Source organism: Streptomyces sp. CNH287, from assembly GCF_000424825.1.
In genome coordinates this window covers 1-49,545 of record NZ_AUKQ01000028.1, presented here as the reverse complement: position 1 = coordinate 49,545, position 49,545 = coordinate 1, and the positions used below count along the sequence as shown (strand labels likewise).

The 49,545-nt window shown below is 73.2% G+C and carries 41 protein-coding genes and 1 pseudogene; 28 read left to right on the top strand and 14 right to left on the bottom strand.

What is annotated here, in order from left to right:
• Both H299_RS0122840 and H299_RS0122835 read left to right on the top strand, forming a co-directional pair.
• Window positions 1-525, top strand: a 525-nt coding sequence (locus tag H299_RS0122840; RefSeq protein ID WP_027750298.1) for an ATP-binding cassette domain-containing protein, incomplete at its 5' end; no start/stop codon positions are given.
• Window positions 522-3,107: an FtsX-like permease family protein gene (locus H299_RS0122835; protein ID WP_027750297.1), complete on the top strand. Its 2,586-nt coding sequence runs from the start codon at window positions 522-524 to the stop codon at window positions 3,105-3,107. The genes H299_RS0122840 and H299_RS0122835, both read left to right, overlap by 4 nt.
• A gap of 195 nt (window positions 3,108-3,302) precedes the next feature.
• Here H299_RS0122835 and H299_RS35715 read toward each other — a convergent pair whose 3' ends face one another.
• Entirely contained in the window at window positions 3,303-4,388 is a 1,086-nt protein-coding gene (locus tag H299_RS35715; RefSeq protein ID WP_051262743.1) for a LysR family transcriptional regulator, read from the bottom strand.
• Between the two features lie 218 nt (window positions 4,389-4,606).
• On the opposite strand from H299_RS35715, the gene H299_RS0122825 reads away from it, so the two are divergent.
• A complete protein-coding gene (locus H299_RS0122825; protein ID WP_486587381.1) occupies window positions 4,607-5,194 on the top strand; it encodes a hypothetical protein in 588 nt (195 codons plus the stop codon).
• Between the two features lie 403 nt (window positions 5,195-5,597).
• Here the strand turns inward: H299_RS0122825 and H299_RS0122820 are convergent, their stop codons facing one another.
• On the bottom strand, window positions 5,598-5,966 hold the full coding sequence (locus H299_RS0122820; protein WP_037760146.1) for a PIN domain-containing protein: 369 nt from the start codon (window positions 5,964-5,966) through the stop codon (window positions 5,598-5,600).
• Window positions 5,967-5,974: 8 nt separating this feature from the next.
• Entirely contained in the window at window positions 5,975-6,232 is a 258-nt protein-coding gene (locus H299_RS0122815) for a hypothetical protein (protein ID WP_037760144.1), read from the bottom strand.
• 259 nt (window positions 6,233-6,491) lie between these two features.
• Between H299_RS0122815 and mfd the strand changes: the two genes are divergently transcribed.
• Window positions 6,492-10,055, top strand: a complete 3,564-nt coding sequence (gene mfd / locus H299_RS0122810) for a transcription-repair coupling factor (RefSeq protein WP_027750293.1) — start codon at window positions 6,492-6,494, stop codon at window positions 10,053-10,055.
• 66 nt (window positions 10,056-10,121) lie between these two features.
• On the opposite strand, the gene H299_RS0122805 is transcribed toward mfd, so the two are convergent.
• The 4 genes from H299_RS0122805 to H299_RS0122790 all read right to left on the bottom strand — a co-directional run bounded on the left by H299_RS0122805 (window position 10,122) and on the right by H299_RS0122790 (window position 13,646).
• Entirely contained in the window at window positions 10,122-10,751 is a 630-nt protein-coding gene (locus H299_RS0122805; protein ID WP_027750292.1) for a LysE family translocator, read from the bottom strand.
• A gap of 159 nt (window positions 10,752-10,910) precedes the next feature.
• A complete protein-coding gene (locus tag H299_RS0122800) occupies window positions 10,911-12,176 on the bottom strand; it encodes an NAD(P)/FAD-dependent oxidoreductase (RefSeq protein WP_037760141.1) in 1,266 nt (421 codons plus the stop codon).
• Complete coding sequence (locus tag H299_RS0122795; protein WP_027750290.1) at window positions 12,176-12,499, bottom strand: 2Fe-2S iron-sulfur cluster-binding protein; 324 nt, start codon at window positions 12,497-12,499, stop codon at window positions 12,176-12,178. Before H299_RS0122795 ends, H299_RS0122800 begins: the two co-directional genes overlap by 1 nt.
• A 223-nt stretch (window positions 12,500-12,722) precedes the next feature.
• Entirely contained in the window at window positions 12,723-13,646 is a 924-nt protein-coding gene (locus tag H299_RS0122790) for a LysR family transcriptional regulator (RefSeq protein ID WP_027750289.1), read from the bottom strand.
• A gap of 260 nt (window positions 13,647-13,906) precedes the next feature.
• On the opposite strand from H299_RS0122790, the gene H299_RS0122785 reads away from it, so the two are divergent.
• From H299_RS0122785 to cydC, 4 genes are all read left to right on the top strand, one after another.
• Window positions 13,907-15,199 (top strand): cytochrome ubiquinol oxidase subunit I, encoded by a 1,293-nt coding sequence (locus H299_RS0122785; protein WP_027750288.1) that lies wholly within the window; start codon window positions 13,907-13,909, stop codon window positions 15,197-15,199.
• Window positions 15,200-15,250: 51 nt separating this feature from the next.
• Complete coding sequence (gene cydB, locus H299_RS0122780; RefSeq protein WP_027750287.1) at window positions 15,251-16,261, top strand: cytochrome d ubiquinol oxidase subunit II; 1,011 nt, start codon at window positions 15,251-15,253, stop codon at window positions 16,259-16,261.
• A 93-nt stretch (window positions 16,262-16,354) separates the two neighbouring features.
• Window positions 16,355-18,115, top strand: a complete 1,761-nt coding sequence (cydD, locus tag H299_RS35710; RefSeq protein WP_078512959.1) for a thiol reductant ABC exporter subunit CydD — start codon at window positions 16,355-16,357, stop codon at window positions 18,113-18,115.
• Window positions 18,112-19,833, top strand: coding sequence for a thiol reductant ABC exporter subunit CydC (gene cydC / locus H299_RS35705; RefSeq protein WP_051262742.1), 1,722 nt, complete (start codon window positions 18,112-18,114; stop codon window positions 19,831-19,833). The genes cydD and cydC overlap by 4 nt, the downstream gene beginning before the upstream one ends.
• Before the next feature lie 68 nt (window positions 19,834-19,901).
• Here the strand turns inward: cydC and H299_RS0122765 are convergent, their stop codons facing one another.
• Window positions 19,902-20,126, bottom strand: coding sequence for a hypothetical protein (locus H299_RS0122765; RefSeq protein WP_027750286.1), 225 nt, complete (start codon window positions 20,124-20,126; stop codon window positions 19,902-19,904).
• A gap of 104 nt (window positions 20,127-20,230) precedes the next feature.
• Window positions 20,231-20,821 (bottom strand): DUF4352 domain-containing protein, encoded by a 591-nt coding sequence (locus H299_RS0122760; protein WP_027750285.1) that lies wholly within the window; start codon window positions 20,819-20,821, stop codon window positions 20,231-20,233.
• Between the two features lie 178 nt (window positions 20,822-20,999).
• Between H299_RS0122760 and H299_RS0122755 the strand changes: the two genes are divergently transcribed.
• From H299_RS0122755 to H299_RS35695, 8 genes are all read left to right on the top strand, one after another.
• Window positions 21,000-22,925 carry an N-6 DNA methylase gene (locus H299_RS0122755; RefSeq protein WP_027750284.1) on the top strand — a complete coding sequence of 642 codons (1,926 nt, stop codon included), beginning with the start codon at window positions 21,000-21,002 and terminating at the stop codon, window positions 22,923-22,925.
• A 179-nt stretch (window positions 22,926-23,104) separates the two neighbouring features.
• Window positions 23,105-23,833, top strand: a complete 729-nt coding sequence (locus tag H299_RS0122750) for a hypothetical protein (protein ID WP_027750283.1) — start codon at window positions 23,105-23,107, stop codon at window positions 23,831-23,833.
• Window positions 23,830-25,185, top strand: a complete 1,356-nt coding sequence (locus H299_RS0122745; RefSeq protein ID WP_027750282.1) for a serine/threonine-protein kinase — start codon at window positions 23,830-23,832, stop codon at window positions 25,183-25,185. The genes H299_RS0122750 and H299_RS0122745 overlap by 4 nt, the downstream gene beginning before the upstream one ends.
• A gap of 38 nt (window positions 25,186-25,223) precedes the next feature.
• A complete protein-coding gene (locus H299_RS35700) occupies window positions 25,224-25,907 on the top strand; it encodes an HNH endonuclease family protein (protein ID WP_051262741.1) in 684 nt (227 codons plus the stop codon).
• Window positions 25,908-26,056: 149 nt separating this feature from the next.
• Window positions 26,057-26,722 (top strand): SurA N-terminal domain-containing protein, encoded by a 666-nt coding sequence (locus tag H299_RS0122735; protein WP_027750281.1) that lies wholly within the window; start codon window positions 26,057-26,059, stop codon window positions 26,720-26,722.
• 117 nt (window positions 26,723-26,839) lie between these two features.
• Window positions 26,840-27,817: a nucleoside triphosphate pyrophosphohydrolase gene (locus H299_RS0122730; protein WP_027750280.1), complete on the top strand. Its 978-nt coding sequence runs from the start codon at window positions 26,840-26,842 to the stop codon at window positions 27,815-27,817.
• A 345-nt stretch (window positions 27,818-28,162) separates the two neighbouring features.
• Window positions 28,163-28,879: a lytic polysaccharide monooxygenase gene (locus H299_RS0122725; protein ID WP_027750279.1), complete on the top strand. Its 717-nt coding sequence runs from the start codon at window positions 28,163-28,165 to the stop codon at window positions 28,877-28,879.
• A gap of 323 nt (window positions 28,880-29,202) precedes the next feature.
• Window positions 29,203-29,865: a hypothetical protein gene (locus tag H299_RS35695; protein ID WP_486587380.1), complete on the top strand. Its 663-nt coding sequence runs from the start codon at window positions 29,203-29,205 to the stop codon at window positions 29,863-29,865.
• Between the two features lie 35 nt (window positions 29,866-29,900).
• Here H299_RS35695 and H299_RS0122715 read toward each other — a convergent pair whose 3' ends face one another.
• On the bottom strand, window positions 29,901-30,863 hold the full coding sequence (locus tag H299_RS0122715; RefSeq protein ID WP_027750277.1) for a PfkB family carbohydrate kinase: 963 nt from the start codon (window positions 30,861-30,863) through the stop codon (window positions 29,901-29,903).
• Window positions 30,864-31,228: 365 nt separating this feature from the next.
• Between H299_RS0122715 and H299_RS35690 the strand changes: the two genes are divergently transcribed.
• The 10 genes and pseudogenes from H299_RS35690 to H299_RS0122665 all read left to right on the top strand — a co-directional run bounded on the left by H299_RS35690 (window position 31,229) and on the right by H299_RS0122665 (window position 42,185).
• Entirely contained in the window at window positions 31,229-32,470 is a 1,242-nt protein-coding gene (locus H299_RS35690; protein ID WP_051262740.1) for a hypothetical protein, read from the top strand.
• Complete coding sequence (locus tag H299_RS0122705; RefSeq protein WP_078512957.1) at window positions 32,410-34,758, top strand: polysaccharide pyruvyl transferase family protein; 2,349 nt, start codon at window positions 32,410-32,412, stop codon at window positions 34,756-34,758. Before H299_RS35690 ends, H299_RS0122705 begins: the two co-directional genes overlap by 61 nt.
• Window positions 34,759-34,881: 123 nt before the next feature.
• A complete protein-coding gene (locus tag H299_RS0122700) occupies window positions 34,882-35,442 on the top strand; it encodes a Uma2 family endonuclease (RefSeq protein WP_486587379.1) in 561 nt (186 codons plus the stop codon).
• 80 nt (window positions 35,443-35,522) lie between these two features.
• On the top strand, window positions 35,523-36,812 hold the full coding sequence (locus H299_RS0122695) for a cytochrome P450 (RefSeq protein WP_027750274.1): 1,290 nt from the start codon (window positions 35,523-35,525) through the stop codon (window positions 36,810-36,812).
• A gap of 106 nt (window positions 36,813-36,918) precedes the next feature.
• Complete coding sequence (locus H299_RS0122690; RefSeq protein WP_027750273.1) at window positions 36,919-37,950, top strand: transglycosylase family protein; 1,032 nt, start codon at window positions 36,919-36,921, stop codon at window positions 37,948-37,950.
• 203 nt (window positions 37,951-38,153) lie between these two features.
• A pseudogene (locus tag H299_RS35685) lies at window positions 38,154-38,501 on the top strand (transglycosylase family protein); the annotation flags it as partial.
• Window positions 38,502-38,673: 172 nt separating this feature from the next.
• Window positions 38,674-39,954 (top strand): phosphopyruvate hydratase, encoded by a 1,281-nt coding sequence (gene eno / locus H299_RS0122680; protein WP_027750272.1) that lies wholly within the window; start codon window positions 38,674-38,676, stop codon window positions 39,952-39,954.
• A 133-nt stretch (window positions 39,955-40,087) separates the two neighbouring features.
• Complete coding sequence (locus H299_RS0122675; protein WP_027750271.1) at window positions 40,088-40,549, top strand: septum formation initiator family protein; 462 nt, start codon at window positions 40,088-40,090, stop codon at window positions 40,547-40,549.
• Between the two features lie 83 nt (window positions 40,550-40,632).
• A complete protein-coding gene (locus H299_RS35680; RefSeq protein WP_051262739.1) occupies window positions 40,633-41,220 on the top strand; it encodes a DUF501 domain-containing protein in 588 nt (195 codons plus the stop codon).
• Complete coding sequence (locus H299_RS0122665; protein WP_027750270.1) at window positions 41,217-42,185, top strand: Ppx/GppA phosphatase family protein; 969 nt, start codon at window positions 41,217-41,219, stop codon at window positions 42,183-42,185. Before H299_RS35680 ends, H299_RS0122665 begins: the two co-directional genes overlap by 4 nt.
• Before the next feature lie 37 nt (window positions 42,186-42,222).
• Here the strand turns inward: H299_RS0122665 and H299_RS0122660 are convergent, their stop codons facing one another.
• A complete protein-coding gene (locus H299_RS0122660; RefSeq protein WP_027750269.1) occupies window positions 42,223-42,492 on the bottom strand; it encodes a type II toxin-antitoxin system RelE family toxin in 270 nt (89 codons plus the stop codon).
• Window positions 42,489-42,761: a type II toxin-antitoxin system Phd/YefM family antitoxin gene (locus H299_RS0122655; RefSeq protein ID WP_027750268.1), complete on the bottom strand. Its 273-nt coding sequence runs from the start codon at window positions 42,759-42,761 to the stop codon at window positions 42,489-42,491. The genes H299_RS0122660 and H299_RS0122655 overlap by 4 nt, the downstream gene beginning before the upstream one ends.
• Window positions 42,762-43,241: 480 nt before the next feature.
• Here H299_RS0122655 and H299_RS0122650 point away from each other — a divergent pair, with 480 nt between their 5' ends.
• Together H299_RS0122650 and H299_RS0122645 are read left to right on the top strand one after the other, a co-directional pair.
• Window positions 43,242-44,690, top strand: a complete 1,449-nt coding sequence (locus tag H299_RS0122650; protein ID WP_027750267.1) for an NAD(P)/FAD-dependent oxidoreductase — start codon at window positions 43,242-43,244, stop codon at window positions 44,688-44,690.
• Between the two features lie 177 nt (window positions 44,691-44,867).
• On the top strand, window positions 44,868-46,178 hold the full coding sequence (locus H299_RS0122645) for an SAM-dependent methyltransferase (RefSeq protein ID WP_027750266.1): 1,311 nt from the start codon (window positions 44,868-44,870) through the stop codon (window positions 46,176-46,178).
• 113 nt (window positions 46,179-46,291) lie between these two features.
• Here H299_RS0122645 and H299_RS0122640 read toward each other — a convergent pair whose 3' ends face one another.
• Both H299_RS0122640 and H299_RS0122635 read right to left on the bottom strand, forming a co-directional pair.
• Window positions 46,292-48,829, bottom strand: a complete 2,538-nt coding sequence (locus H299_RS0122640) for an ABC transporter permease (RefSeq protein WP_027750265.1) — start codon at window positions 48,827-48,829, stop codon at window positions 46,292-46,294.
• 191 nt (window positions 48,830-49,020) lie between these two features.
• Window positions 49,021-49,545: ABC transporter ATP-binding protein (locus tag H299_RS0122635; RefSeq protein WP_027750264.1), on the bottom strand; the 525-nt coding region annotated here is incomplete at its 5' end.

Below are 49,545 nucleotides of genomic sequence, written 5' to 3'. Positions count from 1 at the left end.
ACCTCGCTGAAGGACAAGAAGCTGACGCAGTTGCGGCGGGACCGGATCGGTTTCATCTTCCAGGCGTACAACCTGCTGCCCACGCTGAACGGGCTGGAGAACATCACGCTGCCCATGGACATCGCGGGCCGCAAGCCCGACAAGGAGTGGCTGGACCGGGTGATCGAGACCGTCGGGCTCTCCGGCCGCCTCAAGCACCGGCCCAACGAGCTTTCCGGCGGCCAGCAGCAGCGCGTCGCCGTCGCCCGCGCCCTGGCCTCCCGCCCCGAGATCATCTTCGGCGACGAACCCACCGGAAACCTCGACTCCCGCGCCGGCGCCGAAGTACTCGGCTTCCTCCGCCGGTCGGTCGACGAACTGGGGCAGACGATGGTGATGGTCACCCACGACCCGGTCGCCGCCTCGTACGCCGACCGCGTGCTGTACCTGGCCGATGGCCGCATCGTCGACGAGATGCAGCGCCCCACGGCCGAGGCCGTGCTCGACCGCATGAAGCACTTCGACACCTTCGGGAGGGTGTCGTGACCGTCGTCAAGACCTCGATGCGCAACTTCTTCGCGCACAAGGGCCGGATGGCGCTCAGTGCCATCGCTGTCCTGCTGTCGGTGGCGTTCGTCTCCGGCACCCTGGTGTTCACGGACACCATGAACTCCACCTTCGACAAGCTCTTCGCCGCCACCTCGGCGGACGTCACGGTCTCCCCGAAGAACGCCGAGGGCGCCGACGAGCCGCTGGCGACCGGCAAGCCCGAGACGCTGCCCGCCGCCGTGCTGGAGAAGGCGCGCTCGGCGGAGGGCGCGAAGTCGGCCGAGGGCGTCGTCGTCAGCACGAGCGTGACCGTCGTCAACGACGAGGACAAGAACCTCGGCGCGAGCACCGGAGCCCCCACCCTCGCGTCCAACTGGACGCAGAACGACCGCAAGTCGATGGAGATCTCCTCCGGGCACATGCCGCGCGGGCCCACCGAGGTGATGCTCGACGCCGACACCGCCGACCGGCACGACGTGAAGCTGGGCGACGAGATACGCACCATCGCGGCGACCGGTGACCGCACCGCCAAGCTCGTCGGCATCGCGAAGTTCAAGGTGACCAACCCCGGTGCCGCCATCGTCTACTTCGACACCGAGACCGCGCAGAAGTTCCTGCTGGGCGGGCCGGACGTCTTCACCGGCATCGCCGTCACCGCCCAGAGCGGGGTGAGCCACGAGTCGCTCAAGAAGAACGTCGTCGAGACGCTGGGCGGCCCGGGCGCCTTCAAGTACCAGACGCAGCAGGAGGCGGCCGACGCCAGCGCGGACGACCTCGGCTCCTTCCTCGACGTCATGAAGTACGCGATGCTCGGCTTCGCCGGGATCGCCTTCCTCGTCGGCATCTTCCTGATCGTCAACACCTTCTCCATGCTGGTGGCCCAGCGCACCCGTGAGATCGGCCTGATGCGGGCCATCGGCTCCAGCCGCAAGCAGATCAACCGGTCGGTGCTGCTGGAGGCCGTACTGCTCGGTGTCATCGGCTCGGTGCTCGGCGTCGCCGCCGGCGTCGGACTGGCCATCGGGCTGATGAAGCTGATGAGCCTCGTGGGCATGAACCTGGACACCTCCGAGCTGACGGTGAAGGCCACCACCCCGGTGCTCGGGCTGTTGCTGGGCATCGTCGTCACCGTGCTGTCGGCCTACCTGCCGGCCCGCCGCGCGGCCAAGGTCTCCCCGATGGCGGCCCTGCGCGACTCGGGTCTGCCCTCCGACGGCGGGCGCGCCGGCCGCGTCCGGGCGGCGCTGGGCATCCTGCTCACCGCGGGCGGCGCGCTCGCGCTGGTGGCCGCCTCGCAGGCGGACAAGGCCTCGGCGGGCTCGGGGATGCTGGGCCTCGGCGTGCTGCTGACCCTGCTCGGCTTCGTCGTGGTCGGCCCGCTGCTGGCCGGGGTCGTCGTACGCGGTCTGAGCGTCGTCGCCCTGCGGATGTTCGGCTCGGTCGGCCGGCTCGCCGAGCGCAACGCCCTGCGCAACCCGCGCCGTACGGGTGCCACCGGCGCGGCGCTGATGATCGGGCTGGCGCTGGTGGCCTGCCTCTCCGTGGTCGGCTCCTCGATGGTCGCCTCGGCGACGGACGAGCTGGACAAGTCCGTCGGCGCGGACTTCATCATCCAGGCCGACAACGGGCAGCCGATCACCCCGGCCGCTGCGAAGAAGCTGGCGGACACACCGGAGCTGGAGCACGTCAGCGAGTACAAGATCCTGGACGCGAAGATCCGGACGGAGGCGGGCAAGCTCACCGACGCGAAGGACGTCACCGCCGCCTCGCCCACCTACGCCCAGGACCTGCGGGTCGAGACGGTCGACGGCACTCTGAGCGACGCGTACGGAGCGAACTCCCTCTCCGTGGACGAGGACTTCGCCAAGGAGAACAAGGTGGCCGTCGGCGACGCGCTGACGGTCGACTTCAAGGCCGGTGAGACCGCGAAGCTGACGGTCAAGGCGATCACCTCCAGCGAGACCGTGGTCGACCAGGGCGCCTTCTACCTGAGCATCGCGACGGCGGAGCGCTTCGTCCCCGCCGACAAGATGCCGCTGAACCAGATCATGTTCGGCAAGGCGAAGGAGGGCCAGGCGGAGGCGGCGTACACCGCGCTGAAGAAGCAGATGGAGCCGTACCCCCAGTACAAGGTGCGGGACCAGGCCGACTTCAAGGAGACCCTCAAGGACCAGGTCGGCGCGCTGCTCAACATCGTCTACGGGCTGCTGGCCCTGGCCATCGTCGTCGCGGTGCTCGGTGTCGTGAACACCCTCGCCCTCTCGGTGGTCGAGCGGACCCGTGAGATCGGCCTGATGCGCGCGATCGGGCTCTCCCGGCGGCAGCTGCGCCGCATGATCCGGCTGGAGTCGGTGGTCATCGCCCTCTTCGGCGCACTGCTCGGGATCGGCCTGGGTATGGCCTGGGGTGCCACGGCGCAGAAGCTGCTGGCGCTGGAGGGTCTGAAGGTCCTGGAGATCCCCTGGCCGACGATTCTCTTCGTCTTCGCGGGCTCCGCGCTGGTCGGCCTGGTGGCCGCGCTGGTGCCGGCGTTCCGCGCGGGCCGGATGAACGTGCTGAACGCGATCGCCACGGACTAGGGTCTTTCGTTCGGGTCAGGCTGGGTCAGCCTCCGGGCGAACCTCGCAGGACATGGTGGTCGGCGGCCGGGAGACCGGCAGTCCCGTACGGCCCCGGTGCGCCAGCTGGCGCACCGGGGCCGTCGCGGTTCCCGGCGGGTCTGCGGGCGGCGCACGCGGCCTGGCGCCACCCCGTGCCGGGACGGCGCCTCCGAGTCAGGCGACGGCCGGGCTCCCCGGCCCCGTGCCCGGGTCGGGCTCCGCTCCCAGCCCCGCCCGCCAGCGCGAGTCCACCCGCGCCAGCGCGTCCCACAGCTGGGACAGCGGATGGCCCGGCCCGTGCAGCGCCCGCTCGCCCCGCCGCGCGAAGACCCCGACCAGCACGCGGGAGCGCGGTGCCGAGTGGTCCACCAGCTCCGCCGTCCGCAGTCCGGCGCCCTCCGCGAGCCACCCCTCGGCGACGGCCTCCCCGATCCCCTCGGTGACCAGCATGCAGCCGCGTACGGCGCCCGAGCGCAGCAGGTCGAAGCCGTAGTGCACGGCGTCGATCTCGGCGGCGACGTTCAGTTCACGCCGGTAGTCGCTGCCGAACCAGTCCTGGAGGAAGCCGGAGATGAGCCCCCGGGACGACACCACCAGCGGCACCTGCGGGAGTTCGGCCACCTCCATGCGCGCGCCGGGCAGCTGCGGGGAGGCCAGGTTGGTGACCAGGGACAGCCCGCTGCGCCGCCACTCCAGCACCTCGAAGTCGGCCAGCTTGTCGTCGTCGTCCTTGTGCACCCCGGTGGTCTGCACACTGCCGCAGGCCAGGTCGAGTTCGCCGGAGCGCAGCCGGTCCAGCAGGTCCCCGGTCCGCACGTGGGACATCTTCAGCTCCACGCCGTCCTGTTCGAAGCGGCTGTTGACCGTCTCGACGGCGTTGAGCAGATAGCCGAGGGTGTAGCGGGTGGAGCCGATGGACAGCCTGCGGGCGAGCCGGTGGTGGTTGCTCCGGATACCCTCGAGCCACTCGGTGAGCGTGCCGCGCGCCAGTTCGACCAGGGCCTCGCCGGTGCTGGTGAAACGCACTCGGCGACCTCTGCCGCGCTTCAGCACCAGCGGCTCGCCGTAGAGCGCGCCGAGGTTCCGGTTCATCGTGTCGAGCTGCTTCTGGACGCTGGACTGCTCACGGCCCAGCAGTCGCGCGGCGCCCAGCGCGGTGCCTTCCTCGTAGACCACGAGCAGGGTGCGCAGCTGATCCAGCGTGGTGTCCAGCAGGGCCGAGGGGTAATCGGGGTATTCCGCGGGGTCGGGTGAGGACATACCAATTCCGCTTGCTCTCCGGGGCTTCGGGTTTCCGTGCGTCTTTCCCCGGACATCATCGAAGAACCCGGCCTCATAGCATAACGCCGGGGAAACTGATCCGGCGAACAGCTGGAATTATCTAGGGATTTCTTCCGGAAAAGACTGGATGCCCGGAAGGTGCGCGTGGAATGGTCGGGGCAATCGATCACCGACCTCCGGCAAGGAGCACGTTCCTCGTGACCCACCCCCAGGCTGCCCCGCCGCAGTACGGCAGTCCGCGGCGTCCTGCCCCCACACCTGCGGCCCGTCCCCGGCGGCCCGGCGCGCTCACCGCGCTGCTGCTGTCCGGAGTGCTGGCGGCACTGGCCGGCGTCATCGGGTCGGCGCTCGTGCTCTCGGGTGGCGAGGAACTCGCCGAAACGAACGTCAAGAATGTCATCGAGGACCATCCGGACGTCCTCGGACTGCCCGCCGGAATGGGCGCACAGGATTTCCAGGGATTCGCCGGGCCGCTCTGGGACGAGCTGATCAGCGAGCGGGCGGACACGTTGGCGGCCCGCGCCCTGCTGGTCGTGTTCTTCAGCGTCGTACTGCTCGTATTCACGCTGCTGGCGCGCACCGCCGCCGTCTGGGCGCGGGTGCTGATCACGCTGGTGGGGCTGCTGACCCTCATCCCGCACCTGCTGGTCGTCACCGACCACGAGCCCGCCTCCGCGACGGCGTTCAGCTGCCTTGCCCTCGTCGCCTGCCTGGCGGCGATGGTGTGCTGCTGGCTGCCCGCGAACCAGCGCTACGCGAACGCCCTGCGGGCCGCCGCGTACTGAGATGTCCGGGCGTCACCGCCCGGATGCACGGGGGGAACGGGGAAACCGGGGGGACCACGGGGGACAGGGAGCCGGGGGGCTCACGGGGGAACACGGGGGTGGTACGCCCGCCCTGGGGCGTACCACGGGGGCTTGGCGGACGCGGCACACGCGTCCGCCAAGTTCGCGTGTCCGGTCCGGGTCTGTCCTCGATCACCGCGTCCCAGTACCCGCCCTGCCCCGCAGCTCCGTCCGCCGCGGGCGCCGCGCCGTCCGCCACCGCGCCGCTCTCGCCGCGCGCCAGGCACGTCACCCCGCGTAGTCCAGCTCCAGCGCCTGCCGCGAGACCTCGCGACCCAGCCATGCCGTACCACGAAGAGGGGTGCCGCCGACGGCCCGGCGGCACCGGGTTGGCGCGGCGTGGTCAGGGGGTGAGGTCCAGGACGCGGACGGGTTCACCAATCCACTGGTCCGGGTCGGTGGTCGCGATGATCGCACCGTCGGGGCGGTCCGCGGTGGGCTGCGCTGCGTACCGGCTGTGAGCGGCGGCCCAGGTCTCCTGCCGCGCGACCGCGAGCGCGGCGGGAAGGTCGAGATCAAGGACGATGATGCCGGGCAGCGCCGCCAGGTGCTCCGCTGTGCCGGGCCGGTCACGGTCGGCGGCCACGAGTGCGCAGGCCGGGGCGTACAGCATCCAGCCCGCCTGGGCATGGGCCCGGTGGATGAGCCGGGAGGCCAGGGCGTTGCCCCGCCCGGCGGCGGCCATCGCAGTCTCGTCGAAGACAATGTGCATGATCTCGCTCAAGAGCTGGCCGCCCGGCTCAGACGGCGGTCCAACTCGCTGTCCAGGTCGCGTTGCTCGGCCGCGGACAGGTCATACCCGTTCCACCCACGAAGTGCTGCTCGTGCCTCCTCCGCGCGCGCGGCCCGCTCCTGGGGCGTCAGCAGCGTCTCGGCGAGCCGCGCCAGGTAGGCGCGCAGCGACAGGCCCTCGGCCGCCGCCAGCGCGGCGAGCCGGTCCTTGGCTTCCTTGGGGATGCGCAGGTTGGCATCGGACATCGGCGTTCTCCCTTCCACCCCCACAGGGTACGGGTACGGGTACGGGTACGGGTACGGGTACGTACCCTGCACCACGGCGGAGCACCCCGGCGGCGGTCCACGGGGCACTGGTGGGGGATGTCGGCGGGCGGTCGTAGGCTGGAGACCCCGGTCCGGACGCGCGTGCCGGGCCGTTCGTGCTGCCCCTGCCCCGTACGGCGTTCCCGCCCGCCCGCTCCAGCCAGCCACTCGCCCACCGCCACCTCGGACGGAAGTCTTCATGAGCCTGCACGGTCTGCTCGATGCCGTCGTACGCGACCCTGCCCTCGATGAGGCCGTCAAGGCGGCTGCCGCCGGCCGCCGGCCGCACGTCGACCTGGTCGGCCCGCCGGCCTCCCGCCCTTTCGTGATCGCCGCGCTGGCACGGAGCGCGTCCCGTCCGGTGCTCGCGGTGACCGCGACCGGCCGGGAGGCGGAGGACCTGGCCGCCGCGCTGCGCTCACTGCTGCCGCCGGACGGCATCGTGGAGTTCCCGTCCTGGGAGACGCTGCCGCACGAGCGGCTCTCGCCGCGCAGCGACACCGTGGGCCGCCGGCTCGCGGTGCTGCGCCGCCTCGCCCACCCGGACCCCGGGGACCCGCAGACCGGCCCGGTCAGCGTCGTGGTCGCGCCTATCCGCTCCGTGCTCCAGCCACAGGTCAAGGGGCTGGGCGAGCTGGTCCCGGTGGCGCTGCGCCAGGGCGGCTCGGCCGATCTGGTCGCGGTGGTCGAGGGTCTGGCCGCCGCCGCGTACAGCCGGGTGGAGCTGGTCGAGAAGCGCGGCGAGTTCGCGGTGCGCGGCGGCATCCTGGACGTCTTCCCGCCGACGGAGGAGCACCCCCTGCGGGTGGAGTTCTGGGGCGACGAGGTCGAGGAGATCCGCTACTTCAAGGTGGCCGACCAGCGGTCCCTGGAGGTCGCCGAGCACGGCCTGTGGGCCCCGCCCTGCCGTGAGCTGCTGCTCACCGAGGGCGTGCGGGAGCGGGCCGCCGCGCTCGCCGAGGAGCACCCCGAGCTGGGCGAGCTGCTGGGCCGGATCGCCGAGGGCATCGCCGTGGAGGGCATGGAGTCGCTGGCGCCCGTGCTGGTGGACGAGATGGAGCTGCTGCTCGACGTGCTCCCCGCCGGGACGATGGCGGTGGTCTGCGACCCGGAGCGGGTGCGTACGCGCGCCGCCGACCTGGTGGCCACCAGCCAGGAGTTCCTGGAGGCTTCGTGGGCGGCCAGCGCGGGCGGCGGCGAGGCGCCGATCGACGTGGGCGCCGCCTCGCTGTGGGGCATCGCCGACGTCCGGGAGCACGCCCGCGAGCTGGGCATGCTGTGGTGGTCGGTCAGCCCGTTCGCCGCCGACGTGGCGGCGGGCGACGGGGAGACGGCCGCGGAGGACGACGGTGACGACGTCCTGCGCCTGGGCATGCGCGCTCCCGAGTCCTACCGGGGCGACACCGCCCGCGCGCTGGCCGACACCAAGGGCTGGCTGTCCGACGGCTGGCGCTGCGTCTACGTCACCGAGGGCCACGGCACGGGCGCCCGTACGGTCGAGGTGCTCGGCGGCGAGGGCATCGCCGCCCGGCTGGACACCGACCTCGCCGAGGTGGTGCCCTCCGTGGTGCAGGTCGCGCGCGGTTCGCTGGAGAACGGCTTCCTCGATCCGGCGCTGAAGCTGGCGGTGCTCACCGAGACGGACCTCTCGGGGCAGAAGTCGGCCAGCAAGGAGCTGGGCCGGATGCCCGCCCGGCGCCGCAAGACGATCGATCCGCTCACCCTCCAGCCCGGCGACTTCATCGTGCACGAGCAGCACGGCGTGGGGCGCTACGTCGAGATGGTGCAGCGCACGGTGCAGGGCGCGACCCGCGAGTACCTGCTGGTCGAGTACGCGCCCGCCAAGCGCGGCCAGCCCGGCGACCGCCTGTTCGTGCCGACGGACCAGCTGGAGCAGATCACCAAGTACGTCGGCGGCGAGCAGCCCTCCCTGCACCGCCTCGGCGGCGCGGACTGGACGAAGACCAAGGCGCGGGCGAAGAAGGCCGTCAAGGAGATCGCCGCCGACCTGATCAAGCTCTACTCCGCCCGGATGGCCGCCCCGGGCCACGCCTTCGAGCCGGACACCCCCTGGCAGCGCGAGCTGGAGGACGCCTTCCCCTACGCCGAGACGCCCGACCAGCTGACCACCATCGGCGAGGTCAAGGAGGACATGGAGAAGTCCGTCCCGATGGACAGGCTGATCTGCGGCGACGTGGGTTACGGCAAGACGGAGATCGCGGTGCGCGCCGCGTTCAAGGCGGTGCAGGACGGCAAGCAGGTCGCCGTCCTGGTGCCGACGACGCTCCTGGTGCAGCAGCACTTCGGGACGTTCACGGAGCGGTACGGCCAGTTCCCGGTCAAGGTCAAGGCCCTCTCCCGGTTCCAGTCGGACACCGAGGCCAAGGCGGTGATCGAGGGCCTGCGGGACGGCTCGGTCGACGTCGTCATCGGTACACACCGGCTCTTCTCGTCCGAGACGAAGTTCAAGGAACTGGGCCTGGTGATCGTCGACGAGGAGCAGCGCTTCGGCGTCGAGCACAAGGAGCAGCTGAAGAAGCTGCGCGCCAACGTCGACGTGCTGACGATGTCGGCCACCCCCATCCCGCGCACCCTGGAGATGGCGGTCACCGGCATCCGCGAGATGTCCACGATCACCACCCCGCCGGAGGAGCGGCACCCGGTGCTGACCTTCGTCGGCCCGTACGAGGAGCGGCAGATCGGCGCCGCGATCCGCCGTGAACTGCTGCGCGAGGGACAGGTCTTCTACATCCACAACCGCGTCGAGTCCATCGACCGGGCGACGGCGCGGCTGCGCCAGATCGTGCCGGAGGCGCGGATCGCCACAGCGCACGGCCAGATGTCGGAATCGGCGCTGGAGCAGGTCGTGGTGGACTTCTGGGAGAAGCGGTTCGACGTGCTGGTCTCCACGACGATCGTGGAGAACGGCATCGACATCTCCAATGCGAACACCCTGATCGTGGAGCGCGGCGACAACTTCGGCCTCTCCCAGCTGCACCAGCTGCGCGGCCGGGTCGGGCGGGGCCGCGACCGCGGGTACGCCTACTTCCTCTACCCGCCGGAGAAGCCGCTCACCGAGACGGCACACGAGCGGCTGGCCACCATCGCCCAGCACACCGAGATGGGCGCGGGCATGTACGTCGCGATGAAGGACCTGGAGATCCGCGGCGCGGGCAACCTGCTGGGCGGCGAGCAGTCCGGGCACATCGCGGGTGTGGGCTTCGACCTCTACGTGCGGATGGTCGGCGAGGCCGTGGCCGACTACCGCGCCGCGCTGGAGGAGGGCGGCGCGCCGGAGGAGGCGCCGCTCGAGGTCAAGATCGAGCTGCCGGTCGACGCGCACGTCCCGCACGACTACGCGCCGGGCGAGCGGCTCCGCCTCCAGGCGTACCGCGCGATCGCCGCGGCCAACTCCGAGCAGGACATCGCCGCCGTCCGCGAGGAACTGTCCGACCGGTACGGTCCGCTGCCGGAGCCGGTGGAGAACCTGCTGCTGGTCGCCGCCCTGCGGATGCTGGCCCGCTCCTGCGGCGTCTCGGACATCACGTTGCAGGGCAACAACGTCCGCTTCGGCCCGGTCGAGCTGCGCGAGTCGCAGGAGCTGCGCCTCCAGCGGGTCTATCCGCGCTCGGTCATCAAGCGGTCCACGCGGCAGGTGCTGGTGCCGCGGCCGAAGCCCTCGGGGATCGGCGGCAAGCCGGTGGTGGGGCGCGAACTGCTGGCGTGGGTGGGGGAGTTCCTCACCACGATCCCGGGGTCCTGAGCACCCTGCGGGCCGGGCCGGGCCGGGCCGGGCCGTGCGGGGCGCCGGGCGGCTGCGGCCCGGGGGTCACGCCGCCTGGCGGGCGAGGCGGGCGCTGAAGGCCAGGAGGACGCAGCCGGTCGCCGCGTCCAGCGTGCGGCGCACCCGGTTGCGGGTCAGCACGTGGCGGGCCCGGTGCAGGCCCGCCACCAGCAGCAGCAGGTAGCCGAGCGAGAGGACCGCGTGGGTCAGGGCCAGGGTCAGGGCCTGCCACAGGGCGACGTCGGCGGGCAGGAACTGCGGGAGCACCGCCAGGTAGAACACCAGCACCTTCGGGTTGGTGATGTTGGAGAGGAAGCCCTGCCGCCAGCCGACGGCGGCGGTCGCGCGGTCGCCGCCACCGTTCTCCTCCAGCGAGGCGTACGTGCCGCGCCGGGCCGACCGCAGCGCCTGCACGCCGAGGAAGGCGAGGTAGCAGACCCCGGCCCACTTGAGGGCGGCGAACACCGGCTGAGACGCGACGATCAGCGCACCCAGCCCGACGGCGGCGGCCGTGCCCTGCACGACGTTCGACGTGACGACGCCCGCGCTCGCCCATCTGCCGCTGCGCCTGCCCGAGGCCAGCGTGTTCTTGGTGACGACCGCGAAGTCCGGGCCGGGCACCACGACGAGCACCACGGCGAAGACGAGGAAGGAGCCGTATGTCTGCCAGGTCATCTCCCCAGGCTAAGGGCGCTCCCGTCACTTCGGGCGGGCCTGCGGTGTCCTGCGGCTCCGTCTCCTGCGTCGCCGCGGGTCACCGGCCTGCCGGGCCGGAGGCGGGCACCGGGTTGCGGTGCGCCCCTCCGGCCACGGCGGGTCCTCGGACGATGGCCGTCAGCGCGCCGCCGGGAGGGGCGACGGTGTCCGGGACCGCAGGAAGCCCTTGAGGGTGAACCCCCGCACCGAGGCCTCGTCCGGGCTCAACGCGCTCGGTCCGGCCAGGAGTTGCCGGGCCGCCAGGTGCTCGCCGGGCTGGTTCACGGACTCCACCGCGAGCAACTCCCGCCCTCGGAAGACCAGTACGGAGAACGCGCCGGCGTCCCGCGTCAGGACCACCTCGGTGCCGCCCTCCCGGGCGAGCCCCGCGATCTGCACGGTCGTCGTGAACTGGTCGCTCCAGAACCAGGGCAGGTCGTCGTACGTCCGGTGGGTGCCTGTGAGCCGTTCGGCCACCAGGCGGGCGTGTCCGGTCGCGTTCTGCACCGATTCGAGGCGGATGCGGCGGCCGGAGCGGTGGTCGGGGAAGACCGCGCAGTCGCCGACGGCGGAGATCGCCGGATCGGCGGTGAGCAGCCGCGCGTCGGTGACCACGCCCCCGTCGGTCTCCAGGCCCGCCGCCTTGGCGAGTTCGGTGCGCGGTGTGACGCCCGCCCCGATCAGGACCAGGTCGGCGGGCAGCGCGCGGCCGTCGCCCAGTTCCACGGCGGCCACCTGCCCGCGGCCGTCGTCGCGGAAGCCCGTGACGCCTTGCCCCAGGAGCAGTTCGGTGCCCTGTTCCTCGTGCAGGCGGACGAGGTGCGCGGCCGTCCGTGCCGTGACGAGGCGGGACAGCGGCCTCTCCAGCGCCTCGACGACGGTCACCCGGTGCCCTGACCGCCGTGCCGTGGCGGCGAATTCGAGCCCGATGAACCCGGCCCCGATGGCCACCGGGTGCGCCGCGCCCGCCAGGGCACGGCGCAGGGTGGCGGCGTCCCGCAGGGTGCGCAGCGTGTGCACGCCGCGCAGCCGGGCGCCGGGTACCGGCAGCTGCCTGGGCCGCGCACCGGTGGCCAGTACGAGGTGGTCGTAGCCGAGCACGGAGCCGTCCGCGAGCCGGACGACGTGCGCCGCCCGGTCGACCGCCACGGCGCGGCCGTCGACCCGCCGGACGGACCGGCGCGCGTAGTACGACTCGGGCCGCAGCCACAGCTGCCCCTCGTCCAGCTCTCCGCTCAGATACGCCTTGGACAGCGGCGGACGTTCGTACGGCGGCACTCCTTCCTCGCCGACCAGCGTGAGGGAGCCCGTGAACCCCCGTTCGCGCAGGGCCACCACGGTCTGCGTGCCGGCCTGTCCGGAGCCGAGCACCACGACGGAGCCGGACGGGTGCAGGGCGCCCATCAGCGCTGCCGTTCCGGCAGGTGGACGACGAGCCCGTCGAAGTCCTCGGTGACTTTGAGCTGGCAGCTCAGCCGGCTGCCGGACTGGCGCGGGCAGGCCGTGAAGTCCAGCATGTCGTCCTCGTTCGGCTCGACGGCCGGGAGCCGTTGCAAGGACGCGGGCGCGACGTAGACGTGGCAGGTCGCGCACTGCGCGTTGCCGCCGCACTGGGCCACGATGCCGTCGACGTCGTTCGTGACGGCTCCCCGCATCACGCTCGTACCGACGGGTACGTCGACGGTGCGGGCGGTCTGGTCGGTGGCGACATAGGTGATTTCGGGCATGGCGGAACTCCTGGAGGAACCTGCGGCGCGGACGTGCCGTCGCACGGTGCCGGTCAGGAAGGGATGCGGAAAGGTGGGACTGCCAGGGGCGCACGCGGCTGCCCCTGCCAGGCGGGGGATGTCCATCCCGCCCGGGCGCCTTCGCAGCACGGCCGTCGGGTACGCGAAACCCTCGGCCAGTGGGACGGCGGTGAGCGGACAGTACCAGACGATCCGGCGCGGGTCAGTCCCGCCCGGGGCGCCGGTCAGGCATCCCGTGCGTCATGAAGGGCCTGCTGAGGGTGAACTCCCGGAAGCGCAGGGCCGCGTCGGACAGATAGGCGTCCTGCTGCCAGACCAGGGTCAGCACCCGGTGGCAGTCCGGTGCGTCGATGTGCACCCAGGCGACCGGCGCGTGCGTGCCGATCCGCTGTCCGACGCGCCGCGACATGGCGGGGATGAGCCCGATGCCGAGCCCCGCGCTGATCAGGTCCTGGGTGGCCGCCGTCTCGTCGCCTTCGCAGGAGAGCAAGGGCGTGTGGCCGTGCACGGCGAACATCCGGTCGAGCAGGGCGCGTTGCCAGTGGCCGGTGCGGGTGGTGACGAAGGGCTCGTCGGCGACCTCGGGGATCGTCACCGACTCCCGGTGGGCCAGCCGGTGCCCGGGGGGCACAGCGAGCAGCACCTCTTCGCGGGCCAGCTCGACCGACTCCAGTCCCTCGCCCCGGAGTTGCTGCGAGGCGAGGCAGAAGTCCACCTCGCGGGCCCGCAGTTGGCGGCTCATCCCCTCGGCCGTCGACTGGAACAGGCGTACGTCGGCGCTGGGGTGCGCGGCCCGGAAGCCGCCGAGGAGGCGGGCGAGTGTGAGCAGCGTCTCGGCGGCGACGCCGACCCGGCCCAGGCCCTGGCCGCGGGCCTCCAGCAGTGCCCGGCGCCCCTCCTCCAGCTCGCTCAGCGCCCGCTCGACGTGGTGCAGGAACAGCGTGCCGTACGCGTTGAGCCGGACGCGGCGGCCGTCCCGGTCGAAGAGCGGCGTCCCCACCTCGGCCTCCAGTCGGGCGATCGTACGGCTCACGGACGGCTGCGCCACCCGCAGCTCCTCCGCGGCCCGGCTGATGTGTTCGAGCCGGGCCACGGCCCGGAAGCAGCGCAGCTGCGACAGTTCCACGGTCACTCCTCTTATGCCTTCAGAGCAATGATCATATGGCAGAACTGGTCTTGGACCGCATAAGGGATTCTCCCTACGGTCGGAGCACGGGCCCCGCCCAGGCAGCGGGCAACGTACCCGCGGTCTGACACGCGAGGCGGCGGCCCGCCCTTTCACTTCCCCCTGGCCCCCTACCTGCCGGTCCTCTGCCCACCCGTCGTCTGCCCGCCTGTCCCGTGCCCGTCCGTCGCCCGCTCCCCGTGAGCAAGGAAGGCTGAACCATGAGTGCTGCGGATCTGGCCCGTCTGCAATTCGCGGCCACCACCGGCATCCACTGGCTGTTCGTGCTCCTCACTATGGGGCTCGTCCCCTTGGTGGCGGTCATGCACACCCGCGCCGCCTACACCCGCGATCCCGCCAAGCGGGCCGTCCGGGAGCGGATGACCCGCTTCTGGGGGCAGCTCTACGTCATCAACTACGCGGTCGGCATCGTCACCGGCCTCGTCATGGAGTTCCAGTTCGGGCTGAGCTGGAGCGGTCTGAGCAAGTTCGCGGGCAACGTCTTCGGTGCCCCGCTGGCGCTGGAGACCCTCATCGCCTTCTTCGCCGAGTCCACCTTCCTCGGCATGTGGATCTTCGGCTGGGGCCGCCTGCGCCGCGGCGTGCACGTCGCGCTCATCTGGCTGGTCGCCCTGACCGCGTACGCGTCGGCGTACTGGATTCTCGTCGCCAACGGCTTCATGCAGCACCCCGTCGGTTACGAAGTGCGCGACGGCGCCGCCTACCTGACCGACTTCGGCGCCATGCTCACCAACCCCAGCGCGCTGCTCGCGCTCGCCCACATCGCGCTCGCCGCACTGACGGTGGGTGGCGTCTTCGTCGCGGGGATCAGCACCTTCCACTTCGCCCGGGGCACGAAGGAGACGGACCTCTTCCGCGGCTCCCTGCGCCTGGGCCTGTGGATGGGCATGGTCGCCTCCTTCTTCGTGATCATCGTCGGCGACCTCCAGTTCCCCCTGCTGGAGCGGACCCAGCCGATGAAGGTGGCCGCCCTTGAGAACGAGGGTGTCGCCCAGCTCCAGGCGGAACTGGCCGCGCGGCACGGACCCGGCGACTACTCACCCCCGCACGGCTGGCTGCGGCTCTCGATGGACAGCATGACGATCATCGGCAACACCGTCTCCACGATCACCCTCCTCGCCGTGCCGCTGCTGTGGAAGGACCGGCTGGTGCGCTGGCGCCCCCTCGCCTACCTGATGACCGCGATGATCCCGCTGCCCTTCATCGCCTCCGTCGGCGGCTGGGTCTTCCGCGAGGTCGGCCGCCAACCCTGGCTCATCTACGGCGAATTGAAGGTGGAGGACGCGGTCTCCCCGGTCAGCGTCACCTCCCTCGCCGTGTCCTGCGCCGTGTTCGTCGCCCTCTTCGTCGCGCTGGCGGTGACGAACTGGACGCTCCTAGTGCGCTTCGCCCGGCGCGGCCCCGAGAACGTCCGGCTGGGCACCACCGAGCCGCTCCCCGACGACCTGCCCAGCGGAACCCCCGGCGAGAAGCAACCCGTCGCGGCCTTCTGACCCGCCGACGAATCCGCTGAAGGAAGCGAACTGTGAGGGTGTGTGAGTGAGATGAGTCTTCAGATCGCGTGGCTGGCCCTGATCGGCCTGCTGCTCGCCGGGTACTTCGTGCTCGCGGGCTATGACTACGGCGTCCAGATGCTGCGGCCGTTCCTCGGCCGCGGGGCGGACGTCCGGCAGGCCGCGCTCTCCGCGATCAGCCCCTTCTTCCTCGGCAACGAGGTCTGGCTGGTGGCGTTCACCGGCGTGCTGTTCGGCGCCTTCCCCTATCTGGAGGGAAGTCTGCTGTCCGGCCTGTACCCGCTGATCGTGGCGATCCTCGTCGGCCTCGTCGTGGGCAACGCCGCCGTCCAGCTGCGCGGCCGCGGGTACGGCGGGCGGGGGCGCCGGGTGTGGGACGCCCTGATCGTGTTCGGCGGCGTGCTTCCGGCGCTGGGCTGGGGACTCGTCGTCGGACTGCTGCTGCACGGCGTGCCCCGGCGCCCCGACGGGAGCTTCCACCTCGGCCTCACCGACCTGCTCGACCCGTTCGTGCTCCTGTGCGGTGTGTGCGCGGTGCTGCTCTTCGCGGCGCACGGCGCGGCGTTCCTCGTCCTGCGGGCGACAGGCCAACTGGCCGAACGCGCACGACGACTGGCGCTGACCGCGTTGCGTGCGCTCGCGGCCACGGGGCTGGTCGCGATCCTGCTCAGCGTCGCCGGTGCGGGCGCCTCGGTGGTGAACCCCGCGCAAGCCTGTGTGCTCACCGCGCTGACGGTGGCGGTGCTCGCGCTCGCCTGGCGCCTGTTGCTCCAGGGCGCTCGCCCCGGCCGGGCCTTCGCCGCCACCTGCTGTGCGACCGCGCTGCCGGTGCTGCTCATCGGCGCGGGCCAGTACCCCTACACCCTGGCTGCCTCGGGGGGAGGGGGGATCACGATCGACCAGGCCGCCGCCGACGGGGTAACCCTGCAGCTCCTGATGACCTTCGGCGTGCTGATCATCCCGCTCATCCTCGTCTACCAGACCTGGAGCTGGTGGGTGTTCCGGGGCCGCACGGGAAGCCGTCATGCCAGCTACTTCTGAGGTCGTCGCGGCACCCCGACACCCCGGCCCCGCGCACCCCCAGCGACGCCGACCACCCGAGCCGTCGGCCCGGACCCTCGAAGGGAGTAGGTGATGAAGCCGGTCGAACGGCGCCTGCTGCGCGAACTGCCCGTTCTGCGGCGGTTCCTGGCCGCCTCCACCGCCCTCGCCGCACTGACCGCCGCGCTCACCGTCGCCCAGGCGGTGCTGCTGGCCTCCGTGCTCGCCGACGGCTTCGCGAGCGCGGCGGGCCCGCCGGTCCAGGGCGTGCCGACCGGGCGGCTGACCGCGCTGGCCGCCGTCGTCGCCGCCCGGGCCCTCACCGGCTGGGCGCGCGGGGTGCTCGCGCAGCGCACCGCGACCGCCGCCAAGCAGCGGCTGCGCGAGCGCCTCACCGAACGGCTGCGCCGCCTGGGGCCGCTGCGGCTCGCGGCACGGCACCACGGCGAGACGGCCACCCTGCTCACCCGCGGTCTGGACGCCCTGGACCCGTACGTCGTCAACTACCTGCCCACCGTGCCCGCGATGCTGGTGGTGCCGTCGGCGATCCTCGGCTGGATCGCCTGGGCGGACCCGACCTCGGCCCTGGTCATCCTCGTCACCCTGCCCCTGATCCCGGTGTTCGGCGCGCTGGTCGGCGCCCACACCGCACGGCGCACCGCCCGGCAGTGGCAGCTGCTGTCCCGGCTCGGCGGGCACTTCCTGGACGTGCTGGCCGGGCTGCCCACCCTGCGCGCTTTCGGGCGCGAGCGGCACCAGGCGGCGGTGGTGACGGCCATGGCGGACGCCCACCGCCGCGCCACCATGCGCACCTTGCGGGTGGCGTTCCTGTCGTCGTTCGTCCTGGAGACGGTGGCCACCCTCTCCGTCGCCCTGGTCGCCGTACCCGTCGGGCTGCGGCTGCTGGAGGGCGGCATGGAGCTGAGTACGGCGTTGCTGGTGCTCTTCCTCGCCCCGGAGGCGTATCTGCCGCTGCGGGCGGCGGGCGCGGCGTTCCACGACAGCGCCGAGGGCGTGGCCGTGGCCGAGCGGGCCTTCGCCGTCCTGGACGAGGAAGGTCCGCCCGCGTCCCGCGCCGGGCGCCCGCCGGGTGCCGTACCGGACGCGCGCCGGGCCCGTCTGCACCTGGAGGAGGTCACCGTCCGCTATCCGGGCCGCTCCGTCCCCGCCCTCCACCGGGCCAGCCTCACGATCGCCCCCGGGGAGCACGTCGCGCTCGTCGGGCCGAGCGGTGCGGGCAAGTCGACGCTGCTCGGGCTGCTGCTCGGCTTCGTCGCCCCGACGGCCGGGCGGGTCCGTGTCGGCGACGGCGAGGGCGCGGCCGGCGCTCGCGATCTGGCCGACCTCGACCCGGACGGCTGGCGCGGCCAGTTGGCCTGGGTCCCGCAGCGCCCGCACCTGTTCGCGGCGTCCGTCGCCGACAACATCCGGCTCGGCCGCCCCGGGGCCACCGACGAAGAGGTACGCGCCGCCGCCCAGGCCGCCGCCGCCGACACGTTCGTGGCGGAGCTGCCCCAGGCGTACGACACCCTGCTGGGCGAGCACGGCGCGGGCCTGTCCGCGGGCCAGCGCCAGCGGATCGCGCTGGCCCGCGCCTTCCTGCGGGACGCGCCCGTGCTGCTCCTGGACGAGCCGACCTCCCATCTCGACCCGGAGAGCGAGGCCGAGGTGACCCGGGCCACCGCCCGCCTCATGAAGGGGCGCACCGCGCTCGTCGTCGCGCACCGCCCGGCGCTGCTGCCGTATGTCGACCGGGTGGTGACGGTGCGCGGGGGCCGGATCACGGACCCCGGCCCGGGCACCCCGGCCACCCGCGCCACCCCGGCCGCGCGCACCGCGGGGAGCCTCCGATGAGCCCGGACCGGCGCCTCACGCATCCGACCGCCCACCCGACCGCGCGCCTGCTGCGCCAACTGGCCCCCTACTGGCGCCGCTTGCTGGCCGCCGCGCTCTCCTCAGCCGCCGCCGAACTCGCCGCGGCCACGCTCATGGCCACCGCCGCCTGGCTGATCACGCGCGCGGCCCAGCAGCCGCAGATAGCCGCCGTCACCCTCGCCATCGTCGGCGTGCGCGCCCTCGCCCTCAGCCGCGGCCTGCTGCGCTACGGCGACCGGCTGCTCGGCCACGACGGAGCGCTGCGCGCCGTCGCCGGACTGCGCACCCGGGTGTACGAGGCGATGGTGCCGCTGGCCCCGGCGGGCTCGCCCGCCTTCCGCAGCGGTGACCTGCTGACCCGCCTCGTCGACGACGTGGACGCGGGCCAGGACCTGGTCCTGCGGGTGCTGGTACCCGCCTCGGCCGCGGCCCTTGTCGGCGCCGCTTCCGTCGGCCTGATCAGCGCCCTCCTGTGGCCCGCGGGGATCGCGCTCGCCCTGGCCCTCGCCGTCGCCGGGCTCGTCGTGCCGCTGCTCGTGTTCCTGGCGTCCGGCCGCTCCGGCGCGGCGGAGAAGGCGGCCCGCGCGGAACTGGCCGCGCGCACCGTGGACCTCGCGGAGGGGGCGGCCGACCTGGCGGCGTTCGGCGCCGAGGACCGCGCGTACGGTGCCGCGCGGGCCGCGGGCGCCCGCATCGCCGCGCTCGAACGCCGCAAGGCCCTGACCACCGGGCTCGGTACGGCCGCCGTGCTGCTGTGCCAGGGCGCGGCGACCGTCGCGGTGACCGTGCTCGCGTGGCGCGCACACGCCGCGGGCGAACTGCCCGCCGTCCAGCTGACGGTGCTGGCGGTCGTGGCCCTGGTCTCGTTCGACACCGTGGTTCCGCTTCCGGCCGCGGCCCGGCGCCTGGCCGAGGTCCGCGCGAGTGCGCGCCGCCTGGCCGACGTCCTGGGCACCGCCCCGCCCGTCGCCGAGCCCGAGGTACCGGAGCCGCCCTCCGTCGCGGGCCCTGTCGCCGTGCGGGTGTCGGGACTGCGCGTGCGGCACCGCCCCGGCGGGGCGCCGGTCCTGGACGGGCTCGATCTGCACCTGCCCGCCGGACGCCGCGTCGCGCTGGTGGGCGCCAGCGGCGCGGGCAAGTCGACGCTGCTCGCCGTCCTCATGCGCTTCGTCGACTACGAGGCGGGCTCCGTCCAGGTGGCCGGGAGGGAGCTGCGCGACTGCGACGGCGCCGAGGTGCGGCGCCTGATCACCGGCATGACGCAGGACGCGCACGTCTTCCACGCCACGGCCCGGGCGAACCTGCTCCTCGCGAAGCCGGACGCCACCGACGGCGAACTGCGGGAAGCCGCGCGCGGTGCGCGGCTGCTGGCCTGGATCGAGTCGCTGCCCGAAGGATGGGACACCGTGCTCGGCGCGAGCGGCAGCGCCATGTCCGGCGGCCAGCGCCGCCGCCTGCTGCTCGCCCGCGCGCTCCTGGCCGACCCGCCCGTGCTCGTCCTGGACGAGCCGACCGAGGGACTCGACCCGGACACGGCGGACGAGGTGCTCGCCGACATCCTCGACGCCACCCGGGGACGCACCACGCTGCTCATCACGCATCGGGAGGCCGGACTCGCCGCCGTGGACGAAGTCGTCACCCTCGCGGGCGGGCGCGCTGTCCGCGGGCCAGGGGCGGGCCCCGTACGGCGGGTCTGACCGCGGGGCTGCGACGCGCGCCGCCCCCGGTTGCGGGCCGGGGGCGGTGCACGGGGGGCGGTGGTGGCTCAGGCGGCGGTGGTCTCCGCCGAGGTCACCGTGGCCGGGCACTGGTAGTCGGGCAGGGCGCCGCGCACGGCGGTGACGACCGCGGCGAGGACCGCCGCGCGCTCCGTCGCGTCCAGGTCGCCGAACACCGGGGAGTTCTGCGTGATGTGCACGGTGACGGCGGCCTTGTGCTTGCCGTCCTCGGCGCTCGTGGTGGGCAGGATCTCAGCCTTCACAGCCTTCATGGCACTCCTTCTTGAAGTTCTCGCGGTTCTCGCGGGTGTGGTGCTGCGTGGTTCGGGAGGGGCGCGCGGGGGTGCCCGGCACCGCCGCGCGGGGCGTAAGGCCGTCAGAGCTTGACGCTCCACTGCGCGGGCTCCGTGGCGAAGTCGAGCAGGTCCACCTCGATGTCCAGGACCTTCGCGCCGGCGGGGGCGTCGAAGGCGAAGGAGGCCGTGGCCTTCTTGCCGGGCAGCAGCTTGCCCTCGAACGCCGAGTCGACCTGCTCGTCGAAGATGGCCTCGGCCTCGACGCCCTCCTCGCCCGCCCGGGCGGTGGCCATGATCAGCGCGGCGTCCACCTTCTTCTTGCCGGTGTTCTCCAGCGTGATCGTGAGCTTGTACGCCTCGTTGCCGTCCGTGTGGCCGCTGGCGTACTCGGTCGGTGTGTACGGAGACGCCGGGGAGACGGTGACCTTGAGGCCGCTCTTGTAGCTGGCGGTGTCCCCCGCGTTCATCGGGCCGTCCTGCTTCGACTCCTCCTCCTTGGCGGCACCCTCCTCGGTGCCCTCGCCGCCGCTCTTCTCCTTCGCGCTGGAGCCGGCGGACTTCTCGACGGTCGGCTCGTCCGTCTCGCAGGCGGTGAGGCCGCCCACGGCGAGCACGGCGGTCAGGGCCGTGGCGACGAGCGTGCGCTTGCGGCTGAGGTAGCGAACAGACATGGCGGGACACCTTTTTCGATGCGGGACCGGCTCCCCGTGAACCGATGCGTTAATGACAACATGAACTGTGAACCGAGTCAACACAGTTCATGAAGAGGGGTAAGTTCACGCAGTGATCTGGTCGGAAGCGGTCTTCCGGTTATGCTCGGAGTCACAGCAGCAGAGGGAGGGAGCGCCCGTGCCGGATACCGCGCCGGACACCGCCACCGAGGTCACCGCCGCCGGGATCGCCCGCCTCGCGGGCGTGGGCAGGGCCGCCGTCAGCAACTGGCGCCGCCGCTACCCGCACTTCCCCCAGCCCGTCGGCGGCACCGAGACCAGCCCCGCCTTCTCGCTCGCCGAGGTCGAGGAGTGGCTGCGGGCGCAGGGCAAGCTCGCCGAGGTCCCCCCGCGCGAACGGATCTGGCAGCAGCTGGAGGGCGCCCCCGAGGGCACCGCCGCCGCCCTCGCCCACGCGGGCGACCTGCTGCTCCAGCACTCCGCCGCCGAGAGCACCGCCGCCGGCACCCCCCACGCCCCCGGCGGCCCGCTCGCCGAGTTCGCCGACGAACTCGGCCCCGGCCCGGCGTACGAGTTCCTGCTCGGCCGCTACCTCGACGGCAACTCCCGGCAGTACACCCTCACCCCGCCCGCCGTCGCCGAGCTGATGGCCGCGCTCGCCGGGCCCGCCGACTCCGTCCTCGACCCGGCCTGCGGCTCCGGTGAGCTGCTGGCCGCCGTGCTGGGCCCGCGCGGCTCCTGGCCCGCCGAGCTGTACGGCCAGGAGACCGACGCCGCGCTCGCCCGCCTCACTGCCCTGCGGCTCGCCCTGCGCGGCGGCGCCGCCGTCCACATCCGCACGGAGGACGCCCTGCGCGGCGGCGCGGAGCAGGAGCGGGCGTCCGGGACGCCCCCGGTGGCGCGGCCCGCCGACGTGGTCCTGTGCCACCCGCCGTTCAACGAACGGCACTGGGGCCACGCCGAGTTGGCGTACGACCCGCGCTGGGAGTACGGCCTGCCCGCCCGCACCGAGTCCGAACTGGCCTGGGTGCAGCACGCCCTCTCCCGGCTCCGCCCCGGCGGCACGGCGGTGCTCCTCATGCCGCCCGCCGCCGCCTCCCGGCGCACCGGCCGCCGCATCCGCGCGGCGCTGCTGCGCCGGGGCGCGCTCCGTGCGGTGATCGCCCTGCCGCCGGGCGCCGCGCCACCGTACAGCCTGCCGCTGCACCTGTGGGTACTGCGCCGGCCGGACGGCGCCGAGGCCCCGTCACCCCGCCTCCTCCTGGTCGACACCAGCGTCCGGCACCAGGCGCGGGGCCGCGCCGCGCTGCCGTGGGCGGAGCTGCGCCGCACGGTGCTGGACGCCTGGCGCGCCTTCGACGCGAGCGGTGAACTGCCGGAGGAGCCCGGGGTCAGCGGCGCGCGCGCGGTGATCGACCTGCTGGACGAGGACGTCGACCTCGCCCCCGCCCGCCATCTGCCGCCCGTCGTCGGGGAGGGCACCGACGCGCTCACCGCCGTACGCGAGCAGTTGGACCGCACGCTGCGCCGCTCCCTCGAACTCGCCCCGGCGGCCACCCCGCAGGAGCCGGACGCCGACGGGGCGGGTACCTCCGACGGCACCGGCCCCGCCGGGCACCCGCACTGGTCGGACACGACCGTCGGCGAACTCGCCCGCGCGGGGGCGCTCGAGGTGGAACTGCGCGCGGGCGGTGGCGATGCCGAACCGCCGCGCACCCGCGAGGGCGACATCCTCGTCCCCGTGCTGGGCCGCAGCGCCACCGCCCAGGTCGTGCCGGCGGACGGCGCGGGGAAGCCGCTGGAGCGGCACGTGGCCCTGCTGCGGCCCGACCCGCAGGCCCTCGACGCGTACTTCGTCGCGGGCTTCCTGCGCGGCACCGCCAACACCCGCCAGGCCAGCAGCCACGCCTCCAGCGCCTCCCGGCTGGACGTACGGCGCCTGCGGCTGCCCCGGCTGCCCCTCGCCGAACAGCGGCGCTACGGCGCGCACTTCCGCAGGCTGGCCGCCTTCGAGGCGGCGCTGCGCGAGGCCGAGGCTCTGGGCCGGCAGCTCGTCCAGGGCATGTACGACGGGCTGACGGACGGCACGCTCGGGCCCGACTGAGCGCCCCCGCGCCAGGAGTCCCGAGCGCTCCGGGCGGACTCCGAGGCCGGATGGATATCTCCGACGGCGCCGTGCGGTCCGTGGCGATGTATACGCTCACTTCCAGCAAAGTCCGACAGTCACACCTGTGCCTACCCCCCGCGCCATCCCGCCCGTCTCCTCAGCAGCATGGAGATCCCATGTACGGCCCGGCCGCCGCCCCGCCACCCCTGCCCGCACCCCGCCGTGCCGCCCCGCCCGGCCGCCGCGGGCCCGGCACCAAGGGGATGGCGCTGCGACTGCTGTTCGCCAGCTTCCCCGTCTGGTCGCTCGGCCTGCTCGCCTGGGTGCCGTCGCTGCGCTTCGCGCTGCTGCGCCGCCGGGCGGCCGACTGGTGGGTGTGCGCGCTGGCCGTCGTACTCACGGCGGTCTACGTGACGCTGCTGATCACCGTCGAGGAGGACCCGACGGGGGAGGCGATGGCCTCGTTCTGGGCGGGGGTGTACATCGTGTCCCTCATCATCGGCGCCGCCGTGCACGCCGTCCTGGCCGACCGCTTCCCGCGCGCGCCGCTGGCGCCGCACCCGCTGCCCGCACCGCATCCGCCGGCGGCGTCCGGCTACGGCTACCCCGCCCTGTCGTACGGCACCCCGCAGGGCTACCAGGCCCCGGGTCCGGGCCAGGCCCAGCCCCAGGCTCAGGCCCCGGACCTGGCCGCCACCCGCATCCAGCCCCCGTACGGGCAGCCGCCGCAGGAGCCCCGGCCCCTCCGACAGCCCCCGCCCGCCCCGCGGGACGCGCAGCCGCAGCCGGAACGGCAGCCGTCCGCCGCGCCCCCACCACCGCACCCCTCCACCCGGATGCGCCAGGTCGCCTCCGAACTGGACGAGCTGGACGAACTGCTGCGCCGACGCGGTGAGCCCCGGTGACCGGCGGCGGCAGGCTGATCGCGGGCCGGTACGAGCTGACCGAGCCGCTCGGCAAGGGCGCCATGGGCCAGGTGTGGGGAGGCCGCGATCTGGGCCTGGGCGGGCGGCGCATCGCGGTCAAGCTGATGCATTCCGGCCAGATGGCCTCGCTCTCCGGCACGGCGGACCTGGAGGAACTGCGGCGGCGCTTCGAGCGGGAGTGCCAGGTCACCGCCCGCATCGACCACCCCGGCCTGGTCACCGTCTACGACGCGGGCCGGGACGACGACGAACTCTTCCTGGTCATGCAGCGGGTGGAGGGCAGCGATCTGCGCGACCACCTCGCCGAGCACGAGCACTACCCGTGGCAGTGGGCGGCGGCCGTCGCCGCCCAGATGTGCGCGGCGCTGGTCGCCGTGCACGCGGTCCCCGTCATCCACCGTGACCTCAAGCCCGGCAACGCCATCGTCCGTCCCGACGGCCGGGTGATCATCCTCGACCTGGGCATCGCCGCCGTGGCCTCCGCCGGGGACGCCACCCGCCTCACGCGCACCGGGGCCCTGATCGGCACGCCCGTCTACATGGCCCCCGAACAGGCCATGGGCGACTCCCCGGTCGGCCCCGCCGCCGACCTCTACGCGCTGGGCGTGCTGCTCTACGAACTCCTCACCGGGAAGGTCCCGTTCGAGGCCCCGGAGGCGACGGGTCTGCTCTACAAGAAACTGCACGAACTGCCGGTGCCCGTGCGCAGGCTCAGCCCCGAGGTGCCCGCGCCGCTCGCCGCGCTCGTCGGACGGCTGCTGGACAAGGAGCCCGCGGCCCGCCCCGCCGACGCCTACGAGGTGTACGCGGCGCTCGCCCCGCTGCTGCCCCGGCCGTACGACCAGCCCTTCGCGCAGCCGTCGCTGCCCACCGACCCGACCCGTCCCTTCCGCGAGCCCATGGCGCCCTGGCCGGTCCCGCGCGCCGCCGCAGCCCCGGCGCCGTACACGCCGCCGCACATACCCCAGCACACGCCCCCGCCGCACGCCGCACCCGCGCGCGGCTTCGGGCCGCCGCCCGTGCTCGACCTGCCCGGCACCCTGGAGGAGGTGCGCCGCCTGCTCGCGGCCGGGCACTACCCGCAGGTCGCCGATCTGCTCGGCCACGCGCTCCCGGTGGCCGTCGCCGAGCACGGCGACCCGTCCCCGGTGGTCCGCACGCTGCGCAAGCAGTACGCGGCGACGCTCGTGGACACCGCACAGTACGCCCGCGCCCTGCCCGAGATCCGCCGTCTCGTCCAGGACCTCACGGCCGAACGCGGCCCGTACGACCCGGTGGTGGCGCAGTTGCGGGAGGACGAGGCGCTGTGTGTCCGGCACCTGTCAGGATGAGGTCCCGTACGGGGCGGCGGACCGAGGGAGTTGGCGGCGTGGGTGTGCGGTGGCGGCGTACGGCGGTGCCGGTGGTGGCCGCGGTCCTGCTGGTCACGGGGTGCGGCGGTCCGGAAGAGGGGCCGCGCGAGACGACGGCGACCCCCGCCCCGCCCGTGTCCGGGAGCCCGAAGGGCGGGGCGGAAGGCGCCTCCGGGGACAAGGGGAAGCTGCTGGCCACCCTGGAGGTACGGCCCCCCGGCACCATGGACGGCTACGCGCGGGAGCGCTTCCCCCACTGGTCCGCCCAGGGGGACGACTGCGACACCCGCGAGGCCGTGCTCAAGCGCGACGGCGAAGACGTCGTCACGGACGGCAGCTGCCGCTCGGTGTCCGGCAGTTGGCGCAGCCCCTACGACGGCGAGGTGTGGCGGGAGTCGGGTGACGTGGACATCGACCACGTGGTCCCGCTGGCCGAGGCGTGGCGCAGCGGCGCCCGTACGTGGGACGACGAGCGCCGGGAGGCGTTCGCCAACGACCTGGACCAGCCGCAGCTGCTCGCGGTCACCGACAACGTGAACCAGTCCAAGGGCGACCGGCCGCCCGACGCCTGGCAGCCGCCGCTCAAGACGTACTGGTGCGCCTACGCCGAGGACTGGATCGCGGTGAAGCACCACTACGAACTCTCCGTCACGGCCGCCGAGAAGAAGACGCTGGGCGGCATGCTCGGGCGCTGCCGGTGAGCCGCGCGCGGGCCGCTCTCGCGCCTTTGGCCGAATCGTTGGGCGAATACCTGCCGATTCGGTGGTCACAGCGGCTCCTCACTACCTACCATCGAGCATCGCCAGGTCTTGCAACGTCGCACGACCCTCGCCGCCGCCCGGGAGGCCCCATGCACCGCCGAAGGTCCGCGCTCACCGTCTCGACCGCCGCCGCGTTCGTCATCGCGGCCCCGCTGCTCACCGCGTGCGGCAACGACGCGCGCCCAGGGGCGGCGGCCGTCGTGGACGGGGACAGGATCACCATGGCGCAGCTCCAGTCGCGGGTCGGCGCGGTGCGGGACGCGCAGAGCACGCAGCCGCAGGGCGACGAGCTGATCACGCGCACCGGCCAGCTCACCCGCATCACGCTGAACGGCATGATCCGGCAGCGGATCGTGGAGAAGGTCGCCAAGGACTCGGGGGTGTCCGTCTCGCGGCGCGACATCCAGCAGGTGCGGGCGCAGTTCGAGCAGCGGGCCGGGGGCGCGAAGGCGTTCCGGACGGGGCTGCTCCAGCAGCAGGCCGTCGCGCCGTCGGACATCGACGACTGGGTGTGGCTGGAGGTGGCCGTCCAGAAGATCGCGGCGGCCTCGGGCATCGACCTCCAGGCGCCGGACGCCAACGCCGTGCTGACGGGCAAGTTCTCCAAGGCGTCCAAGAAGATGGGCATCGACGTCAACCCGCGCTACGGGAAGTGGAGCGTGCGGGACACCATGCTCGTCAACGGTGAGACGCCCTGGCTGAAGGACGCCACCGGCGAGGAGAAGGACAAGGCGCAGCAGGAGCAGCCCGCCTGACCACGGCGGGGGTGAGTGAGGGCCTCTCGTCGGGATCTTGCCGGGCTCGCGAGCCCCACCAGCCGGACCCCGCCCCCGACGCGACAAGATCCCCACGAGAGGCGCTAGGTTCGTAGGGTGCAGTCACCCGCCGAGTCGCCCCGCATCGTCCTGCTCACCACCAGCCATCGGGTCGCCCCCGGGCTGCTGTCCTGGCCCGCCTGGCAGGCGCTGCACGGCGCCGCCCGCGTGCTGTGCGCGGACGAGGCGCACCCGCTGCTCCCGTACCTGCGGGAGGCGGGCGTGGAGGTGCGGGTCTCCGAGGCGCTGCCGGACGCCCGGGAGCTGGTCGACGCGTGCCTGGCGGACGGCGGCAGCATCGTGGTCGTCGCCGCCGCCGAGGGCGAGCCCCGGCTGACCGACGGCCTGGCCCGGCTCGCGGGCTCGGGCGCGCAGACGATGCCGGAGCTGGAACTGCTGCCCGGCTCCTACGACCTGCCCGGCGCCCGGCTGCTCGACCTCGTGCAGGTGATGGACCGCATCCGCGCCGACTGCCCCTGGAGCAGCGTGCGCACCAGCGAGGACCTGGCGAAGCACGGCCTTGAGGAGATGTACGAGCTGGTCGAGGCGATCGAGGAGGGGGACCGGGAGGCGCTCCGCGAGGAGTTGGGCGACGTGCTGCTCCAGGTCGTCTTCCACGCCCGCATCGCCCAGGATGATCCGGACGAGCCGTTCTCGGTCGACGACGTCGCGGGCACCTTGGTGGGCAAGCTCGTCCACCGGCATCCGCACGTCTTCGGCGATGCGTCGGCCGAGACCCCGGAGGACGTCCGGGCGCACTGGCTGCGGACGAAGGCGGTGGAGAAGGGGCGTTCCTCGGTGACCGAGGGCGTGCCGGTGGGGCAGCCCGCGCTGGCGCTGGCGGCGAAGCTGGCGGGACGGGCGCGGAGCGGCGGGCTGGACGTGCCGGTGCCGGAGGGTTCCGGCCCCGGGTACGCGCTGCTGGCGCTGGCGGTGCGGGCCGAACAGGAGGGCGTCGACCCCGAGACGGCGCTGCGCGCCGCCGCCCGCGCCTACCGCGACGCGATCCGTGCGGCGGAGGGCGTGGCGGACTGACGCCACGCGTTTCCGCGGCCCGGACCGGCGCTGCGGGCATATGCCCTGCTGAGCACGTGTCCGCCGGACGGAGCAGCTCGTGGGCGGAACGGGCAGGCGCGGCACGTGCGTTGCCGAACTCTTGACGCGGCCCGGACAACCGCTAAGGTCTAGACCAAGTCGACCTCGATCGTCAGTTCGCGATCCGGCGGGTGCGGGAAGGCGCCCCGCTGGTGACGACCTCACCACTGGCCCCGTGTGATCTGGCTGAGCCCCCCACTGACCCCACTCGACGAAGCTGCCGAACAGCGGTTGCCGGCCGCGACCGTCCCCCTCGGCGGTGGCTTCGAACATGAAGGAGTTGGCATGAACACGAAGCGAAGGCTGGCTGCTGTGATCGGCGCGGGCATCGCCCCGCTCGTCGCGGTGAGCCTCCCGGCCGGCACGGCCAGTGCGCACGGATACGTGGACTCGCCGTCGAGCCGCCAGGCGCAGTGCGCCGCGGGCGTCGTCGACTGCGGCCAGATCAAGTACGAGCCCCAGAGTGTCGAGGGCCCCAAGGGCCTCAAGAGCTGTAGCGGCGGCAACGGTCCCTTCGCCGAGCTCGACAACGACAGCAAGGGCTGGAAGGTCACCCCGATCGCGAGCAAGACCACCTTCACCTGGAGACTCACGGCCCGTCACGCGACGAGCACCTGGCAGTACTTCGTCGGCGGCCAGAAGGTGGCGGAGATCAACGACGGCGGAGCGCAGCCGCCGTCGAGCGTCAGCCACCAGGTGGACTTCGGCAGCCTCAAGGGCAAGCAGAAGGTGCTCGCGGTCTGGAACGTCGCCGACACCGGCAACGCGTTCTACTCCTGCATCGACGTGAACATCGGCGGCAGCGGTGACCCCGACCCCGGTGGGCCCGACCCGCAGAAGTGCACCGCCGGGCCTTGGAACGCCGGGACCGCCTACAGCGGCAGCGACACCGTCACCCACGCGGGCCACACCTGGCGCGCCAAGTGGTGGGTGAGGGGCGAGGAGCCCGGCGCCGGCGGCGAGTGGGGCGTCTGGCAGGACCTCGGGGCCTGCACCGCGTAGTACCGCGCCGTACCGCGCAGGTGGTACCGGCCAGCAGCAGCTGCGGCCGGCCTGCGGTCCGCGCCCCGTCCCGGGAGGTTCACCCGGGGCGGGGCGCTCGCGTGCGTACGCCCGGGGCGTGCCGGGCAGCCCTCCGGTGTGCGAGTGCGACGGTGGTGCGCACGCCCTCCCGGCGGCCGTGCCTGCGTGCCAACGGCGGCCCAACTCCTTCCGTGTGCGCGGGCACATCTATGCTGGCCGCAGGCGAGTGCCCTTGGGACGGCCACCCGCCGACACAACCGGACGGGGAGTGCCTCCGTGCGGCGACGGAAGGGCACCAGGCAGTGACTCGCACCCGCACGGCAGCGATATCGGCATTCGGCGCGCTGGCGCTCACGCTCGCTCTCGCGGGCTGCGGCGGCGACGGCTCGGACTCCTCGGACTCCTCGTCCAAGGACGCCGCGACATCGGCCGCACCCGAGACGGCTCCGGCGAAGGCGCCCGAGGACGACGCGGGCGAAAGCTCCCCTTCGGCCACGCCCGAGAAGGTCAGGATGACGCCGCCGGGCACCAAGCTGAAGATCGGTGAGACCGCCGTCGTCCCCTACGACGACGGCGGCAGCAAGGGTGCTGTCGGCATCACCCTCACCCGTGTGGAAAAACTCGACAAGGCCGCCTTCGACGAGGCGATGGGCGACGATGCCGACCCGGGAGTCACGCCTTACTGCCTCCGCTACACCGTCACGAACGCGGACGGCAGCGACCTCGGCGGCATGACCGGACCCACCCTCTCGGGCGTCGGAGCGGACGGGGGCCTCACCGGGGCGCTGGTCTTCGGCGTGGACATGCCCGAATGCGCGGACGAGGTCGGGCCCGAAGAGTTCGCCACGAAGGGCGAGAGCTACGAGACCGGCCGCGTGCAGGGAGCCGGACCCGGCTTCACGGTCGCCGGCGCCGACTACTCGGACGACACCTACGAAGACGACCCCATCGTCTGGACCCCGTAACCCGCACGGCGCACCGCGCCCGGACGGGGCGGCCCTCAGCCGCCGTGCAGGGCCGCGTCCAGCTCCGCGCGGCCCGGCAGCCGGGCGCCCGGCCGGGTGCAGGCGAGCGCGCCGGCCGTCACGGCCTGCCGCAGCATCTCCCGCAGTTCGCCGCGCTCCGTCGGCAGCCGCACCCGGTGAACGCCGTCCCCGCCCGGCACCAGCAGGGCCGCGAGGAGCGCGGCGTGGAAGGCGTCGCCCGCGCCGATCGTGTCGGCCACCTCGACGCGCGGCGCGGGTACGGTGACCTCCCCGCCGCCGGAGCTGCAGCCGGAGCCGTCTCCGTAGCCGGTGGTGAACCCCGTCGCCCCCGCTGCGCCGTGCGTGACCACGACCAACGAGGGCCCCAGCCGCAGCAGTTCGCGGGCGGCCACCCCGACGGCGCGGTCCGGGTAGAGCCACGCCAGATCCTCGTCGCTCGCCTTGGCCACGTCCGCCGCCGCCACCACCTCCTCGGCCGCCCGGCGGTACGCCGCCCGGTCCGGCTGCACGCTCGGCCGCACGTTGAGATCCACCGCGACCGCGCCGCCGGGCCGCGCCCGCACGGCCCGGCACGCCGCCAGCACCCGCGCCGCGCCCGGCTGCACCACCACGGCCAGCGAGCCGGTGTGCAGCAGCCGCACCTCCGGCGCGACCGGCAGGTCCACCGGGTCCCAGGCGGCCAGGAAGTCGTACGTGGCGCCGCCGCTGGCCTCGTCCACGTACGCCAGGGCCAGGGTGGTACGGCCCGAGGCGCTTCCGGCGCGGACGACCGGGACACCGGCCTCCCGTACGAAGTCGCGCACCAGCGCACCGGGCGGGTCGTCGCCCCAGCAGGTGGTCAGCGTGACCGGGCGCCCGAGCCGGTGCAGGCCCAGCGCCACGTTCGCGGGACTGCCGCCGGGCAGCGGCGTGATGGACGCCGACCCGGCCCGCCACACGAGGTCGACCAGCACCTCCCCGATGACGGCGGCGGTCACGCGGCGACCTCGGGCGCGGGCTGGGGAGGGGCCATGGGGGTCGCCTTTCGGTCGTGCGGGGCGCCGGTGCGGTCAGGCCGTACGCCGCCGGTCCGCCCTGCGGCGGACCCCGGCACGCGGCGGCCGGGCTCGGCGGGAACACCTTCGCGCGGCAGCCGCCCCGGACGGCGGGCTGGAGATCCACATTCTCGAAGCGCGCTTCTCGCGGCGTCAAGAAGGCCGACCGGCCCTGCCCGCCGCCGTGCGCCGTACGGCCGTACGCGAACGATTCGCGCAGGGTTCACCCGCCGTGCGCCCAGGTGTTGCGCGCGGCGGACGGCCATGGGGCACAGTTGCGCACTCTGCTGCCGGAGTGTGGAGAGACCATGGGCATGTGGCGGGGACGCGCGCGTGATCCGCTGGCCGCGTGCGCGGCGACCTGCGCGGCCTACCTCGCGGGCCTCGACGCCGCCGCCCCGGACGCCGGCCCGGAGGCCTCCGACGCCGCGCGGCTGCGCCTGGCCGCCGCGCTCGGCACCCTGCTCACCACCCGCACCTTCGACGCCCTGCTGCACGCGGGAGACGCCGCGCTGCGGACGGGCGGCGCGCGCGAGGCGGACCTCGCCCTCCACCTGGCCGACACGGCCCTTGCGGCGCGCCGCAAGTCCAAGGGCGCCTGGCGGCTGCGGGCCCGCGCGCTGGAGGCGCTGGACCGGCCCGTCGCGGCGGCCGAGGCGTACGAGGGCTACCTCGCGCTGTCGCAGGGCGCCGCCGCCGACGAAGTCGCCCTGCACCTGGGCACGTTGCGCGAGAAGCACGCCTGCCTGACCGAGGCCGCCAGGCTCCTCGGCGCGGACGGCCCCCTCGCGGCGGCGCTGGAGGCCGAGCGTCCCGGCGCCGAGGTGCGCGAGGCGTTCACCGCCCAACTCGGCGCCCGGATGCGGGAGCGCGGCGCGGGCGACCCCGAGGTGCGGCGGCTCGCGGCGCTGTACGCCGCCCACAGCCGTCTGGAGGCGCAGCCCCGCATGGCCGACCCGCTGCTGGCGGGCACCGAGCCGTGCGGTGCGGGGGAGCTGCGCGGGCTGCTGGCGGACCGCAGCGTGTGCGTGGTCGCCGACACCACTCCCGCCGACACCGCACCCGGCGAGGGCGGCGCGGCGCTGGCGGCGGCGGTCGACGCGTACGACCTGGTGGTCCGCTGCGACGGCTATCGCAAGGGCGGCCCGGCCACCGGCACGCGTACGGACGTGCACGCCGTGGGCGCCGTCGCCGACGGGCGCACCCCGCGCTGGCACGAACAGGTGCGCGTACGGCTGCTGTTCGCCGACTCGGGGGACGACTGGCGGAGCGCCCAGCGCCGACTGGTCCCCGGCGCCCAGCGCTACGCCGGGGACGCGGCGCTGCGCCGCCCGGTCGCCGACCCCGCCCTGATCGGCGAGGACGGCTGGGGCGCGCGGCCCACCACCGCCTTCACGGTGCTGCGCCTGCTGGACTTCCTGGACGTCAGCGCCGCCATCGATCTGATCGGCTACGGGCAGCCCGGCCGACTCCGCGAGAAGGAGAGGGAATGGGTCACGGCCCACACCAGGAACGTCGACCTCGGCGGCCTGCGGACCTCGCTCCGGTGAGTGGCGCCCCGCGCCCGGCGGCGGCCACCGGCAAGCGCCGGATCGCCCTCGCCTGCCACACCGACCGCGCCCGGCTGCCCGGCCTGCTGGCGCTGCTGCGCAGCCTGGCGCTGACCAACCCCTGGCTGTGCGAGGACTTCCTGCTGCTGCACGACGGGCTGGAGGAGGCCGAACTGGACGCGGCCCGGCGGCTGCACCCGCGCGTCGTGCCGCACCGCGCGGCCTCGCGCGGCGCGTACCTGCGTGCCTTCCGGGACGCGGACGCGGACGCGCGGGGTGAGGGCACCGGCCCCGCCTACGACACGGTGCTCGCGTTCACGACCGGCATGGTGGTGCTCGGCGACCTCGGTGAACTGCTGCGGCTGCGGTACGGCGCCGCCGCCGTCCCCCAGCCGCTCGACGGCGGGGAGCGGACCGTACGGGAGGACGGCCTGTTCGTCCTCCAGCGCGGCGCGGGCGACGGCGGGCCCGCCACCGTGCTGGACGCCCGCTTCGACTTCCTGGCGCGGCGGCTCTACGACGACGCGCCCGTACCGGCCGAGGCCGTCGTCCTCAACTTCGGCACGCCGGAGGAGACGGGGGAGACGGGGGAGGACGCGGTAGGGGAGACGGGGGAGCGCGCGGCGGGCGGCGGCCACCGCCCCTGGGCGGCGCCACGCGCCGGATACGGCCCCGCCGAACGGGCGTGGCACCGCTTCGACCTGGCCGACGACGCGTTCCACCGCGCGTACTGCGCCCTGCGCGTACGCCGCCACCCCGACTACTTCACCCACTGCGTCACCCCCCTGCTGCGCGACTCCCGGCCCTCGATCAACCTGGCCCGCGAGACGGCCGGGGTGCACCTGGAGAAGGGGCGCTACGAGGAGGCCGTCGAGGTGCTCTCCCTGGTGGCCGACCGGGCGCAGGCCAACCAGCCGCGCTTCCACGAGACGTACGGCACCGCGCTGCTGGCCCTCTCACGCCACGACGAGGCGGAGACCCACCTGCTGCTGGCCACCGCCGCCCCGGCCGTCGCCGCGCGGGCATACCGGCAGCTGGCCCGGCTCGCCTGGCTGCGCGGCGACGACGCGGGAGCACGCGCCTACGCCCGCGAGGGGCTGGACGCCGAGCCGACCCACCGGGGCTGCCGCTCCCTGCACCTCGCGGGCACCGGCGCCCAGCAGCCGGACCCCGCATCCGCCGCGCCCGCCGCACCGGCCCCGCCTGCCGCCGAGCAGTACGCGCACGTGGCCCTCTTCTCCACCGGCCAGGAGAACGCCGGGGACAAGGTGCTCCCCGAGGCCGTCCGGATGTGCCTGGACACCGACACCGGCCCGCGCCGCTGGCACTCCGTCCACGTGCACCGCCTCTTCGACGAACAGGCACTGGCGGAGGTGAACGCGCGGCGAGGCGTGATCATCGGCGGCGGCGGGCTGTTCCTGCCGGACACCTGGCCGAACGGCAACAGCGCCTGGCAGTGGAACGTCCCGGACGAGCTGCTCACCCGGATCACCGCCCCCCTGGCGGTCTTCGCGGTCGGCTACAACGCGTTCGAGGGGCAGGAGTACGGGCGTACCCGCTTCACCCGCAGCCTGCGCACCCTGGTCGAGCGGTCGGCCTTCTTCGGGCTGCGCAACCACGGCTCCGTGCGGCGCGTACGGGACCTGCTGCCGCCGGAGCTGCGGGACAAGGTGCGCTGGCAGCCCTGCCCCACCACCGTCGCCCGCCGGCTCGACCCGGACTGGCGCGACCCCGGGCGGCGGGCGGAGACCGTACTGCTCAACTGCGCCTACGACCGGGCGGGCCTGCGCTTCGGGCACGACTACGGCCACTTCCTCGCCCAGCTCGCCGCCTCGGTACGGAGCCTGCGCGAGCACGCGGAGGTCCGGTACGCGGCGCACATGCCCGCCGACGAGCGCCTCGTCCACGACCTGCGCCGGGAGCACGGCCTCACCCTCCCGGTCGATCCCCTCCACGACCTCACCAACGGCGAGATCCGCGACCACTACGCCCGCACCCGGCTGGTGATCGGCATGCGGGGCCACGCGACCATGATCCCGTTCGGCTGCGGCACCCCGGTGCTCAGCCTGATCTCGCACCCCAAACTGGCGTACTTCCTCGACGACATCGGCCGCCCCGAGTGGGGCGTCTCGGTCCACGAACGGGACCTGGGCGCGCTGCTCACCGAACGGGCGCTGGCCCTCCTGGCCGACCACCCGGCTGCGGTAGCCGACGTGCACGCCCGCCAGAGCGAGCTGTGGCAGGTCACCCGGGACAACCTGGCCGAACTGACGAAGCATTTCGCCTGACGGCGGCACGCCGGGGCCGTGTCCGGACGGACACTCGTATCGTTGTACCGCACGGCTGCGCGTACTGAGTGCGGCGGGGAGGGAGCGGCACCGGTGACCGTCGAGATGACCGACAGGATCGATATGGCTGACGCTGACACATCCGGGCTGGAGGAGGAGCTGTGGCTCCTTGACCGGATGGGGGTCCCCGAGGGCTTCAAGGCCGAGATCGTCGAGGGGGCCGTGGTCGTGTCGCCACAGCGGAACACACACTGGGACATCATCGAACTGGTCCTGCTCCAGCTGAAGGAGTGCTTCGGGCGCCGGGCGAAGACCAAGTCCGATGTGTTGCTCCCCCTCCCTGGAAAAGGCAATGGATTCGCCCCCGACCTGCTGAAACTCTCCGACGGGGCGATGCTTGACGCTACGGGCCGCTGGAGTTACCGCGACGTCGAGTTCGTGCTGGAGGTCATCTCCCGGGAGACCCGGGACAACGACTACGGCACCAAGCGGAAGGCGTACGCCCAGGCGGGTGTCCCGGTGTATCTGATCGCCGACCCCTACACCGGGAAGTGCCACGCCTTCGGCCGTCCGGACGGCGAGGTCTACGAGAGCGAGCTGACGGTGAAGTTCGGCGAGGACCTCGATCTGGCGCCGCTCGGCATGGAGTTCCGGCTGGAGACCGAGGACTTTCCCCGCGACTGACCGCCCCGCCCCCAGCACCGCCACCCCCGGCGACGCGGCGCGCCCGCGCGGCCCCCCACCTGCCCGTATACGGTCGGTGCGTGCACCACGAACCCTCCGCGCCCGTCGCTCCGCCGCCGCCCCCGCTCTTCGACTGGGAGTTCGCCACCGACCCCTACCCCGCGTACGCCTGGCTGCGCGAGCACGCGCCCGTACGCCGGACCGAACTGCCCAGCGGGGTCGAGGCGTGGCTGGTCACGCGCTACGCGGACGCCCGGCAGGCGCTCGCGGACCAGCGGCTGAGCAAGAACCCGGGGCACCACCGGGAGGGCGGCGCCGCGCACGGCAAGGGGAAGGTGGGGATTCCGGGGGAGCGCAGCGCGAACCTGATGACGCACCTGCTCAACATCGACCCGCCGGACCACACGCGGTTGCGGCGGCTGGTCTCCAAGGCGTTCACGCCCCGGCGGGTGGCCGCCTTCGAACCCCGGGTCCAGGAGCTGACCGACCGGCTGATCGACGCCGTCCTCGCCCGGCGGCCCGGTGCGGGCGGCGTCGGTGCGGAGCCGGGCAGCGCGGACCTCATCCACGATCTCGCCTTCCCGCTCCCCCTCTACGCGATCTGCGACCTGCTCGGGGTGCCGCCCGAGGAGCAGGACGACTTCCGCGACTGGGCGGGCATGATGATCCGGCACGACCGGGGGCCGCGCGGCGGTGTCGGCCGGGCGGTCAAGAAGATGCGCGCGTATCTGGCCGAGCTGATCCACCGCAAGCGGCGGGACCCCGGGGACGACCTGCTCTCGGGGCTGATCCGCGCCTCCGACCACGGCGAGCACCTCACCGAGAACGAGGCCGCCGCGATGGCGTTCATCCTCCTGTTCGCCGGTTTCGAGACCACGGTGAACCTCATCGGCAACGGCACCTGCGCGCTGCTGCGCCACCCGCGCCAGCGGGCGTACTGGGAGGACGCGGTGGCGCGCGGTGACGAGGCGGCGCAGACCGTCGCGGTCGAGGAGATGCTGCGCTACGACGGGCCGGTGGAGATGGCCACCTGGCGATTCGCCACGGAGGCGCTGGAGTTGGGCGGCCGGCGGGTGGAGCCCGGCGATCCGGTGCTGGTGGTGCTGGCGGCGGCGGACCGCGACCCGGCCAGGTTCGCGGGGCCCGACGTGCTCGACCTGGCGCGACGGGACAACCCGCACCTGGGCTTCGGGCACGGCGTGCACTACTGCCTGGGCGCCCCGTTGGCCCGGCTCGAGGGCCGGATCGCGCTCGGCACCCTCTTCCGGCGGCTGCCCGATCTTCAACTGGCCGTGGAGCCAGCCGATTTGCGGTGGCGCGGCGGCCTGATTATGCGCGGATTGCGGACTTTGCCCGTGACCTTTACGTGATACGCGCGACATTCGCTTGTGACGGGCGGGACGCGCCGCTACGTTCGATGCTCGATCGGTCTGCCAACGGCCGTTCGGTCTACAGCTGTCTTACGAGAGGCATCACATGCGCTCCGGGAACGGCCGTCACCGACGGCCCCGTCAGGCTCCCGCCTTCTTCGTCGCGGCGGGGGTGACCGGCGCCGGGATCGCCATGCCGCTGCTCGGAGCGGGTGCGGCACAGGCGGCCGACGACGGTACCTGGGACCGCGTCGCCCAGTGCGAGAGCGGCGGACTGTGGAGTTCCAACTCCGGCAACGGCTACTACGGCGGCCTCCAGCTGACCCAGGAGTCCTGGGAGCAGTACGGGGGCCGGGACTTCGCGGAGCGGCCCGATCTGGCCAGCCGCAGCCAGCAGATATCCGTGGCGGAGAAGATCCTCGCCGACCAGGGTCCGCGTGCCTGGCCCAGCTGCGCGGTCACCTCCGGGCTGGGCGACGCGGCCCGGCAGCTCCCGGACGCCCTTCCCGGTGCCGACCAGGACCCGGCGCCCGAGAAGCCCTCGTCCGGCGAGCAGACGCCCGAGTCCGGTGACACCGGCACTCCGCCGGAGTCCGGCGAGCCGTCCCCGGAGGAGTCCGCCGCCAAGAAGCCCGCCGGTTCTTCGGACAAGGCGGACCGTGGCGGGCCGAAGGGCTCGGACGCGGCCGACGGCTCCGACCGTGCCGACGCGTCCGACCGCTCCGCCACGCCGGAAGGCTCCGGCGACGCCTCCGGCACCGACGCCGGTGCCCCCGACTCCGGCGACGGCTCCGGTGACGCGCGCGACGGCGGCGAGACGGCCGCGCCCGCTCCCGGCGAGGACCGGGACCGCCGGGACGCCGACGCGCGCGGCAAGCACCGCGGCGCGCCCGACGCGCGCGAGCGGGGCGACGCGGACCGCTCCTCGCGCGGCTCGCACGGCAAGGACGGCCCCCGCGGCGAGGACGGGAGGGACGTGTCGCCGGGCGACGCCTACCGGGTGCAGGACGGCGACTCCCTCTCCGCGATCGCCGCGGACCTCGGGCTGGACGGCTGGACCTCGCTCTACGACGGCAACCGCGACACGGTCGGCTCCGACCCGGACCTGATCCTGCCGGGGCAGCGGCTTTCGCTGTGACATGACTCTCGTGGGAGGTGTCCGGAAAAGGACTTTGGTCCTGACCGGCGTCCCGGCGATGACCTGCGCAGAGTGTCGCCCTTGCTGTCAAGATGTCTGAATTGGTAAGGAAAGAAGGTCCTTGAGGCTTTTGCTCTGACGCCCTTACGGTCGTTCACGCTCGCCTGATCCGGCGGGCACCCGAACGTAAGGAAGACGCGCGCATGTCCACTGTGACCCGCAAGGCCACCGCCCGTATCGCCACGCTCGCCGGTGCCGCCGCCCTCGCCGTCGCGGCCCCGCTCACCGTCGCGAACAGCGCCCAGGCGGCGTCCGCGCCGGCCGCGGCCTCCGCCAACTGGGACGCCATCGCGCAGTGCGAGTCGGGCGGCGACTGGCAGATCAACACCGGCAACGGCTACTACGGCGGACTTCAGTTCTCGCAGTCCAGCTGGGAGGCCGCGGGCGGCACCGCGTACGCGCCGCGCGCCGACCTGGCCGGCAAGGAAGCGCAGATCGCCGTCGCGGAGAAGCTGGCGGCCCTCCAGGGCATGAGCGCCTGGGCCTGTGCCTGACGGGGGCGCCCGCGCCTGATCCGAACCAGAGACCCTGGAGGAAGGTAAACGCTCCGTTACGGACCTGTTCCGTAACGGAGCGTTTTCTTTACCAGCGGAACAAACGCTTCGGTCCGCCAGCCGGATAGGCTGCGGGTGCAGAAGCCATATACACACGAAGGAGAACCTCGTGCCGTCCATCGACGTCGTCGTAGCCCGCGAGATCCTCGACTCGCGAGGCAACCCCACGGTCGAGGTCGAGGTCGGCCTCGACGACGGCAGCACCGGCCGTGCTGCCGTCCCGTCCGGCGCTTCGACCGGTGCCTTCGAGGCCCTCGAACTCCGCGACGGCGACGCCAACCGCTACGGCGGCAAGGGCGTCGAGAAGGCCGTTCTCGCCGTCATCGAGCAGATCGGCCCGGAGCTGGTCGGCTACGACGCGACCGAGCAGCGCCTGATCGACCAGGCGATGTTCGACCTCGACGCCACGGCCGACAAGTCCTCGCTCGGCGCGAACGCCATCCTCGGCGTCTCCCTCGCCGTCGCGCACGCCGCCTCCGAGGCGTCAGACCTGCCGCTCTTCCGCTACCTCGGCGGACCGAACGCGCACCAGCTGCCCGTCCCGATGATGAACATCCTCAACGGCGGCTCGCACGCCGACTCCAACGTGGACATCCAGGAGTTCATGATCGCGCCGATCGGCGCGGAGTCCTTCTCCGAGGCCGTCCGCTGGGGCGCCGAGGTCTACCACGCGCTCAAGGGCGTGCTCAAGGAGCGCGGCCTGGCCACCGGCCTGGGCGACGAGGGTGGCTTCGCCCCCAACCTGGGCTCCAACCGCGACGCGCTCGACCTCATCCTGGAAGCCGTCAAGAAGGCGGGTTACACCCCCGGCCAGGACATCGCGCTGGCGCTGGACGTCGCCGCCTCCGAGTTCTACTCGGACGGCACCTACACCTTCGAGGGCGAGAAGCGCTCCGCCGCCGACATGACCGCGTACTACGAGGAGCTGGTGGCCGCGTACCCGCTGGTCTCCATCGAGGACCCGCTCTTCGAGGACGACTGGGAGGGCTGGGCCGGCCTGACCGCCAAGCTCGGCGACAAGGTGCAGCTCGTCGGCGACGACCTGTTCGTCACCAACCCCGAGCGCCTCGCGCGCGGCATCGAGGAGAAGTCCGCGAACGCGCTGCTGGTGAAGGTCAACCAGATCGGTTCGCTGACCGAGACGCTGGACGCCGTGGAGCTGGCCCAGCGCAGCGGCTTCAAGTGCATGATGTCCCACCGCTCCGGCGAGACCGAGGACGTCACCATCGCCGACCTGGCCGTCGCCACCAACTGCGGCCAGATCAAGGCCGGTGCCCCCGCCCGCTCCGAGCGCGTCGCCAAGTACAACCAGCTGCTGCGCATCGAGGAGATCCTCGACGACGCCGCGGTCTACGCGGGCCGCTCCGCCTTCCCGCGCTTCAAGGGCTGACACGCTGCCGGACCCTACGTCCCCGCCGCCGTTCCCGTACGGTGGCGGGGACGTACGTACGTGACGTGCCGAAGCGCCCGGGCCCCTGCGCGGCGCCGCAGGCGCTCGCGAGGACAGAGGCAGGGGGAGGAACGTGCCCGCGGACCGGTTCTCGACCGCGACCAGGCTCAGGGCGCTCGGCTCGCAGACCGCCGAACGCGTCTACCGCGCGCAGAGCCGCCGCGTGCGCGCACCGCGCCGCAGCCGCCTCACCGGCCGGGCCGCGCTGCTCGCGCTCGTCGTCTGCTCGATGGTCGTGGCGCTCGCCTACCCGATGCGCCAGTACGTCTCGCAGCGCGCGGACATCGCGGACCAGCGGCGCCAGGCCGGCGAGACCGGGGAGCGGGTGCGGGACCTGCGCGAGCTGAAGGCGCGCTGGCAGGACGAGGCGTTCGTCGAGCAGCAGGCGCGCGCACACCTGCACTTCGTGCGGCCGGGCGAGGTGAGCTACATCCTCCCGGACGGCACCCCCCGGTCCGGCCTGCCCCAGGACCACGGCGGCACCGACCGGCCCTGGTACGAGAAGCTCTGGAACGGTGTGGACAAGGCCGACTGACACCCGCCACGTTTCCGGCCCGCCGCCCCGTCCCTTTCACCCCGCCCCGCCCGACGTCCCCTCCGACCACCCTGGACCGCCCCATGCACACTCCGCCGCCGCCGACCGCGCCCACGCCGCCCACCGACGCCGACATCGCGGCCTTCCGCGCCCAGCTCGGCCGCCCGCCGCGCGGGCTGCGCGCCATCGCTCACCGCTGCCCCTGCGGGCAGCCGGACGTCGTCGAGACGGCGCCCAAGCTGGAGGACGGCACGCCGTTCCCCACCACGTACTACCTGACGTGCCCGCGCGCCGCGTCCGCGATCGGCACGCTGGAAGCCGACGGCGTGATGCGGGAGATGACGGCCCGGCTCCAGGAGGACGCCGAACTGGCCGCCGCCTACCGGGCCGCGCACGAGGACTACCTCGCCCGCCGGGACGCCATCGAGGTGCTGACCGGCTTCCCCAGCGCGGGCGGCATGCCTGATCGGGTCAAGTGCCTGCACGTGCTGGTGGCGCACGCGCTGGTGGCCGGGCCGGGCGTGAACCCGCTGGGGGACGAGGCGCTGGCGCTGCTGCCCCCGTGGTGGCGCAAGGGCCCCTGCGTGCCGCTGCCGGACGGGGCGGGGCCCGAGCCCGCACCGGAGCAGCAGCAGCCCGAGCCCGAGCACGAGCAGGGAGAGCGCCCATGACCCGCGTCGCCGCCGTCGACTGCGGCACCAACTCCATCCGGCTGCTGGTCGCCGACGCCGACCCGCGCACCGGCACCCTGGCGGAGCTGGACCGGCGGATGCAGATCGTCCGGCTGGGCCAGGGCGTGGACCGTACGGGCCGCCTCGCGCCGGAGGCGCTGGAGCGCACGTTCGCCGCCTGCCGCGACTACGCCGCCGTCATCCGCGAACTCGGCGCGGAGCGCGTCCGTTTCGTCGCCACCTCCGCGTCCCGGGACGCGGAGAACCGCGCGGACTTCGTACGCGGGGTGCGGGAGACGCTCGGTGTCGACCCCGAGGTGATCACGGGGGACGAGGAGGCGGCGTACTCCTTCGCGGGGGCCACCCAGGAACTGGGCGTGACGGCGGGGCAGGGCGGGGCGGCCGGGACTGCGCACGAGCCGCCGTACCTGGTGGTGGACATCGGCGGCGGCTCGACGGAGTTCGTGCTCGGCGGGGACGACGGCCGGGTGCGGGCGGCCCGTTCGGTCGACATAGGCTGCGTCCGGCTCACCGAGCGCCACCACCTGTCCGACCCCGCCACCGGGCGGCAGCTCGACGCCGTACGGGCCGACATCGCCGCCGCGCTGGACCAGGCGGCGGAGACGGTGCCGCTCACCGAGGCGCACACCCTGGTCGGGCTGGCCGGCACGGTCACCACGCTCGCCGGCATCGCGCTCGGGCTGCCCGCGTACGACTCGGCCGCCATCCACCACTCGCGGCTGACCGCCGGGGAGGTCCACGAGATCGTCGCCCGCCTGACCGGCTCCACACACGCCGAGCGCGCCGCGATCCCCGTCATGCACCCGGGCCGGGTCGACGTGATCACGGCGGGTGCGCTGATCCTGGCGGCCGTGCTGGAGCGCACCGGTGCCGCGGGGCTGGTGGTGAGCGAGCACGACATCCTGGACGGGATCGCTCACTTCACGGCGCGCGAGGCGCGTTGAGGGGCGGTACCCGGCGGTGCTGGTGTCGGGCGGAGCGTCACAGGTTGCGGTAGACGTCCCGCCGGTCGCCCACCTTGACGACGAGGATGACGAGTTCACCGTCGTTGATCTGGTAGGCGATCCGGTAGCTTCCGACCCGGAGCCGGTAGAGCCCCGACGGGCCGGTGAGTTTCTTGGTGTCGGCGTCCTGGCGGTACGGGTCGTCACCGAGTGCGGTCAGCGCGGTCAGGATGCGCATGGCGTCGGGCCGGGCGATGGCCCGGAGCTGCCGCTGTGCCGCCGTGGTGAACCGGAAGGCGTATTTCACGCCGCCTCGCCGTCCTGCTCGCTGAACAGGTCCGCCAGCAGTTCCGCCATGGTCACGGTGGTGCCGCCCTCGGCCAGCACCGCTTCGGCCTCGCGCGCCAGCATCACGTCGGCCGCTTCCTCCAACGCCTCGAAGTCCGAGATCGGGACCACGGCTGCCACCGGGGCGCCGTTGCGCGTGATGACGGTCGGGACGCCTTCCTCGGCCCGGTTGATGTGGTCGGCGAGGTGTGCGCGTGCTTCCCGTACGGTCACGGTGTTCTCAGTCATGAGGTCAGTGTACGCGTGTGCGTGTACACATGTATCTGAGCGATGCTCGACGGGATCGCGCTCCACACGGCACTCGATGCGCGGTAGGAGGTCAGGGCGTGTGGATGCTCCGGCACTGCGTGCCGGGGAGCTCGGCACTCCGTGTCGAAAAGAATGTTTGTGAAGTCCTTCACAAGAAAAAATCCCCGGTCAGGCCCGTTCGAGGGACGTAAGAGCCGGATAAGACCCACCTGACTCCCCCGCGTGGCGGCGGAGGCGCGTACGGCCCCGCCGGGCCGCTCCGCCCCGGTGCGGCTGGTCTACCCGCGAGTCGGGGGAGACGTGCAGCTCACACCCGGTGCCCTCGTCGCGCCGAGCGCTGCGGTTCGCTGTGGCGACGGCCCTGCCCGGGACGGCGGCGGGGAGTGTAGCAGAACACCCGGGGGTGCTTGTGAACACCCTCACGAGCACCCCCCTCCTGGGTGCTGGATACTCGATGGCATGAGCACCACGGAGCGTCCTCGAATCCTCGTAGTAGGTGGCGGGTACGTCGGCTTGTACGCGGCGCGCCGCATTCTGAAGAAGATGCGCTACGGCGAGGCGACGGTCACCGTCGTCGACCCGCGTTCGTACATGACGTACCAGCCTTTCCTTCCCGAAGCAGCGGCTGGTTCCATCTCCCCCCGCCACGTCGTGGTCCCGCTGCGGCGCGTGCTCCCCAAGGCCGAGGTGCTGACCGGCCGCGTCTCCACCATCGACCAGGACCGGCGGGTGGCCACGGTCGTCCCGCTGGTGGGCGAGTCGTACGAGATCCCGTTCGACTACCTCATCGTCGCCCTGGGCGCGGTCTCCCGCACCTTCCCGATCCCCGGCCTCGCCGAGAACGGCATCGGCATGAAGGGCGTCGAGGAGGCCATCGGCCTGCGCAACCACGTGCTCGAACAGCTCGACAAGGCCGACTCCACGACGGACGAGGACATCCGCCGCCGGGCGCTGACCTTCGTCTTCGTCGGCGGCGGCTTCGCCGGTGCGGAGACCATAGGCGAGATAGAGGACATGGCGCGCGACGCCGCCAAGTACTACCCGAGCGTCAAGCGCGAGGACATGCGCTTCCTGCTCGTCGACGCCGCCGACAAGATCCTCCCGGAGGTCGGCCCCAAGCTCGGCGAGTGGGGGCTCGAACACCTGCAGAAGCGCGGTGTCGAGGTCTACCTCAAGACCTCGATGGACTCCTGCGTCGGCGGCCACGTGGTGCTCAAGAACGGCCTGGAGGTCGACTCCAACACCATCGTGTGGACGGCCGGCGTCAAGCCGAACCCGGTGCTGGCCCGCTTCGGCCTGCCGCTGGGCCCCCGCGGGCACGTCGACACCACGGCCAGGCTCCAGGTCAAGGGCGTCGACTACATCTGGGCCGCGGGCGACAACGCGCAGATCCCGGACCTCGCCGCGGGCGAGGGCAAGTGGTGCCCGCCGAACGCACAGCACGCGCTGCGCCAGGCCAAGACGCTGGGTGACAACGTGATCGCCGCGCTGCGCGGCTTCCCGCAGAGCGACTACAAGCACGCCAACAAGGGTGCGGTCGCCGGGCTGGGGCTGCACAAGGGCGTCGCGATGATCGTCGTGGGCAAGATGAAGATCAAGCTCAAGGGCCGGCTGGCCTGGTACATGCACCGCGGGTACCACGGCATGGCCGTACCGACCTGGAACCGCAAGATCCGCGTCCTCGCCGACTGGACGCTCGCGGTGTTCCTCAAGCGCGAGGTCGTCTCGCTCGGCGCGATGGAGAAGCCGCGCGAGGAGTTCGCCGAGGCCGCCGGTCCCGTGATGGCCGCCGCGACCGCCGGGCGGACCACCGGCGCCGCCAAGCTGGCGCCGCCGCTCGCGCCGGAACCGGGCGCCGGGGCGGAGGCGGCGGAAGCCGTCAAGGGCGAGAAGGCCAGGGCGAGCTGACGGCCCGCCGGGACGCACGCTGATACGCCGAAGGGGCGTGAGCCATCCGTGGTGCTCACGCCCCTTCGGCGTGTCGCGAACCGGTGGGGGAAGCTCGGACGGCATGCCGTTGTTCGACATGTCAGACGCCATGGAAGGCGTACGCCCCGAGCGGGCCGCTCATCACGGAGGTGCCCCATGTCCGACGCCGCGCCGCGGCTCCACGCCCTTGCGGAGAAGGTGCTGAGAACGCCCGTCCCGGTACGCATCCGGGCCTGGGACCGCAGCGAGGCAGGCCCGCCGGGCGCACCGACCGTCGTCATCCGTCATCGGCGCGCACTGCGCCGCATCCTGTGGCGGCCGGGCGAGCTGGGCCTGGCCCGGGCCTGGGTGGCGGGCGAGATCGACATCGAGGGCGACCTGTACGAGGCGCTGGACGGCATCTCCCGGGTCCTCTGGGAGCGCGGCGGCGCCCCCGAACCCGCCCGCGGCCTGCCCGCGCTCGCGCGCGACCCGGCGGTACGGTCCGCCGCCCGCGAGCTGGTACGCCTGGCCGGGCCCTGGCCGCCCCCGCCGCCCCCGTCCGAGGAGGTGCGCCACCGCACCGGCCTGCGCCACACCCCGCACCGCGACCGCCGGGCGATCAGCCACCACTACGACGTCGGCAACGAGTTCTACGAGCTGGTGCTCGGCCCGTCGATGGTCTACTCCTGCGCCTACTGGGACGAGACCGGTCCCGCCGGCACCCTGGACGGCGCGCAGCAGGCCAAGCTCGACCTGATCTGCCGCAAGCTGGCCCTGCGCCCCGGCCTGCGCCTGCTGGACGTGGGGTGCGGCTGGGGCTCGCTCCTCCTGCACGCGGCGCGCGAGTACGGCGTGCACGCCGTCGGCGTCACGCTCTCCCACGAGCAGGCCGCGTACGCCCGCAAGCGGATCGCCGACGCCGGGCTCACCGACCGGGTGGAGGTGCGCGTCCAGGACTACCGCGAGGTGGCGGACGGCCCCTACGACGCGATCGCCTCCGTCGGTATGGCCGAGCACGTGGGCTCCGCGCAGTACCGCGCGTACGTCGCCGCGCTGCACGGGCTGCTCAAGCCGGGCGGGCGGCTGCTCAACCACCAGATCGCGCGGCGCCCCGAGCCGGACGAGGCGGCGTACGAGATCGACGACTTCATCGACGCCTACGTCTTCCCGGACGGCGAACTGGCCCCCGTCGGCCGTACCGTCGGCCTGCTGGAGGAGGCGGGCTTCGAGGTCCGTGACCTGGAGTCGCTCCGCGAGCACTACGCGCGGACGCTGCGCGCCTGGGTCGCCCGGCTGGAGGAGCACTGGACGGAGGCGAATCGATTCGTCACACCGGGGCGCGCCCGGGTGTGGCGCCTGTACATGGCCGCGTCCGCGCTCGCCTTCGAGCACAACCGGATCGGCGTCAACCAGATCCTCGCCGTCCGCACCCCGCCGGGCGGCGCCTCGGGCCTGCCGCCACGCGCCCGCACCTGGCACACGTAGCGCACGGCCGCCGTACGCGCGCCGGGGCCCGCACACCCCCCCCAGCGGGTGTGCGGGCCCCGGCCGTCACTCGGTCCTGCCGTCAGTCGGTCCTGCGTCAGGCCGTCCTGCCGTCACTCGGTCTTGATCGCGGCCAGCATGTTCAGCTTGGCCGCCCGGCGTGCGGGCCACAGTGCGGCCAGCACCCCGACCACGGCGGCGAGCAGCAGGAACACGGCCATCCGGCCCCACGGCAGGACCAGCGTGTAGGTGTCCAGCGCCGGAGCGATCAGTTCGCCGGCCGCCCAGCCGAGGAACACCCCGAGCCCGATCCCCAGCACACCGCCGAAGAGCGAGATCACCAGCGACTCGAGCCGGACCATCCGCTTGATGCCGCGCCGGTCCAGGCCGATGGCCCGCAGCATCCCGATCTCCTGGCCGCGTTCGAAGACGGACATGGCCAGGGTGTTCACGACGCCGAGGACGGCCACGATGACGGCCATCGCCAGCAGCCCGTACAGGATGTTCAGCAGCAGGCTGATGACCTGGGCGATGGACTCGGAGATGTCCTCCTTGTCCTGGACGAGCACGGCCGGGTTGTTCCCCAGCTCCTTCTCCAGCGCCTCCTTGACGGAATCGCTGGTGCCGTCCTTGGTCTTCACCATGACCTGCACGTCCTCGACCTTGGACAGGTGCGGGGTGAGCGTCTTGACGTCGACCATGGCCCCGCTCAGCAGGACGTTGCCCTCGTAGACGCCGCCGACGGTCAGGGTGTCCTTCGCGCCGTCCTCGTACGTCACCGCGACGTCCGAGCCCAGCTTCCAGCCGTAGTCCTTCGCGGTGTCGTCGTCGACGACGATCTTCTTGCCGCCGCTGAGGCCGTCCCAGGAGCCGGCGGTGAAGTCGAGTTCGGTCAGCTCGCCGACGGTGGCGCCGTTCACGCCGGTCAGCATCTCGTTCTCGCCGTCCAGGCGGGTGTCGGCCATCCGGTACGCGCTGCTGGCCGTCACCTCGTCCATGGCCTTGAGCTTCTGCTCCACGTCGGGCGAGAGCGGCCCGAAGTTGGCCATCGAGATGGTGTAGTCGGCCTTGATCGCGTCGCTGGCCATCTTGTCGATGGCGTTCTGGACGCCACCGGCGATGACCGTCAGGCCGGTGATCAGGGTGAGCCCGATCATCAGCGCGGAGGCCGTCGCGGCGGTACGGCGCGGGTTGCGCACGGCGTTCTGCCGGGCGAGCTTGCCGCTGACGTTGAACAGCCGCAGCACGGGGGCCGCCGCCGCGATCATCGGGCGGGAGAGCAGCGGCGTCAGCACGAAGACGCCGATCAGCAGCAGCGCGGCGCCGAGACCCATCAGGGCGTTCTCGCCGCTGGCACTGGCGGCGACCACCAGCGCCGCGCCGCCGCCCGCGAGGACCGCGCCGATGGAGTTCCGGACGATCAGCGAACGGGCGCTGGCGGGCGCGTGCACGCTGCCCATCGCCGCCACCGGCGGGATCTTCGCCGCGCGCCGGGCGGGCAGCCAGGCGGCCAGCACCGTGACCACGACGCCGACGACGAGCGAGGTCACGATCGCGGTCGGCGAGACGATCAGCGGACCGTCGGGCATCTCACCCATCGAACCGACCAGCGCGCGCAGTCCGACCGCGATCCCTACACCGGCGCCCAGGCCCGCGACGGCGGCGACACCGCCGACGGCGATGGCCTCGATCAGGACGGAGCGGGTCACCTGGCGGCGGCTGGCGCCGACCGCGCGCAGCAGCGCCAGTTCCTTGGTGCGCTGGGCGACGAGCATGGTGAAGGTGTTCGCGATGATGAAGATGCCGACGAAGAGCGCGATGCCGGCGAAGGCCAGCATGGCCGTCTGCATGCCGGACAGCTCGCTCTCGATGTCCTTCGACTGGTCGTCGGCGAGCTTCTGCCCGGTGACCGCCTTGGACTCGGGCGGCAGGATCTTCTCGGCCGCCGCCTCCAGCCGCGCCTGCGAGGTGCCCGCGTCGGCCCGCAGCTGGATCTCCGTGTACTCGCCGGGCTTGGCGAACAGCTTCTGCGCCGTCTCGTTGTCGAAGAGGACGAGGGAGCCGCCTGCGGCGACGTTCCCGTCGTCCGTGGTGAAGATGCCGACGATCTTCTCGTGGTGCACCGGGCCGCTGAGCGAGGTGGGCACGGTGTCGCCGATCCGGTAACCGGTGCGGTCGGCGGTCTTGGCGTCGAGGGCGATCTCGTCCGCGCTCCGCGGAGCCCGGCCGTCCTTCATCGGGTACCGGTGGTCGGTGCCCTTGCCGTCCGCGCCCGCGTAGTAGTTGGCGCCGTTGGTCCCCCAGCCGTCGCCGACGAGGTCGCCGTCCTTGTCGGACAGCCCGGCGAAGCCGGACACGACGCCGGTCGCGGACTTGGCGCCGGGCAGTGCCGCCGCCTTGTCCAGGGTCTCCTGGGTGAGGTTGGGCGCGGGGCCGAGGTTCTTCTCGTCGTCCTTGTCCGGGTCGTCGGGCTGGATGGCCACGTCGACGTGGCTGAAGCCCTTCTCGGAACTCTTCTGGAAGGCGTCCTGGATGGTCGAGGTGAAGACCAGGGTGCCGGAGACGAAGGCCACGCCGAGCATGACGGCGAGCACGGTCATCAGCAGCCGGGCCTTGTGCGCGAGCACACTGCGCAAGGCGGTACGGAACATGGGGCAGTCCTGAGAGAGGGGACCCGCCGCCCCGGGGCGCGACGCACCGCCGCACGGGGCGGTGGGCGCGCGGCGCGGGGGCGCGGGGCGCGGAGTGGGGCATGGGGTGCCGTCGGGCGGGCCCGGGCGGCAGGGGGCCGGTACGCGGTGCCGGCCGTAGCCGACCGGTGCTCAGCCGGTGGGGTGCGAGGTCAGCTGGTACGGCCGCGGGCGTCGAAGTCCTTCATGCGGTCGAGTACCGACTCGGCCGTGGGGCGCTGCATCTCGTCGACGATGCGGCCGTCGGCGAGGAAGACCACGCGGTCGGCGTACGAGGCGGCGACCGGGTCGTGGGTAACCATCACGACGGTCTGGCCCAGCTCCCGCACGGAGTTGCGGAGGAAGCCGAGTACTTCGGCGCCGGCGCGGGAGTCGAGGTTTCCGGTGGGTTCGTCGCCGAAGATGATCTCGGGGCGGGAGGCCAGGGCGCGGGCGACGGCGACGCGCTGCTGCTGGCCGCCGGAAAGCTCGTTGGGCCGGTGCTTGAGGCGGCCGGAGAGCCCGACGGTCTCGATCACCCGGTCCAGCCACTCCTTGTCGGGCTTGCGGCCCGCGATGTCCATGGGCAGCGTGATGTTCTCCAGCCCGTTCAGCGTGGGCAGCAGGTTGTACGCCTGGAAGATGAAACCGATCCGGTCCCGCCGCAACTGCGTCAGCTTCTTGTCCTTCAGCGAGGT

Coding starts and splice junctions, on each gene's coding strand:
- H299_RS35715 (WP_051262743.1), bottom strand. CDS start 4,388: ATGTCCTCACCCGACCCCGCGGAATACCCCGATTACCCCTCGGCCCTG.
- H299_RS0122820 (WP_037760146.1), bottom strand. CDS start 5,966: ATGCACATTGTCTTCGACGAGACTGCGATGGCCGCCGCCGGGCGGGGC.
- H299_RS0122815 (WP_037760144.1), bottom strand. CDS start 6,232: ATGTCCGATGCCAACCTGCGCATCCCCAAGGAAGCCAAGGACCGGCTC.
- mfd (WP_027750293.1), top strand. CDS start 6,492: ATGAGCCTGCACGGTCTGCTCGATGCCGTCGTACGCGACCCTGCCCTC.
- H299_RS0122805 (WP_027750292.1), bottom strand. CDS start 10,751: ATGACCTGGCAGACATACGGCTCCTTCCTCGTCTTCGCCGTGGTGCTC.
- H299_RS0122800 (WP_037760141.1), bottom strand. CDS start 12,176: ATGGGCGCCCTGCACCCGTCCGGCTCCGTCGTGGTGCTCGGCTCCGGA.
- H299_RS0122795 (WP_027750290.1), bottom strand. CDS start 12,499: ATGCCCGAAATCACCTATGTCGCCACCGACCAGACCGCCCGCACCGTC.
- H299_RS0122785 (WP_027750288.1), top strand. CDS start 13,907: ATGAGTGCTGCGGATCTGGCCCGTCTGCAATTCGCGGCCACCACCGGC.
- cydB (WP_027750287.1), top strand. CDS start 15,251: ATGAGTCTTCAGATCGCGTGGCTGGCCCTGATCGGCCTGCTGCTCGCC.
- cydD (WP_078512959.1), top strand. CDS start 16,355: ATGAAGCCGGTCGAACGGCGCCTGCTGCGCGAACTGCCCGTTCTGCGG.
- cydC (WP_051262742.1), top strand. CDS start 18,112: ATGAGCCCGGACCGGCGCCTCACGCATCCGACCGCCCACCCGACCGCG.
- H299_RS0122765 (WP_027750286.1), bottom strand. CDS start 20,126: ATGAAGGCTGTGAAGGCTGAGATCCTGCCCACCACGAGCGCCGAGGAC.
- H299_RS0122760 (WP_027750285.1), bottom strand. CDS start 20,821: ATGTCTGTTCGCTACCTCAGCCGCAAGCGCACGCTCGTCGCCACGGCC.
- H299_RS0122750 (WP_027750283.1), top strand. CDS start 23,105: ATGTACGGCCCGGCCGCCGCCCCGCCACCCCTGCCCGCACCCCGCCGT.
- H299_RS0122735 (WP_027750281.1), top strand. CDS start 26,057: ATGCACCGCCGAAGGTCCGCGCTCACCGTCTCGACCGCCGCCGCGTTC.
- H299_RS0122725 (WP_027750279.1), top strand. CDS start 28,163: ATGAACACGAAGCGAAGGCTGGCTGCTGTGATCGGCGCGGGCATCGCC.
- H299_RS35690 (WP_051262740.1), top strand. CDS start 31,229: ATGGGCATGTGGCGGGGACGCGCGCGTGATCCGCTGGCCGCGTGCGCG.
- H299_RS0122705 (WP_078512957.1), top strand. CDS start 32,410: ATGGGTCACGGCCCACACCAGGAACGTCGACCTCGGCGGCCTGCGGAC.
- H299_RS0122700 (WP_486587379.1), top strand. CDS start 34,882: ATGGCTGACGCTGACACATCCGGGCTGGAGGAGGAGCTGTGGCTCCTT.
- H299_RS0122690 (WP_027750273.1), top strand. CDS start 36,919: ATGCGCTCCGGGAACGGCCGTCACCGACGGCCCCGTCAGGCTCCCGCC.
- H299_RS35680 (WP_051262739.1), top strand. CDS start 40,633: ATGCACACTCCGCCGCCGCCGACCGCGCCCACGCCGCCCACCGACGCC.
- H299_RS0122665 (WP_027750270.1), top strand. CDS start 41,217: ATGACCCGCGTCGCCGCCGTCGACTGCGGCACCAACTCCATCCGGCTG.
- H299_RS0122655 (WP_027750268.1), bottom strand. CDS start 42,761: ATGACTGAGAACACCGTGACCGTACGGGAAGCACGCGCACACCTCGCC.
- H299_RS0122650 (WP_027750267.1), top strand. CDS start 43,242: ATGAGCACCACGGAGCGTCCTCGAATCCTCGTAGTAGGTGGCGGGTAC.
- H299_RS0122645 (WP_027750266.1), top strand. CDS start 44,868: ATGTCCGACGCCGCGCCGCGGCTCCACGCCCTTGCGGAGAAGGTGCTG.
- H299_RS0122640 (WP_027750265.1), bottom strand. CDS start 48,829: ATGTTCCGTACCGCCTTGCGCAGTGTGCTCGCGCACAAGGCCCGGCTG.